We start from the raw sequence: 43,941 nt of genomic DNA on the forward strand, positions 1-43,941 counted from the left end.
CCGGGACCTCGTGGTCCGCGAGACGAGTTGATATGTACGGTTTGACCGAGGAGCAGATTGCTCAATGGGGGCTGACCTTCGGGGTCGGCGCCTTCATCCTCTACATGATGTTCATCATCGTGCAGTTGGCCCGCGAATCGAAGGCCGGCAAGTTCGGCACCTTCGTGCTCTTTCTCGTGCTGGGTTTCGGCGTGCTGGGCTTCGTGGCCAAGAACGTGATCGCCTGGCTGCTGAACATCTGATGCACACCCCGCCGAACCTCATCCTAGAAGCGCGCGGCCTGGTGCGTCGTTTCCACGAAGGCCCGGTCGATGTCACCGTGCTGCAGGGCGTTGACCTCAACGTGTCGGCCGGCGACACCGTGGCCATCGTCGGGGCGTCGGGCTCGGGCAAGAGCACGCTGCTGCACCTGTTGGGCGGACTCGATGCGCCCACCCAGGGGCAGGTGCGCCTGATGGGCCGCGATCTGGCGCAGCTGAACGCGGCCGAGCAGGGCGCCTGGCGCAACCAGCACCTGGGCTTCATCTACCAGTTCCACCACCTGCTGCCCGAGTTCAGCGCGCTCGACAACGTCGCCATGCCGCTGCTGATCCGTCGTCAGACCCTTGCGCAGGCGCGCGAACAGGCGCAGGCGTGGCTCGGTCGCGTCGGGCTCACGCACCGCAGCAGCCACCGCCCGGCCGAACTGTCCGGTGGTGAGCGCCAGCGCGTGGCCGTGGCCCGAGCCCTGGTCACCCGGCCCGCGTGCCTGCTGGCCGACGAGCCGACTGGCAACCTTGACCGTGGCACCGCCGACACCGTGTTCGGCCTAATGATGCAGCTGGCCCGGGACGAAGGCACGGCGGTGATCATGGTCACGCACGACAGCAGCCTGGCCGAGCGCTGTGCCGTGCGCCACCACCTGGTGGGCGGCGCGTTCGCCGACTGAGCGCTTCACGGGCGCCGCCCATGTGGATCGACACCCATTGCCACCTGGACGCCCCGGAGTTCGACGTTGACCGGCCCGATGTGATTGCGCGGGCGCATGCCGCTGGCGTCACCATGCAGGTGATTCCGGCCGTGATGCCGTCGACCTTTGAATCGGCGCGGCAGGCTGCGGTCGATGCGCGGGGCGGCTATGCGCTGGGCACTCACCCGCTGTATGTGCACCAGGCAGGGCCTGATCCCGTGGCGGCGTTGGCCGCCGCGCTGCAGGTCCACGGTGCCGATCCGCGGCTGGTGGCCATCGGCGAGATCGGCCTTGACCATTTCGTGCCTGAACTGCAGGACCCCGTGTCGCGTCGGGCTCAGGAAGACCTCTATGCCGCGCAGCTGGCACTTGCTGCCGAACACGGTCTGCCGGTGATTCTTCACGTTCGGCGCAGTGCCGACCTGCTGCTCAAGCACCTGCGGCGCCAGCGCGATGCGGGCCGCCCGGTGCCCGGTGGCATCGCCCATGCCTTCAACGGCAGCGCCCAGCAGGCCCAGTCGTTTGTCGAGCTGGGCTTCTGCCTGGGCTTTGGCGGCGCCATGACCTTCGACCGCGCCCTGCAGATCCGGCGTCTGGCGGCAAGCCTGCCCGACGCCGCTGTCGTGCTGGAGACTGACGCCCCCGACATCCCGCCCCACTGGCTGTACCGCACGGCGGCCGAGCGGGCGGCCGGGGCTCGGTCACGCAACGAGCCGGCGGAGTTGCCCGCCATCGGCGCGGTGCTCGCGGGGCTGCGCGGCTGGTCGATCGACCAGACCCGCACGCACACCACCCGCAACGCCGTGACTGCCTTGCCCCGCCTGCGCGGGTTGGGTGTCCTGCTCTGACACGTTCGCTGTCACCGGATCGCACGATTGCGCCACAACGCGCTTGAGACGCTTCGCCGCTGGAGTGCTGCAGCCTGGGGCAACACTGCTCCATGTCGGGTGGGATAACCCTGTGCCAGATCCGGCCTTTCCCTGTCACATCCCCGTCTGGCCGATTTCCGGCACAGGCCTTGCCCTTGGCTCCCCCAACCCGCGGTCCAGCGGGCTCAACCAAACCAAGGTTCAAGACTGGAGACAACATGAAGACTGCCCCCATCAAGTCGATCCTCGCCCTCGCGGTCGCTGCCGCTGCCGCTTTCCCGGCTCAAGCAGTGAGCTTCGAGCAGAACGGCGTCACGCTCGACATCAACGGCACGGTCAACGGGTTCTACGTCAATCGCGAGACCAAGGACACCACCAGTGGTTCGCAGGTCACGACCAAGAGCAGCGGCATCTCCAACGGCCTGCTGCCTGGCTGGATCAACTTCGTGGCGACCACCAAGGCTGGTGGCTACGACGTGAAGGCACACATCAGCTTTGCGCCTGGCATCAACGACAGCTCGAGCAACGTCGGCCTGCCGTCTGCCCCTGGCGCTGGCGCGACGGGTGGCAGCAACAGCCCCTTCACGCAGATCGACACCCGCAACAACTATTTCTCGTTCGGCACGCCCACCATGGGCACGTTCAAGATCGGCCGTGACATCGGCATGTTCGGTCAGAACGTGATCCTGTCCGACATGACCCTGATCGGCGTCGGCGGCACATCCAACGCAGCGATTCCGTTCAACACGACCTTCGGCATGATCGGCCACGGCTACATGTACACCGGCTTCCAGGCCCAGGTGTCGTACATGAGCCCGAAGGTGTCCGGCTTCCAGGCCGGTGCAGGTCTGTTCCAGCCCAAGAACTACGCGGGCGACACCGCCAAGACGCCGGGTCTCCAGGCCATGGCCACCTACGACATTCCTGGTGCGCTGCCGGGTCAGCTGTGGACCGGTCTGGTTCACCAGAAGACCGACTGCCAGACCAGCACGGGTTGCGGCATCAAGCCGTACACCGCCAACGGGTTTGAACTCGGCGGCAAGGTGAAGGTCGACGCGTTCGAATTCCTGGCCTACACGTTCACGGGCAAGGGCCTTGGCCTGTCGTCGGTTGGCGCCCAGTTCTACGGTGGTGCCGACACCGACGGCAACAAGACGAAGTCCAACGGCTACTTCCTGCAAGGCACTTACAAGCTGGGCGACACCAAGTTCGGCCTGAACTACGGTCAGAACAAGGACAAGGACGGCTTCCTGGGTGATGGCGGCGAGCGCAAGAACCGTTCTTACACACTGGGCGTGTACCACTCGCTGAACAAGTTCATCACCCTGGTGGGCGAGTTCAACAACGAGAAGATCACCACCAACGGCCCTGGTGAGATCAAGAACAACACCGTCAGCCTCGGCGGCATCCTGTTCTTCTAAGCTCTCGCTTGAGTCGCACGTCTGTCGCCCTATGGCGGCAGACACGCTTCACCGGGGCGCTGGCCAATGGGCTGGCGCCCCGTTTCGCTATCTGGAAAGCACACGGCGCAGACCGTGAATCAAAGAGGCCGACAGGCTCAGTCCGTGAGCCCTTCCAGCGGTCGCATCACCTCAGCCTGCTCGAACACCTCGCGCCATGCGGCCAGCTTTCGCTCGAACGACCACGACGCGTTGGCCGGGCTGGTGGAAGGCAGCCGATAGACCGGCAGCCCCAGCGCCTCGGTGACGCGCCGGTGCCGGGCTGACTCCCCGCCGTTGTGGGCGACCGCCCGCAGCGTGGGTGCCTGGTGGATCAGCCCAGGCAGATCGTTGAGTTCGGCGTCCCGAATGGCGCTGTCGAGGCTGCCTTCGCGCGCGCACCCCGCATACACATCCCATATCGCCAGGCCATGTGCCCGCGCGACCGGCAGGCGCTCGGCATACGGGCGCGCCTGCAGGGCCGCATCGCCTTCCAGCCCCCACAGGGCCGACAGAATGGGCCAGAACGCGTTGCGCGGGTGGGCGTAATACTGCTGTGAAGCGAGCGAGGCCACCCCCGGAAAGCTGCCCAGAACCAGCAACCTGGCGCCCGCACCCACCACTGGGGCCAGGCCCGCCAGACGGGGCGATGCAGGGACGAGGGGCGCGCTGGGCATGGCTCGGCACTGTGCCACACTCGCCTGGTGAAACGAAAGCCCCGACTCCCCGAGGCCACCCTGTCCGAGCAGGGCGGTCTGCGTTACCTTCATCTCGAAACGCCCTGGATCCAGGGTGCCATGCGCATCCGCCAGCCCTTGAAGCTGGAGCTCGAGTACATCCAGCGCATGATGGCGTGGACGCTGCTTCGTGAGCCCGACACCGTGCCGGAGGCCCGTACGCTGCAGCTTGGGCTGGGTGCCGCCGCGCTGACCAAGTTCTGCCACGGCGTGCTGCGTGCGCCGACCACCGCGGTCGAGCTCAATCCGCAGGTCATCTCCGCCTGCCGGGCGTGGTTCCACCTGCCGGACGACGATGAACGCCTGACCGTCATCCAGGGCGATGCGGCCCGCTTTGTCTCCGACGACGCGCATGTGGCCGCCTTCGACGCCATTTGTGTCGACCTGTACGACCATGAAGCGGCCAGCCCGGTGCTGGACGACGAAGCGTTCTACCGGGCGTGCTGGCAGGTGCTCGACGACGGTGGGGTGATGAGCGTGAACCTGTTCGGTCGCGACGTCAGCTTCGACCGCAGCGCGGCCCGCATCGCCGCCGCGTTCGGCGCCGAGCATGTGGCCATGCTCAAGCCCACGAGCGACGGCAACACCATCGTCCTGGCATGGAAAGGCTTCGACCTCCCTCCGCGCGAAGTGCTGGCTGAACGGGCCGAATCTTTACAGACCCGCTGGAATCTGCCTGCGCGAAAATGGGTCAAATTGCTGTCTCGCTGCACCCCGTCACCTTCTGCCTGACATGAGCGCTTCCTCTGCGTCTGCCCCCCCGCCCGGTGCGCCGCCGGCACCCCGCCGCACTGCCGTCCCGCCCAAGGGGCCGCTCGAGTGGCGCCTGCTGCTGCAGTGGCTCACCGAAGACGGTGTGGTCAGCGTGCGCGACGCCGAAAAGGTGGCCCGTCGCTTTGCCGCCGGCGACAGCGCCCAGCACCCGTTGGTGCGCCTGGCTGGCATGGGGCTCACGCGGGCCGACAACGGCAACCTGCTGGAACTCGAGCCGCTGACCGAGTGGCTGGCCGGGCGCGTGGGCATGCCCTACCTGCGCATCGATCCGCTGAAGGTGGACGTGGCCCGCGTGGCCGAGATCATGTCCATCAATTACGCCGAGCGCCGCAAGGCCCTGCCGGTGCAGTTGACGCTGACCGAGATCACCATCGCCACCAGCGAGCCCCTGGATGTGGACTGGGTCGAAGAGATCCTGTCGCACACCAAGAAAAAGGTGAAGCTGGTTGTCTCCAGCCCGCTGGACCTGCAGCGCTACCGCACCGAGTTCTACACGCTGGCCAAGTCCGTCAAGGACGCCAACAAGAAGACGGGCGACTCGGTGGCCCACAACTTCGAGCAGCTGGTCGAGCTGGGCAAGAGCAACCGCCAGCTCGATGCCAACGACCAGGGCATCATCCAGGTCGTCGACTGGCTGTGGCAGTACGCCTTCGATCAGCGCGCCTCCGACATCCACCTCGAGCCGCGTCGCGAGATGGGCGCCATCCGCTTCCGCATCGACGGCGTGCTGCACACCGTCTACCAGGTGCCGCTGGCCGTGATGCAGGCCATGACCGCCCGCATCAAGCTGCTCGGCCGCATGGACGTGGTCGAGAAGCGCCGCCCGCTCGATGGCCGGATCAAGACCCGGAACCCGGGTGGCGACGAAGTCGAAATGCGTCTGTCGACCATGCCCACCGCCTTCGGCGAGAAGCTCGTGATGCGCATCTTCGATCCGGACAACACCGTCAAGTCCTTCGAGGCGCTGGGCTTCGCCCCGAGCGAAACCCAGATCTGGGAGCAACTCGTGAGCCGCCCGCACGGCATCATCCTGGTCACGGGCCCCACGGGCTCCGGCAAGACCACGACGCTGTACTCGACGCTCAAGCGCGTGGCCACCGACGAGGTCAACGTCTGCACCATCGAGGACCCGATTGAAATGATCGAGCCCTCGTTCAACCAGACGCAGGTGCAGCCCGCCATCGACCTGGGCTTTGCCGAAGGCCTGCGCGCGCTGATGCGTCAGGATCCGGACGTCATCATGGTGGGCGAAATCCGCGACCTGGAAACCGCCGAAATGGCCATCCAGGCCTCGCTCACCGGCCACCTGGTGTTCTCCACGCTGCACACCAACGATGCAGCCTCGGCCATCACCCGCCTGACCGACCTGGGCGTGCCCAGCTACCTGATCAGCGCCACCGTGATCGGCGTGCTGGCCCAGCGCCTGGTGCGCACGCTGTGCCCGCATTGCAAGAAGCCCGACGAAGCCGTACGACCCGAGATGCTGGCCGAGGCCATCAAGCCATGGCGGCTCAACGGTCACATCCAGCCTTACAAGCCGGTCGGTTGCCTGGAATGCCGGATGACGGGCTTCAAGGGGCGCGTGGGCCTGTACGAGCTGCTGCCCATCAGCGAGGCGCTGCGCACCGCCATCCACCCGCACATCGACATGCCGCGCCTGCGACAGATGGCGGCCAAGGAGGGGCTGCGTCCCCTGCGACCGGGGGGTGTCATGAAGGTGGCCGAAGGGGTGACGACGCTGGAAGAGGTGCTGCGCAACACGCCTCAGTGGGAGACCTGATCGTCCAGGGCTGCGGGGCCCGGCCCGGCGAAGGGCTCGACGGTCACCTCGCAGCGGATGCCGCTGGGCTCGGCCTCCACCCAGCGCACGCTGCCTCCCAGCTGCTTGACGCGCTTGCGCACACCGCCCAGGCCCAGCCCGTGCGACCAGTTCGAGGGCGTGCGACCGATGCCGTTGTCTTCCACGGTGAGGGTGAGGCGGTCTTCCGCGAGCGACAGGTGCACGGCGATGTGGGTGGCCCGCGCGTGACTCAAGGCGTTGCTCACCAGCTCGCGCAGGATGCGGGTCAGGGCCGACCACTGCACCATCGTCAGCGTCAGGTTGGTGTCAACGCTGAAATCGAAGTCCAGCCGGCACTCGGCCACGCTGGCGCGGTGATGCAGATCGCGTTTCCATTCGGCGGCCGCCTCCATCAGGCTGTGTGATTGCGCCGCCAGGCCGCGAGTCAGCGTTTTCAGATCCTGGATGGTGTGCCGGATGTACTGCTCGATCTCGGGATTCGGAGCCTGGTACATCAGCGTGAGCAGGCGCGCACCGATGTCGTCGTGCAGGTCCTGCGCGATGCGCAGCCGCTCTTCGGTGCGGCCCTGCTCCACGGCCTGGTCGAAGTTCAGGGCGCGCTGGAGCTGCTCGACGATGCGCTCGGCCAGGCTGGCGTCTTCCAGCGTGAACAGGCGCCGTCCTTTGTGGGCGTGCTGCAGCACCAGCACGCGGGCTGGCTCCTGGCTGCCGCCGTGCAGCCGGGGCATGCCCACCAGCAGCACCGCACCGTTGCCGCGCAGACAGGCCGCCTGCAACGATCCGTGCGCGATGCTGACCTGCAAGGGGTCGAACAACTCGCGCATCAGGCGCAGCATCGACGCATCCAGCGTGTCGGGCTGACGCTCCACCTCGCGTGCAATCCGGTACAGGTGCTGGAAGAGCTTCTCCATCGAGAGCGACTCCCGCCCCGGCAGCAGCGTGAGCAGCCAGCGGCGCGCCACCATGTACACACCCAGCGCCAGAAACAGCGACAGCGTCATCGAGGTGAACTGCCCCATCGAAAACACCGCGACGAAGAGCAGATCGAGCGACGCGGCCACTGTGCTCGACGCCGCCAGCAGCGAGAACTCCTGCAGCACCTGCCTTGTGCGCGACAGGTAAGGTGACAGCAGCAGTTCCGTTGCCACAAAGACATGCCAGATCATCGCGCCGTATACCGCCAGGTGGCGCTGCAGATCCGGCCGGGTTTCGCCCAGCGCGATGGCCGCCGTCAGAGCCCCCCCGGTGGCGATGGACATCAGCGTGAAACGCCGCATCACCAGCGTGAAGGGGTGGGGCGCCAGGCGCTGTCCGCGGGTCATCAACGCCACCGAGGCTACCAGCAGCAGGCCGGCACTGATCTGGACGCCCCACCATGCCGCCTCACGGGGTAGGCCCTGGTACGCGCCCCAGGCCGTGGCCGCAGCCAGGCTCCAGGCCATACCGGCAAGGCCGACCCAGCCGGGTTGTCGGTGCGGGTGCGTGACCGCCACTTGCACGAGCGCGGCCGCACTGCACAGGTCGCAGGCCACGCGCACGTGCAGGTCGAGCTGAATCAGCCAACCGGGCGCAAAGAAGTCGAGGTTGCTGTGGAGCGCCATCAACATGAGCTGTGCGCTTTGCGCCGTCGTCAGCACGGCGAAGGCGGCGTTGCGGGCCTGAAGGCCCGCCAGCAGCACCACAGCCCCCACGAGGAAGACCGCCAGGGCGAGCGCGGCCAGCAGCCAGAACAGCACACTGACACCGGCCCAGCCACGGGGCGCGATCAGCAACGGTTCTTCGGCCGTGTGCGCAAAGCGCAGGTGGGCCACGAGCCCATCCGGCCGCCAGTGGGCGCGCACCCGGTCAATCTGCGCATGGAAGCGTTCGAGGCGGTCCCGCTGCGCAGGGGAGGGCATCCACCGCGCCGACTGCTGCAGCAGCAGCATGTCCGTCGGCAGGCTGATCGGCAGGCCGGGTCCGATGTCGGGCGGTGGGTCGATGCGCAGCCCCACCAGCGCCTGTCCCTCCAGCTTGCGCAGCGTGGGGTAATCGACCGACTGCAACGTCAGGTGCCCGTCGCCCGTGGCCTTGAGGGTGACCGGCAGCCGCGGCTGCTGGGTCAGCCACCACCCGCAGGCAGCCACCACCAGGCAGCTGGCCAGCACGATGAAAACCAGCAATCGCAGGCGCCACCCGATCCAGCGCGGGCGTTCCATGGTGCGCTGCAGCGCCTCGTCCAACGTGGGCCAGTGCGCCGCTGCGTGTCGCCCCAGCAGGCCGTCGAGCCGGCTCAAGGCAGGGGCGTCGTGGCCAGCTTCGTGAAGGCGGGCCGCGTTCGACATGGCCGGCTCAGACCAGGCCTTGTTTGCTTGCCAGCACCGCGGCCTCGGCGCGGCTCGAGACGTTCAGCTTCTTGTAGATCGATTTGATGTGGTCGTTGACGGTGAACCACTTGATGCCCATCAGCGACGCGATCTCCTTGATCGTGAAGCCCTTGCTGAGGTAGGTCAGCACTTCGCTTTCGCGCGGGGTCAGACGCTCATGGTCCAGCGGGGCAGGCGCTGCGGCTGGCGACGGGGCGCCCGAGGCGGGTGGCTCTGCCACGCCGTGCCCGTTGCCGGTCAGCCCCTCGCCGCTGCGGAAGTGGTTCAGCAGCCGCCGGGCGATGGCGGGCGACAGCGGCGGTTGACCGCGCACGATCTTCTGCAGCTCCTCGACGAGCACTTCGAAGCGGTCTTCCTTCAGCAGGTAGCCGTCGGCGCCGCATTGCAGTGCCGGGAAGAGGTGCTCGTCGTCCGAGTACAGCGTGGTGACGATCCGGGTGGCCGGGTAGCTGGACAGCTCCGTCAGCAACTCCAGACCGCTGCCATCGGGCAGTTCCAGATCGACCATGATGAGCTGGAAAGGGTCGGCCGACGGCGTGGCCCGGCCCCCCGGCGCATGGCCCAGCAGCCGGCGGGCGGCGTCGAGGTCACTCGCTTCGGTGATGCTGTCCACATCGCTGAAGCTTTCGCGCACCACGCGGCACAGAAAGCCACGCGCGACCGGGTTGTCTTCGAGAATCAGTACCTTGACAGCCATGGAATTCCTCCCGAGTCCATTGGTCGGCCTCTGGGCTCAGTTGGTGGGCCCGGGCTGAACCGCCGCTCGGGGATCTCGTCCATCGGACGAGTGGGGGAAATGTGTACCCGGTAACTTTACATGCAAGCCTGGGTTCGGCGGACACCGGGTGCACCGAATCAGGGGGCGCCGTGCTGCGGGGCGTTGCGCTCCTACAATGCAATCATGCGAATTCTCATTGCCAACGATGACGGGTATCTGGCGCCTGGCATCGCCGCGCTGGTGGAAGCCTGCCAGGGACTCGGCACGATCGACGTGTTTGCCCCCGAACGCAACGCCAGTGGCACCTCCAACGCCCTGACGCTGCACCAGCCGCTGAGCCTGCACACCGCGGCCAACGGATTCCGCTATGTCACGGGCACGCCGTCCGACAGCGTGCACCTGGCGCTCACGGCAGGGCTGATCCCCAAGCCCGATCTGGTGCTCTCGGGCATCAACAACGGCGCCAACATGGGCGACGACACCCTGTACTCCGGCACGGTCGCCGCGGCCACCGAGGGCTATCTGTTCGGCGTGCCGGCGATCGCGTTCTCGCAGGTGGTCAAGGGCTGGCACGCGCTGGACGCAGCCGCCCGCACCGCGCGCCGCATCATCGAGCACGTCCTGGCCCATCCTCCGGCCGAATCGCCCTGGCTGCTCAACGTCAACATCCCGAACCGGGACGACGCCGACACGCTGCCCTGGGCCATCACCCGACTGGGGCGCCGGCATGCCAGCTTCCCCGCCGTGCCGCAGACCAACCCGCGGGGCGACCTGTTCTACTGGATCGGTCCGGCCGGTGAGGCGCGCGAAGAAGGCGAGGGCACCGATTTCCATGCGGTCCGCCACGGTCAGGTGTCGATCACGCCATTGAAGGTCGACATGACGGACCACCAGCGCATGCCCGTCTGGCAGGGCTGGGCCGGCGAACGATGAGCCACGGCCACTCGGACAAGCCGCGCCGCTTTCCGCTGCAGCTGAATCAGGTTGCAACGGCGCGGCCCGCCGCGTCCCGCGCGACCCCTGCCGTGGCCGCCCGCGAGGTGCTGCGGCCCCAGAACCCGCTGGCGCAGGCCGAGCAGGACCGCCGACGCGCCCACACGCCCGGCGGCGTGGGGCTCGATTCCGTGCGGGTGCGCGCCCGCATGGTGGAGCGACTGAAGGCCGATGGCCTGTCCGACGCGCGCGTGCTGGCGGCCTTTGCCGCCGTCCCGCGCCACCAGTTCGTCGACACCGCGCTGGTCAACCAGGCTTACGAAGACACCAGCCTGCCCATCGGACTGGGCCAGACGATTTCCAAGCCCTCGGTGGTGGGGGCCATGATGCAGCTGCTGTGCGAGCGGCCCGGTGGCCCTGTGGCGCGCGATGAAGCGAGGCCGCTGGGCGTGTGCCTCGAGATCGGCACCGGGTGCGGCTACCAGGCTGCCTTGCTGGCGCTGCTGGCCCGCCGCGTGGTGTCCATCGAACGGGTGCGTGAGTTGCATGTGAAGGCGCGCGCGCACCTGGATGCGGTCGAGCCTGTCCTGCCGGCACGCGTCGACATCCGCTTGCTGTTCGGCGACGGCATGCTCGGCCACGCGCCCGGTGGGCCCTATGACACCATCATCGCGGCGGCAGGGGGGCAGGCCTTGCCCCAGGCGTGGCTGGACCAGCTTGCGCCCGGGGGGCGGCTGGTGGCCCCGGTCGACGACGGCCGGCCCGGCGCACAGGTGCTGACCATCGTCGATCGGCTGGCGGACGGCACCTACCAGACCCGCCGCGCCGGGGCTGTTCTGTTCGTGCCACTAAAATCCGGCACCACATGATGTTTCGTGGCCCTGGAACGATCGGGGCTCCACAGCGTCCCATGCACATGATTTCTACATTCAGGTTGGCGGCCTCGACGGCGGCTTTGCTCGTCCTGGCCGGTTGCGCCTCGACGAACCACAAGGCGCCAGTCGAGGAGCGCTCACGCCCCTCCGGCTCTCCCTCGGCACCGTCCACGACGGCGCCCGCCAAGGCTTTGCCCGGCGCAGAAAACGCCGGCAAGCCGGGTTACTACACCGTCAAGCCGGGCGACACGCTGATCCGCATCAGCCTCGACTCGGGGCAGAACTGGCGCGACCTCGCAGCCTGGAACAGCCTCGAGAACCCGAACCTCATCGAGGTGGGGCAGGTGCTGCGCGTGGTGCCGCCGACAGCCGACCCGGGCTCGACCTCGGCGGTGGCTTCGGCCAAGCCGCTGGCGCCGCCTTCGCGCATCGAGGCCCGCCCCCTTGACAGCAAGACGCTGCCCGCCACCGCGAAGCCCGCCAGTGGCGCCGCTTCGGCTGCCGCCTCGGGGGCTGCGGCCGGCGCAGCGTCGGGCGGGCAACCTGCTTCGGCGGCCGACGCCAGCAAGGACAAACCGCGCGACACCGGCACGGACGAGCCCAGCTGGACCTGGCCGGCCGCCGGCCCGATGCTGGGTGGCTTCGAGGAAGGCCGACGCAAGGGCCTGGCCATCGGCGGCAAGGCCGGTGACCCGGTGTTTGCTGCGGCGGATGGTCGCGTCGTGTACGCTGGTTCAGGCCTGCGCGGCTATGGCAACCTCGTCATCATCAAGCACACGGGCGATTACCTGACGGCCTACGCGCACAACCAAACCCTGCTGGTCAAGGAAGACCAGTCGGTGCGCCGCGGCCAGAAGATTGCCGAGATGGGCTCGACCGACGCCGACCGCGTCAACCTGCACTTCGAGATCCGCAAGCAGGGCAAGCCCATCGACCCGGCCAAACAATTGCCGGCTCGCTGAGCGTGCACGGGGCTGGCCGGCTCGAGAGCCTGGCCAGTCCTGAGACAATATCGGGATGAGTGCCTCTCCCGAAACCCCTGTCACCGAAGCGCCGGCGCCCGTGCAGCCGGCCATCAGCCTTCCGCCGGTTGCGCCCGGCCAGGAATGGCTTACCGTCGAATCGCTGGATCTGGATGCCCAGGGCGTGGCCCACCGGGCAGACGGCAAGGTCGTGTTCATTGAAGACGCGCTGCCGGGCGAGGTCGTCCGCGTCAACGTCGGGCGCCGAAAGAACAACTGGGAACAGGCCACGCTGGCCGAGATCCGCCGCGAAAGCCCGCTGCGTGTCACGCCCCGGTGCACCTTCTTCGGCCTGTGCGGCGGCTGCAAGATGCAGCACTTTCACGCCAGCGCCCAGGTGGCCGTCAAGCAGCGCGTGCTGGAAGACAACCTCTGGCACCTGGGCAAGGTCAAGCCCGAAACCCTGTTGCGCCCCATCGAAGGCCCGGCCTGGGGTTATCGCTTCCGCGCCCGCCTGTCGGTGCGCTACGTGGCCAAGAAGAATACCGTGCTGGTCGGCTTCCACGAGCGCAAGTCCCGCTATGTGGCCGACATGACGAGCTGCGAGGTGCTGCCCCCGCATGTGAGCCGCCTGCTGGTGCCGCTGCGCGAGCTGATCGGCGCCATGGACGGGCGCGACCGCCTGCCGCAGATCGAAGTGGCCGTGGGCACGCGGGTGACCGTACTCGTGCTGCGTCACCTTGAGCCGCTGAGCGCGGCCGATGTGCAGCGGCTGAAGGACTTTGCGGCCACACACAGCCCGGCCGAAGGCGGCCAGAACACCCTCTCGTGGTGGCTGCAGCCCAAGGGCCCGGACACCGTGCATCCGCTGGACGAAACCGCCCCGACGCTGGACTACACCCTGCCCGAGTTCGGCATCACCATGCCGTTCAAGCCCACCGACTTCACGCAGGTCAACCATGCGATCAACCAGGTGCTGGTTGGCCGCGCGCTGCGCCTGCTGGCCGTGCAGCCCGACGAGCGCGTGATCGACTGGTTCTGTGGCCTGGGCAACTTCACGCTGCCGCTCGCCACGCAGGCCCGCGAGGTGCTGGGCATCGAGGGCAGCGAGACCCTGGTGGCCCGCTCGCGTGAGAACGCCGTGGCCAACGGGGTGGCCGAGCGCACCAGCTTTGTCGCCCGCAACCTGTTCGAGATCACGCCGCAGGAACTGGCCGGCTACGGCCACGCCACCCGCTGGCTGGTCGACCCGCCGCGCGAAGGGGCGTTTGCCCTCGCCAAGGCCCTGGCCGACCTGCACCAGGATCCCTCGCTGGTGCCCGACTGGCAGCGCCCGCAGCGCATCGTCTACGTCAGCTGCAACCCGGCCACGCTGGCACGGGATGCCGGCCTGCTGGTGCACCAGGCGGGATACCGCTGCACGGCCGCCGGCGCCGTCAACATGTTCCCGCACACGGCGCACGTCGAGAGCATGGCCGTGTTCGATCGCGCCGACTGAGCGGCCGGTTCACCGATCACCCGCAAGGGTGATCGGGCATGGTCTGCATGGCCGCCGCCTGCCCGACATAATGGCCGAACGCTGCCCAGGCCCCGCCTGAGCTTGACATGACTTCACACAGCCAGCGGGCCCGCCGTGTCAGCCCGCGGTGTCCCATCCGCGTTGGAGGAAGCATGTCCGCTGCCGGAGATCCCGTGCCCCTCATCTCATCCCGAAGCCGTTCGCTGCAGTGCATTCGACGCTGGTCGCTCGCCTTGTGCATGAGCGGCGCAGGCCTGCTGTCTGTCGGTGTGTTTGCGCCGGCCCAGGCGGCCACGCTGGAAGGCCAGCGCTTCGACGACACGCTCGTGCTGGCCGATCGCACCTTGCGCCTCAATGGCCTCGGGCTGCGAGGCGTGGCGTGGGTGAAGGCCTTTGTCGCGGGGCTCTACCTCAGCGCGCCAACCAAGGACACGGCCCAGGCTCTGGCCATGCCCGGCCCCAAGCGGATCCGGCTGCAGGTGATGCTCGACGCGCCCAGCAAGGAGCTGACCCGCTCGCTGCTCAAGCGTGTGCACAAGCATGAGCCGGCCGAGGTGCAGCTGCGCCTCGAAAGCCGCCTCACCACGCTGGCTGCGCATCTCGACGGCGTCGGAGACCTGAAGGTGGGCGACACCCTGGACCTCGACTACGTGCCTGGCCGCGGCGTGCTCCTGCAGCACAACGACCGCCCGGTGGGCACCGCCATTCCGGGTGAAGACCTCTACCGCGCCGTCATGAAAATCTTCGTGGGCGACAACCCGGTGGACGCGCGCATGAAGCAGGGGATGATGCGTGGCGGTGTCTGATCCGCACCTGGACCGTTTCATCGACGCGCTGTGGCTGGAAGACGGCCTGAGCGCCAACACCCTGGGCGCCTACCGTCGAGATCTGCAGGCGCTGGCCGACTGGCTGGTGCATGAAGAAACCGGGCGCACGCTGGTGTCGGCCACCGAGACCGACCTGTTGGGCTACACCCTGGCCCGTCACAGCGTGACCAAGCCCTCGTCGGCGGGGCGGCGCCTGAGCGTGTTCCGACGCTTCTACCGCTGGGCCGTGCGCGAGCACCTGACATCGCAGGACCCGACCGTGCGGATGGATGCGCCCCGTCAACGCATGCGGGTGCCCGGCACGCTGACCGAGAGCCAGGTCGAGGCGCTGTTGAACGCCCCCGATGTGCATGAAAGCCTGGGGCTGCGCGACCGTGCCATGCTCGAACTGATGTACGCGAGTGGCCTGCGCGTCAGCGAGCTGGTCGAGCTCAAGTCGGTGCATGTGGGGCTGGACGAGGGCGTGCTGCGCATCACCGGCAAGGGCAGCAAGGAGCGCCTGGTGCCATTTGGTGGGGAGGCCGGCGACTGGCTGCGCCGTTATCTGGCCGAGGCTCGGGCGGTGATCCTGGGCGGGCAGGTGAGCGACGCGCTGTTCGTGACCGCGCGTGGCGGGCCCATGACCCGACAGATGTTCTGGAAGCTGATCAAGAAGTACGCGATGCTGGCCGGCATCACGCAACCCCTGTCGCCCCATACCTTGCGCCACGCGTTTGCCACGCACCTGCTGAACCACGGCGCCGACCTGCGGGTGGTGCAAATGCTGCTGGGCCACGCCGACATCTCGACCACCCAGGTCTACACGCACGTGGCGCGGGAGCGTCTGCGCCAGCTGCACAGCCAGCATCATCCGCGCGGCTGAGCGCGCGCCGGCCGCCCTGGCTCACGCAAAGAGCCCGCCGCGGAACGACACGCCCACGACCACGAACAGCACCGAAGTCACCGTCACGATGCCGATGCGGCGGCCCATGGCGGGCAGCGTCTGCGCCGTCAGGCGCGGGATGACGCGCAGGCGGGCATCGAGTGCGGTGAGCACGGTCACGGCCAGCAGCGCGAGCTTGGCCGCCACCAGCGTGGCCGGTCGGTCTGCCAGCGACAGCCACCGCCCGACGTCGGGCACCAGCGTGTAAGCCATCCAGAGCCCCGTCACCACCTGAATGACCAGCGCCGGCATGCCGATGCGTTCGTATGCAGACTCGAAGTCGAGCAGGATGCGGACATCGCCTTGCTTCAGCGCCCGCGGCAGCACGGTGGTGGCGAGGACCAGGTGGCCGCCCGTCCAGACGGTGGCGGCCAGGATGTGCAGAAGAAGAACGGTGCTGTACATCGCCATGAGGAAGAAGCCGGGGCTGTTCGATTGACGGTGCTTTCAGCGGTCCGCTGTTCCGCCGTTGTGCTGATGGGGCGCCTGTCGGCGCAGTGCCTCGGGCAGCGTGCGCCGCAACTTGGCGGCCGCGAAGACCTCGCCTCCGTGGCGTCGGGCAAAGGCCTGCGCGTCAGAGCGGTTGCGGAACGGGGGCAGGTTGCCGGCCCGCATCGGCCCCAGTGCGTCCGAGCCGTGGACGAACCAGGCTGAATCAAGAGGCAGCCAGGTGCCAGAGCCGAAGTCCTGAACGTAGCTGGCGCGGACCTCGGTGTGTGTCCGGGCCCGAGTGTAGCGCCCCACGTTCTGCAGGTACAGCAGCAGGCTCACGGGCGAGTCGAAGAAGTAGGCTGCCCCGTCGTCGAAGATGAGCTGTGCGGCCCAGCGCGGCGTGCGCGCCGGAAACATGCCGCAGACCGGGCAGCGAGCGTCCAGTGGCACGGGCCTGGCGGCATGGCGGGGCAGGCCGGAGCGGGCGTCGTACGCGTGCGGCAGGATGCTGCGGCACACGTCGGCTTCCGCTGGTGCTGGTGTGGGGGCAGTCGATGCCACCGCGGCGGACCGGACCGCACCGGAACTGGGCACGAGCAAGGCGACCGCCAACAGGGGGCCGCCTGCGAGCCACCACGCCGCGCGGAGGCGCATCACATCCTGCCGTCGTGCTGGGCGCCGCCGCTCAGGTCGGCCATGTCCGGGGTGACTTCGGCAAACTTCAGCACCCGTCCACCGAATTGTCCGGCGAAGGCCTGGGCGTCGGCTTCGCGGGTGAAGCTGGCCAGCGTGGGGCCCATGGAGCCATGGCGCTTGCTGCCTTGCACATAGAAGCCCTTGCGGGCGTCGAACCAGTGGCCGCGCGGCTGGTCCCAGTCGGCCTTGGCCATGTCCTGCACGTACACCGCCAGGATGGGACGCGTCTGCTCGGGCTTGAGCAGCGCCGAGAACATCTCCACCGTGTCACAGAACCAGTGCGGCTGGGCGTCGCCCTGGTAATGGATCTGCGCCTTGGGGCCAGGGTAGTCGGCCAGCAGCATGCCGTCCAGGTCGCAGGTCGAGTCTGCTTCGATCTCGACGGCGGCGATGGTTTGATCAGGCTGGCGTTCGCAGGCGCTCAGCACCAGGGTGGCACCGGCCAGCAGCAGGAATTGTCGGCGGGGAATCATGGTCGGAATCTCCAGGCAGCCAGACCCAGTGGCGCAGCAATCCAGGCCAGCATGGCGCCGCCCAGCAGCCAGGGATTGGCGAGGGCGGGTGGCACGATGCTGGTCAGTCCGTAGAGGGTGCGCATGTCGTCCAGCGAGAACACATTGAGGATGCGGAAGAGGTCGGCCGGGTTGCACAGCAGCAGCCATGGCAGGGACTCGCCACCCAGCCGGCCGGCGCTGGCCACCAGCACACCCAGGAGCAGCAGGTCGAACACCAGCACGAGCCCGAACCACAGCGTGATGGCCAGCCCGGAGGCCCGGGCGCGGTCGTGTGCCAGCACCGAGATCAGCACCGCCAGGCTGAGGAAGGTCAGGCCGAGCATCCAGGCGCTGGCCACGAAGCCGGCGTAGTGGTAAAGGCCGGCCAGCCCGAACTGGCGCCACAGCAGCCCGCCCACCAGCGTGAAGCCCGCCAGGGTCGACAGCGTGAGCGCCATCGCGAGGCCGAGGTATTTACCCAGCAGCAACTCCTGGCGCGTGATGGGCAACGACAGCAGCAGATCCAGTGAGCCGCGCTCGCGTTCGCCCACGATGGCATCGAAGCCCAGCAACAGCGCAATGAGCGGCACCAGGTAGATGACCAGGCTGACGAGGCTGGCAATGGTGAGCTCGATGGAGGTGGGGCCGACCTGGCCCTGCGCGGCAGCGCCGAAGTAGGTGATGAGCAGGGAGGCCACCGTGAAGACGAGGGCAACGACCATGACCCAACGGTTGCGCAGGCGGTCGCTGAATTCCTTGCCGGCCAGCGCGCGGATCTGGCGCCATTCGAGAAGGCAGGCGGCACTCATGCTGCACTCCGGAGACCGAAGAAGAGGTCTTCAAGCGAGGGTTCGTGGATCTGCACGTCTTCGACGCCCGTGCCGCTCGCCATGAGCACCTGCAGCACGGGTAGTTTCAGTGCGCGGGCGCAGGTGACCTTGAAGCCGTCGGCATGCGGTGCGACGTCTGTAGGCCGCAGTGCGGCGAGCCGCGCCATCAGCGCGGAGGCTGCGCCCGGTGCAGCGCGCACGGCCATCGTCAGCGGCAGGCTGCTCTGATCCCGCAGGGCGGCCACGCTGCCGCAGGCCATCACACGGCCGCTCGCCATGATGGCGAGCCGGTCCACACGGGCCTCCAGTTCGGCCAGGACGTGCGAGGTGATCACCATGGTGACGCCGCGCGCGCGCAGCACGTCGAGTTGCGCATAGAAATCGCGGGTGGCGGCTGGATCCAGCCCCGTCGTGGGCTCGTCGAGAAACAGCAGGTGGGGCTCGCCGAGCAATGCCTGGGCAAAGCCGAGGCGCTGGCGCATGCCTTTGGAGTAACCGCGCACCGGCCTCATGGCGGCATCCTGCAGGCCCACCTGTTCGAGCAGAGGCAGGCACGAGGTCAACGGTGCGCCCTTGAGCCGCGCGAAGAAGTGCAGGGTCTCCAACCCGTTGAGGTTGTCATAGAGCACGAGGTTCTCGGGCAGGTAGCCGATGCGGCGGCGGGCCTGGCGGAATGAGGATCCATGCACCGGGCTGCCCGCCACGCGCAACTCGCCGGAGGTGGGCGCGATGAGGCCGAGCATCATCTTGAACAGCGTGCTTTTGCCTGCGCCGTTGTGCCCGATGAGGCCGAAGAGTTCGCCGCGTCGCACATCGAGGTCGACGCCGTCAACGGCATGGACTGCGCCATAGTGCTTTCGCACCCGCCGCAGGGTGATGGGGTCAGGGTCGGGAGGGGTCAAGCCAATGGCTCCATTCGGTCTGGTGAGGGCGCAGGCGAGGGCTGGGGTCGACCACGCTGGGCGCGCGCAGGACAGGGAACTGCTGGCTCAGCAGGCGCAAGGCCTGCACGGCCGGGCTGCCGAGCAAGAGCTTCATCGTGGGGTAACGCCATTGCAGGCGATCGACCAAGTCATTGGCTTCGTAGGGCACGTCGCCCAGGCCGTTGCCATCGCGGTCCCAGCCGAGGTAGTTGCTCCAGTGGTTGCCCAGCTCACCAGGCTGTCCCACGGCGGGGCCCCATCGCTCATCGCGTGAGCCGAGGTAGCGCACCTGCTCGCCATTGGCGATGAAGTCGTTGCCCTGCACCACGTTGCGCGTCGAGCCCGCGGCCAGGTGCACGCCCGTTCGGTTGCCGATGACGAGGTTGCCGCGCAGCGTCGCGTACTCGACGTCGTAGATGAAGAGGCCGCGCTCGTTGTCGGCCACCACGTTGCCTTCGATCACCGAATCCTGCAGCGTGCGCAGCATGATGCCGTGGTCGGCGTTGGCCCAGGTGCGGTTGTTGCGCACCACCTGATCGCGGACCTCCATCAAGGCGAGGCCGCCGCGGTTGCGGTAGCTGTCATTGCCCTCCCAGAGGTTGTGGTACGAGTTCATGTAGTGGCTGCCGTAGCGGCTGTGATGCAGCTTGTTGCCCTTGAACTCGGCGCGATGCGACACATCGATGTACAGCGCATCGCGCACGAAGCTGATCTGGTTGTTCAGGATGCGGGCGCCCGTGGTGTTGTAGAGCTGGATGCCGTTGCCCCGTTGCGCGGAGTTCAACTCGCGCAGGCCGGTGATGACGTTGCCTTCAATGCGCACGTCGTTCGCCTTCTCGATCCACAGGCCGAAGAGGTTGTAAGTCAGATCGCACCCGCGCACCACGGCGCGGTGAGCGCCGGGCTGCAGGTAGATGCCCGCGTGCTGGTGCTTCAGGCTGTGGCCGGAGTCGCGCACGATCAGGCCTTCGATGACGACATCGGGGGCCGTGACGCGGATGGTGTCGGCCTCGAATCTCCCGCTCAGCGTGGGTCGTTGCCGGCCTCGCAGGGTCAGGGGGCGGTCCACGCGAAGCGGCCCGCTGTAGTGTCCTTTTTCGATCTCCAGCACGTCACCGGGGCGCGCGCGGTCGATGGCAGCCTGGATCGATTCGCCAGCGTGGACGCGGACGGTGGCGGCGTGAGCGGCCATGGCGCCGAGCAACAGCAATCCGGTCAGCACGAAGTTCTGAGCGTGGCGATGCAGCACGGTCTTACCCCAGCCAGCCCATCGCCTTGAGGACTAGGAACAGCGTGGCCCCGACCAGCAGGTTCTTGAAGCCGACGTAGCTCAGCATGTCCATCCAGGAGGCATGGCGGTAGTTCGCCCGCCACCACGGGCCATCCTTGACGTAGCGGCGTCCACCCATGCGGATCAGCACCTCATACACGCTCCAGCCGAACCACCAGCCGATCAGGGCGCCTGACGACAGCCGCCCCGTGGCAGCCAGCAACCACGCCACGCTGGCCGCGATGGCCAGCGACAGCCCCGCGATCTGCAGTGCGCGGTGATGACGCCAGCCATCCCGGCTCCAGGGCCACAGGTGATCTCGCACCTCCGCCATGGCCCAGCGCAGGCCCCGTGTGCCGGTCGCATACGGCGGCGTCACCGCGTCCGTCGGCCAGCGCGGATCCGGCCCCTGGGCCACCTTGTCGCTCATGCGCACCGGCTCGGCCGCAATCGGGATGTAGTAGCCGTTTTCGCCAATCGGGGTGATCAGCAGGCCATCGCGTTCACGGCGCTTGCGCTCCTTCGACAGCGGCGGGCAGCCGTGCTGGTCGGTGTAGAGCACCATGCAATCCAGGCAATGCAGGCATTCGCGATGGTCGATGCGGCCCTTTTCATCGATCGCCAGCGAGCCGCATCCCACCGCACACGCCTTGCAGCTGTTGCAGTCCTGTTTGCGGCGCAGGCCGAACCAGCGGAAGGTGCTGGGCATGGCCAACGCCGCGCCCAGGGGACAGATGTACTTGCAATAGGGCCGTTCGATGAACAGCGACACACCCAGCAGCACGCACACGAACAAGCCATAAGGCCAGGCACGGTTGTGGATGCCGACCAGGAAGGTGGTCTTGAAAGGCTCCACCTCGGCCAGCATCTCGGCCAGGCCCATGGAGAACATGGACACCGTGAGCAAGCCGAAGAAGATCGCGTACTTGAGCCACTTGAGCCGATCGTGCACAGGGCGGGGCAAGTGCCGTTGCCAGCGCTTGAGGCCCACCTTGCCGCCGATCTTGTAGAGCGCCTCCGACAGCGAGCCGAAGGGGCACATCCAGCCACAGAACAGCCCGCGCCCGAACAGGAACACGGTCAGGATGATGAAAATCCAGAACACAAAGATGAACGGGTCCGACAGGAACAGGGACCACGTCCACTGGAACAGCACCGAGTGGAACCAGGTCAGAACCTGCGTGATGCTGGGCTGCGCCATGACGCCAAAGCCCACGAACACGATGCTCAGCACCCAGGCGCTGTACTTGAATGCGTTGACGGGCCACTTGTTCTTGTGGGTGGACAGGCGCGTGAGCCGCTCGCGCATCGCGTACACGATGGTGACCGCCACCAGCAACGCCACGAACAGGCCGATCGACACGGCCCGGGTGCGCCACACGCGCTGCCACGGTGCCTCGTCTTCCGTCACTTCGGGGCGGCCGCCTTCCAGCATCTCGGCTGGCATCCAATAGCGGGCATCGAAGCTGGCGAAGCTGCGTGTGCCGGTGGCGCGGTCCACGCGGTTGCCCATGAAGCTCAGCTTCCAGGGGTAGGCCGCCGAGAAGCCCTTGGCCCGAACGATGAAGATGGCCGATTCGTTGTAGCTGGGGGCGCCTTGCGCGCTCAGCCCATACAGATTGAGGTAGTCCAGATCACGGAAGGTGTAAGCGTCGTGCCCCTGCTTGATCTGGATACGGTCATAGATACCGCCGCGCACGAAGCCCGATCCCTTGAAGGATTCTTCGCCCGCCGTGCGAATGACGAAGAAGGCATGTTCCCCTTCCTTCAGTTGCCCGCGCAGGCTGGCCCAGCCGTCCTGGCCCAGCAGGCTCGTGCCCAGATCGGGCTGGTTCAGGTCGCCAAACCACAGCTCGATGAAGGGCTCGTTGCCCCGCGCCAGGCCCACCTGCTCGGGCTTGACCAGCAGGCGCTGCACGGCCCCCATCTTGACCAACTCGGGCCAGGACCAGCGCTGGCCCGTGGTGTTAAAGCGCGCAGCCGGTCGCACATCCGGTGCCAGGATGCCGACCTGCCGTGCGACCGCTGCGCCGGACAGGCGCATCACCTGGTTCTGGGCGATGACGGTGACGGTGGCTCCCGAGATCGCGTCGACGCCCAGCACGCCTTCATCAGGCCGCGAAGGGCCGACTTCGATCTTGTCCTTGACAGACTTGCCAAGGTACTGGTTGTTGAACTTGATCAGCGCCGATTCCGGGATGCCCAGCAGCAGGATGGGTTCGGAGTGCTTGAGCACCTTCACGCCCACATACCGGCCCAGGGTGTCCATGCCGATCAGCGTGACCACGGGCTTGCCCGAGTAGGCCGGAGTGTCCGTGATGTCAGTGGAGAGCATCACGTAACCCAGCACTTGCTTCTTGCCGGCCACGGCGTCGCCATAGGCCTGCACGTAGGGCGGTTGCCCCATGCGCTCGGAAAAGCCCTTCGCGCGGGGGAACACCTCATGGCATGGCACGTGCGCGCACAGGTCGCGCACGGTGCCCAGATCGTCCGGCAGGGCTGCCTCATAAGCACCCGTTGCAGCCTGCGCAACGGACACCAGGGACAGAAGGGCCAGTGCAGCCAATGCGCGCTGCACCAGGCGAGCCCAGCAGGAACGAACTGTGTGAAACATCATGCCTCGACGATCATGCGCGTGCGCATTTCAAGGTGCAGGGCATGGCAGAAGTGCGTGCAGTAGCACCAGAACACGCCAGGCTTGTCTGCAATGAACGTGACGGAGGCCGTCTCCTGCGGGTTCACGATGAAGTTCACGTTGTACTTCGGGATCGCGAAACCGTGGGTCAGGTCTTCGACCTTGTCCAGGTTGGTCAGGATCAGCGTGACCTCGTCGCCCTTCTTGAGCTTGAACTCGCGCAGACTGAAGGCGGGAGCCTGCGATGTCAGCTTGACCGTGACCTTCTTGCCCTGACGGAACACGCCCGATTCCTTCGGATCGCGGATCGCCAGCGGGAAGTCGTCATGCGAGTAGATCTGCTTGGGCTTGACGATGTCGCGTTTGAAGATGATGAAGTCGTGCGGCTCGCCGCGCACCGGGTGGTCGGCCATCAACTTCATCTTGTCGCCCGAGATGTCGATCATCTGCTCGTTCTCGGGGTGCAGCGGGCCCACGGGAAGGAAGCGGTCCTTCGAGAACTTGCAACCCACCGCGAGGTACTTGCCGTCGGCGGCCTTGGTTTCCGAGTGGCTGGCGTTCAAGTGGCCCGGCTGGTATTGCACATCCAGGCGGTCGACCACGTACTTGGCGCTCTTGTCGCCGGCGTGGAACTTGATGGCCGCGTCCACGTTCCACTTCACCACCTGGCTGTCCAGGAAGAGCGTGGTGTAGGCATTGCCACGGCCGTCGAACGCCGTGTGCAGAGGGCCCAGGCCCAGCTCGACCTCGGCCACGATGGCCTTGTCGACATCGGGCAGCTTGCCCTCGAAGTAGTCCAGCACCTTGCTCAGTTCGATCACGGTACCGGTGGGCGAGAGCTTGCCAGCACAGATGAAGTACTTGCCATCGGGGCTGGCGTTCACGCCGTGCGGGTTCTTGGGCACGGACACGTAAGCGGTCAGCGCGGTCTTGGGATCCTTGTTGGCCTCGCGCGTGCCGTCCACCACGGGCACCTTGGAGTCGCCGATGGTCTTGAACTTGCCGGCCTTGATGGCGGCTTCGATGCGGCCCACGTTGAAGAACAGGCAGGCATCGCGTTCGGCCGACATCATGTCTTCATAGTGCGCACCCATCTCGACGTTGTACTGGTTGGTGGCCGCGAGCTTGCCGTCGTACGAGGTGGCCACCAGGTCGCAGTTGCCGTCGATCAGCACCTGCCAGCGCACTTCCATGGTCTCCGCGTCCACGCACGTGAACATCGAGCGGTACTTGCTGTCGTCGTCGGTGCCGACGTTGTTGGGCAGTGGGATGGCGAACTCGCCACCGCAGAACACGCGCGTGGTGTAGTTGATCTTCGGGTCGATCGGGTCGGCCTTGTCCGGGAAGATGCCGTGGAAGCCCTGCACATTGGGCAGTTCGGTGATCTTGTCGCAGACGAAGTAATCCAGGCGGATGCGGGCGATGCGCGAGTTGATCTTGTCGTTCACCCAGGCATAGCGGCCGTCGTAGTTGCCGTCCTTGTACGACGCGTGCGTGTGGTGGGTGTCGGCCACCGTGTAGCGCAAGGAGCCATCGGGCTTGGTGCCCATGATCTTCTTGGACTCGTTGGTGATCCCCCAGCCCACGAGCGCATCGGGGTTGAACACGGGGATGCGCAGAATTTCGCGGCCGGACGGCAGGCCCAGCACGCGCATGTCGCCGGTGTGGCCACCGCTCCACAAGCCGTAGTAGGTGTCGAGTTCACCGGGCTTCAGGTGCACGCCGGCTTCGGCTGCGTTGCCCGCAGGGCCGGACCCGGCAGCCGATGCGGCCGGGGCTGCGCCCACGCCCTTGTCCGTGCAGGCCACGGCGCCCAGGGCAAGCCCCGAGAGTGCGGCGCGGCTCATGAACTGTCGGCGTCCCTGACCGATGGTCTCGGGGTTCTGCGGCTTCTTGATCTCTTGGTCTTTCATGATGACAACCTTTTGTTGGGCTTGACTCAGGCGGCAGGAGGACCTCGTGCCGGTGGTGGCACAAGGCGTTGGTGAAAAGCGGGAGAAGGAGGCAGCGCATCCGCGACCGACGTGGTGCGCACAAGCGTGGGTCGCAACGTGGAAAAGGGGGGTAGAGAGGCGTCCGACGGCATGCACTGGCCGCATTGGCCATGCTGGTGCGCAGTGCCACCCGGGGCGTCCTGATCGGTCTTGACCACGCTGACGATCGCCCCACCACCGCGGCAGATGGTGTCGAGCGTGAGCGGCCTGAACAAGGGGGCTGCCATGCTGTGCCCCCATGCCATCAGCACGACCACCACGACCCAGGTGGGCAGGCGACGTACGAGGCGAAGGATCGACATGGTGGCGGATGTGGCTTGCAGAAAAGCATCCGCATCGTCGGAGTCGCGGGGCGCCGTGTCCTTGAACCAGTTCAAGATTCACCAAGGTCCAACAAGGCGCGTGGCGATTGAGGAAATGCGCTTGGCGGCGTCGTGGGCGGCGCTCCAGAATCAGGCGACTGAACCGCGCTTGTGGAGACGCACCATGCACATTCGAGAACTGACCATGATCACCCTGGCCGCGCTGAGCCTGATGGCTTGCGGCAAGCAGGAACAGGCGCCCGCCGCCGCTCAGAACCCGCCGTCGGCCAGCGTGGCGACCACCGAAGCGAGCCCGCCGGCGGCGCCCGTGGCCGAGAACACACTCGGCAAGAGCGTGTATGGCAAGACCTGCGCGATGTGCCACGCAGCCGGCGTGGGCGGGGCACCGAAGCCCGGTGACAAGACCGACTGGGGCCAGCGCCTCGCGCAGGGCGAAGGCGTGCTTTATCAGCACGCCCTTGAAGGCTTCACGGGTGCGAAAGGCATGATGCCGCCGCGGGGTGGCAGCCCTGCGTTGAAGGATGAAGAGGTCAAGGCCGCGGTCGACTACATGGTGGCGCAGTCGCGCTGAATGCCATGGCTGCACAGCTTGGTCTGACGCGCAGGCAGTGGCTGGGGGCGACGCTGCTGATTCCGCTCTGCAGCGCCCGCGTGGCGTCGGCCCACAGCGCCGCCAGCCACGACAGCCGCACGATGATGGGCACCCGGGTGGACATCACCGTGCAGCACCGCGATGCCGCCTTGCGTGAGAACGCAGTGCGGGCAGCGTGGGCAGAGATGGGGCGCCTGGTGGGCAACCTGAGTCGTTATGAGCCCGACAGTGTGGTGGCCATGCTGCAACGGCAGGCCGGTCGCACGCCGGTCCGCATCACGCCCGACGTGATGAACGTGCTGAGCGAAGCCCGGTCGCTGTCCCGCATCAGCGGCAGTGCGTTCGACATCACGGTGGGCGCGTACGCCGGATGGCGTTTCGACGCAGAGCATGCCGCCATGCCGACACCGGCCGACCTCGCGCAAGCGCGCACGCTGGTTGACCACCGCGACGTGGTGCTCGACACCCGCCATGGCACGGCCTTCCTGCGTCGGCCCCACATGCGGCTCGACCTGGGCGGCATTGCCAAGTTGCCCATCCTGGAGGCCGGCATGGCCGTGCTGCGGCTGCACGGCGTGCAGGACGCGCAGATCGACGGCGGAGGGGACGTGATCACCTCCGGGCAATGGCAAGGGCGCGACTGGCGTGTGGGCATCCGGGACGCCCATGCGCCCGATCGCCTTGCCGGTGTGGTCACGCTGCGCGATGGCGTGGTGGCCTCATCGGGCGACTATGAGCGTTGCTTCGAGCGTGGCGGTCAGCGCTATCACCACATCCTCGACACGCGAACCGGCATGCCGACGCAAGGGCCGAATGGCGTGGTTCTGGTGGCCCGCGAGGGGGCAGCGGTCAATGGCCGTGGCGCCGCCCTGATGGCGGCCAACCCGGCACAACGCGCGGCAATCCTGGGCGACCTTCAAAGCCGGGCCGACGTTCTGGTGTTCGAACGCGATCGGACGCGCTGGCACACCGCCGGCATGACGCGGTGGCTCAACGCCTGAGCCAGCGCCCTCAGGGCGCGCTCTGCGCGGCCTGAGGAGTCCGGGCTTCGCCTTCCTGAGGCGGTGTCCACGTGTCCCAGTCAGGGCCGAACAGCTCGGCCGGATGGGGCGTGCGATCCGAGCCATTCCCGCATGCCATCGACCCCGCGGGGCAGTATTTGTCGCAGCCCCAGCACATGCGTTCGGGGTGGGGTGGATTGATCGGAAAGCGTTTGCGCACGCCGCAGTGTGTGCCGCCTTCCCCAGCATGGTTTTGATCCGCGTCAGCCTTGCATCCCTGCGCGGCATGGGGATGTTGCCCCGTTCTCTTAAACATGCATCGATAATGCATATTCAGAAAGGACCCCTCACCATGCTGACCGAGACCACCCGTACCCTCGTCAAGGCCACCGCCCCTGTGCTTCAGGCACACGGGGTGGCCCTCACCACCCACTTCTATGCGCGCATGTTCCAGCACAACCCGGAACTGCGCGAAGTGTTCAACCAGGGGCACCAGCGCAATGGCGCGCAACAGCAGGCGCTGGCCATGGCCGTGGCCGCCTATGCCGAGCACATCGACAACCCCGGTGTGTTGATGCCGGTGCTCGAACGGGTGGCGGCCAAGCACGTCAGCCTCGGCATCCGGAGCGAGCACTACGCCATCGTGGGGCGCCACCTGCTGGCGTCCATCGCCGAAGTGCTGGGTGAGGCGGCGACCCCCGAGTTGATCGACGCCTGGGCGGCGGCCTATGGCCAGCTGGCCGACATCATGATCGGCATGGAGCGTGCGCTGTACGACGAATCGGCCACGCGCGAGGGCGGCTGGACCGGGTGGCGTACCTTCCGCGTCCGTCGCAAGCAGCCGGAAAGCGAAGAGATCACTTCCTTCGAACTGGAGCCGGCCGATGGGGGCAAGGTGCCGCACTACCGTGCCGGGCAGTACGTCTCGATCCGCGTGGTGGTGCCTGAGCTGGGTTACCGGCAGCCGCGTCAGTACAGCCTGTCGTGCGCCCCCGGTCAGGATCACCTGCGCATCTCCGTCAAGCGTGAGCGGGATCCGGCTCAGCAGGCAGAGGGCATGGTGTCCAACTTTCTGCACGGGCACGTTGCAGAGGGCGACCTGATCGAAGTGGCGCCGCCGGTTGGCGACTTCTACCTGCACGAAGACCGCGACAGCCCGGTGGTGCTCGTCAGCGCCGGGGTGGGCATCACGCCCATGGTGGCCATGCTCGAACGGTTGGTGCAGACCGGTTCGCGCCGGCCTGTGCGCTTCCTGCATGCCGCGCGCCACGCTGGTGTGCAGGCCTTCGGTGCCCGGGTGGGCGAGCTGATCGAGCAATTGCCCGACGGGCAGGCCTGGATCGTTCACGAGCTGGCGCAAGACGGTCAGGGCGCTGGGGCCGCGCAGCGGCATGCCGTGGGCCGCCTGGACCTCGCCGCGCTGACCGGCACGCCGCTTCTTCCTCCGGATGCCGACCACTATGTGTGCGGCCCGGTGGGCTTCATGGCCGAGCAGATCCGCGCCCTGCGTGGCCGCGGTGTGCCAGCCGAGCGCATCCATGCCGAGGCCTTCGGCACGGGTGGCGTCCCGGCCTGAGCCGGGTGCTTCATGTCGGCTGCTTCGCGCCTTGGTTATGCTCGCTGATTCCGAGTACGAGAACGTCGAATGCAGCTGACACGATTCACGGACCTTGGCCTGCGCGTCCTGATGTACCTGTCCGGCTCACCGCAGGGCGAGGTCACCACCATCGGCGAGATTGCCGAGCGGTTCGATGTGGCGCACAACCACCTCACCAAGGTCGTGCAGTTCATGGGCCAGCAGGGTTGGCTGGTCAACCTGCGCGGCAAGGGCGGTGGCATCCGGCTGGCCCGGCCGGCCGAGGCCTATCGGCTCGGCGATGTCGTCCGCACGCTGGAGCGCACGGACGAGCTCATCAACTGCGGTGAGCCCCCCTGTGTGCTGCGTGGCCAGTGCGAACTCAAGGGCCTGCTGGGCGGCGCCACCGAGGCGTTCTATGCCGACTTGAATCGCCATACGCTGGCTGCCGCGGTGCGTGGCACAACGGGCGAGGCCATCGTGCGCCTGCACCGCCCGCCGATCCCGGCATCGCTCAGTCCACTCCCAGCAGAAACGCCAGTTCGTCGTCGGTGAAGCCGGCTGCCTTGCGCGCGGCTTCGTTGAAGGGCGGCCGCAGCCGAGGGGCCTCGTAACGGCGCACCAGCTCCGGGTACAGGTTCACGGCATCCACCCCACGTTGCTGGCAGAGCCGGTGAAACCACCGGTTGCCGATGGCCACGTGCCCCACCTCGTCGCGCAGGATGATGTCGAGGATCCCGACGGCCTCCAAGTCACCTGCGCGGGTCAGCTTGTCCTGGATGAGCGGCGTGGCGTCCAGCCCGCGGGCTTCGAGCGTGCGGGGCACCAACGCCATGCGGGCCAGGATGTCGTCGCTCGTTTTTTCGCACATGCTCCACAGGCCGTCGTGCGCGTCGAAATCGCCGTAGTCATGACCCAGCGTTCGCAGGTGATCCCGCAGCAGGCTGAAGTGCAGCGCCTCTTCGGACGCCACGCGCAGCCAGTCGAGGTAGAAGGCCACGGGCATGCCGGCGAAGCGCCAGCACGCATCCAGCGCCAGGTTGATCGCGTTGAACTCGATGTGGCAGATCGCATGCAGCAGCGCCGCGCGGCCCTCCAGTGTGAAGGGCGAGCGCGAGGGCACCTGCTTGGCCGGCACGAGGTGAGGGCGTTCCGGGCGCCCCGGCATGGCGGCCTGCTGTGCCGCGGTCAACCGCAGCGGGGCGGCGCAATCGTCTGCGCTCAGGCCCGGCACGTCGGGCACAGCCGCGTTGCCCGCTGCAACCGCCTGTATCGCATCGCCCCCCAGGCGCGCATACAGATGCCGGGCGGCGTCGGCCTTGGTGGCCGGATCAGGATTCAGCAGGATGGCAAGGGCTTCTTCACGTGCGGACATCCGCGTATTGTGCCCAGCCCCGTCGTGTCATTCAGCCCAGGTCACCCAGCCGAAGTGGGCCGTCACCAGAATGACGATGCCGAACGCAATGCGGTACCAGGCAAACGGATTGAAGTTGTGGCTCGACACATAGCGGATCAGCCAGCGCACGCACACCCAAGCCGACAGGAAAGCGAACACCAGGCCGGTGCCGAACAGCGGCAGGTCGGCCAGCGACAGCAGATGCCGTTCCTTGTAAAGGCTGTAGGCGCCGGCGCCCATCAACGTCGGGATGCCCAGGAAGAAGCTGTAGTCGGTGGCTGCCTTGCGCGACAGGCCCAGCATCATCCCGCCTATGATCGACGCGCCCGAACGGCTGGTGCCCGGCACCAGCGCCAGGCACTGCACCAGGCCCACCTTCAGCGCATCCATGGCGGTCAGGTCGTCCACCGTCTGCACGCGCGGGGCAGGGCGGCTCAGCGCCATGCGTTCGGCCAGCAGGATCAGGAATCCCCCGGCGATGAAGGTGACGGCCACCACCGTGGGTGTGAACAGGTTGGCCTTGATCGCCTTGCCGAACAGCAGCCCCAGGACGATGGCCGGTACGAAGCCAATCAGCACGTTGAGCGCGAAGCGCTGTGCTTTCGGCTCGCTCGTGATGCCGGTGACTGTGTCCTTTACGCGCTGCCAGTACACCAGCACCACGGCGAAGATGGCGCCGGTCTGGATCGCGATGTCGAACACCTTGGCCTTGTCGGCGCCAGCGCTGTGGCCGAAGTCGAGGAGCGAGCCGGCCAGGATCAGGTGCCCGGTGCTGGAGATCGGCAGGAACTCGGTGAGCCCTTCCACGATGCCCATGAGGGCGGCTTTGACAAACAGGATGACGTCCACGACTGGCACCGGTTGAGGGCTTGGGGGAAACGAGCACCGATGTTAGGCGACGGGCAGGGGGCATCAACCCGCCCTTCCCCAGGGACAGGGGGGCTTGTCTACACTGCGCCACATGCGGCACAGCCCCCGCGGTACCAAGGACGGATCACCATGAGCGACGATTACCAGGTCAAGAAAACCGACGCCGAGTGGCGGGCCCAGCTGGCGCCATTGGATTACGAGGTCACCCGCCACGCGGCCACCGAGCGGGCGTTCACCGGTCGCTACTGGGACCACTTCGCCGAAGGGCAGTACAAGTGCGTGTGCTGCGGTGTCACGCTGTTCGAATCTGAAACCAAGTTCGACGCCGGCTGCGGCTGGCCCAGCTACTGGCAACCCACCGAGCAGGCGCGGGTCGAGCGGGTGCTCGACACCAGCCATGGCATGACCCGGGTGGAGGTGCGCTGCCAGAACTGTGGCGCCCACCTGGGCCATGTGTTCGACGACGGGCCGGCCCCCACGGGTGAACGCTTCTGCATCAATTCCGCCGCGCTAGACTTCGAGCCGCGCCAGCCTTGAGACACCCATGAAAATCCTGTTCGACCTGCTCCCCATCATCCTGTTCTTCATCGCCTTCAAGTGGGGCGAAGGCCATCGGGAGCAGGCCGCGGCGTGGATGACGCAGTACCTCGGATTCGCCGTGTCCGGTGGCGCGGTGGGGCCCACCGAGGCGCCCACGCTGCTGGCCACCGTGGTCGTCATCGTGGTGACGCTGCTGCAGGTCGTGGTGCTGAAGGCGCTGCGCAAGCCGGTGGACCGCATGCTGTGGATCGGCCTGGGCATCGTCGTGGTCCTGGGCGGCCTGACGCTGTGGTTCCACGACGAGACCTTCATCAAGTGGAAGCCGACTGCGATCTACTGGGTGATGGGTGCGGGTCTGTTCGTCACCGAGGTGGTGCTGGGCAAGAAGATGCTCAACCAGATGATGGGCGGCCAGATCCAGGTGCCGGATGCCGTCTGGCGTCGACTGGGCTGGGCCTGGGTGGCCTTCTTTGCCGGCATGGGTGTGCTGAACCTGTACGTGGCCTTCAACTTTCCGACCGACATCTGGGTGAGCTTCAAGCTCTGGGGCAGCCTGGGCCTGACGCTGGTGTTCACGCTGCTGCAAGGGGTCTACCTGAGTCGCCACATGCCGGCCGAGGCCACCGACAAGGCCGCGTCCTGATGCCCGCCGTATCCGCTGAAGAACCTGCCATGAGCCAAGCCAACGCCTTTCCCGTCACCGCCGAGCAGATCGAGGCCGTGCTGCGCGCCGCCCTCGAGCCGGAATCCCTGCAGGTGGTTGACGACTCCCTTGCGCATGCCGGCCACGCCGGTTCCAGCGGGGCCTCCAGCGGCACGCATTTCACGGTGCAGGTAAAGGCGCGTTGCTTCAACGGACTGTCTCACGTTCAACGCCACCGCCTTGTGTATGATGCCCTGCGCAATCTGATCGCCCAGGGGATTCATGCTCTGGCGATCAAGGCCGAGCCCGTCTGAATTCCATTCAAGAAAGCGTTCCGCTCCTACCATGAAGACCTCTCGTATCGCCAAGGCTGCCGCGCTGGCTGCATCGCTCACGCTGGCCGCCCCGCTGGTGTTCGCGCAAAACATCGCCATCGTCAATGGCAAGGCTGTGCCCAAGGCGCGTGCCGAGGCCATGATCGAACAGATCCTGAAGCAACCCCAGCAGCCCGGCCAGCCTCCGCAAGAGCGCTCGCCCGAACTGGAGCAGAAGGTGAAGGACGAGGTCGTGCTGCGCGAGATCTTCATCCAGGAAGCCGAGCGCCGCGGTCTGCAGGGTTCTGCCGACTACAAGACGCAGATGGAACTGGCCCGCCAGTCCATCCTGATCCGCGCTCTGTTCCAGGACTTCGAGAAGAAGAACAAGCCGGATGAGGCCGAAGCCAAGGCCGAGTACGACAAGATCAAGGCTGCCAACGGCGGTCAGGAATACCGTGCCCGCCACATCCTGGTCGAGAAGGAAGACGAGGCCAAGGCCCTGATCGCGCAGATCAAGGGCGGCGCCAAGTTCGAAGACCTGGCCAAGAAGAACTCGAAGGACCCGGGCTCCGCTGAAAACGGCGGCGATCTGGACTGGGCGAACCCCGGCAACTACGTGCCTGAGTTCTCGCAGGCCATGACCAAGCTGCAGAAGGGCCAGGTCACCGACACCCCGGTCAAGTCGCAGTTCGGCTTCCACATCATCAAGCTGGAAGACGTGCGCACCGCCCAGTTCCCGTCGTTCGACGAGGTCAAGGGTCAGCTGATGCAGCGTCAGGCCCAGGCCAAGCTGGCCAAGTTCCGCGATGAACTGCGCACCAAGGCCAAGACCGACTACAAGTTCAGCGAGTAAGCGCTTCGGCCTGAAAGACAAAACGCCCCGAAAGGGGCGTTTTTCATTGGGGCGCCCGCACGCCCGTAAGGCGCAGGGCGTAAGCGCGCTTCAGGTGCGCTTGCGGAAGACTAAGTCCCACACCCCATGGCCCAGGCGCAGGCCGCGGTTCTCGAACTTGGTCAGCGGGCGGTAGGCCGGCTTCTCGGCGTAACCCTGTGCGGTGTTTTCCAACGCAGGCTCGGCTGACAGCACCTCCAGCATCTGCTGGGCATAAGGCTCCCAGTCGGTGGCGCAATGCAGGTAGCCTCCGGGCGCCAGATGCTGCACCAGCTTGGCCACGAACGGCGGCTGGATCAGGCGGCGCTTGTGATGGCGCTTCTTGTGCCACGGATCGGGGAAGAAAATGTGGACGCCAGCCAGCGAACCGGGGCGGACCATGTGTTCCAGCACCTCGACCGCATCGTGCTGAACGATGCGCAGGTTCGTCAGGCCCCGTTCGCCGATCTGCTTGAGCAGGGCTCCCACGCCGGGCTCGTGCACCTCACAGCCGATGAAATCGGTGTCGGGCAGCGTCTGCGCGATCTTGGCTGTGGCATCGCCCATGCCGAAGCCGATCTCGAACACCACCGGGGCCTCGCGCCCGAACGTGGCGGCCAGATCCAGCGGCTGCTGGGCGAAGGGCAGCACGAAGCGCGGGCCCAGTTCGCTCAAGGCGCGTGCCTGGCCCTCCGTGGTGCGTCCGGCGCGCATCACGTAGCTGCGAATGGTGCGGGGGTGTTCGGGGCGGTCACCGGCCGCGTCGGCGGCGGGCAGGGCCTCGCCGGAGGAGGCGGGCAGGGTCGGGTCGCTGGAAGACATGCGCGTTCGCTACAGGCGTCGGACGAAAGGACGAGAGTGTGCCTCAAAGCGTACCGGCGCTGCGCTAGAATGCGCAGCATTGCGGGTGTAGTTCAATGGTAGAACGCCAGCTTCCCAAGCTTGATACGTGGGTTCGATTCCCATCACCCGCTCCAGAATCGACAACGGCGCCCCTCGGGTCGCCGTTCTGCTTTTCTCGGCGTATCAGCCTCGGTTCACCGATCCAGCCCGCCGAGGCACACGTACTTGGTCTCCAGGTAATCATCCAGCCCCTGGCGCGCCCCTTCACGTCCCAGGCCCGACTGCTTGACCCCGCCAAACGGCACCTCGCAGGTCGAAATCAAGCCGGTGTTGACGCCCACCATGCCGTACTCCAGCGCTTCGCTGACGCGGAAGATGCGGCCCACGTCGCGGCTATAGAAGTAGCTCGCCAGCCCGAACTCGGTGTCGTTGGCCAGGTGAATCGCCTCGGCCTCGGTCTCGAAGCGGAAGACCGGCGCCACCGGCCCGAAGATCTCCTCCCGCGCCATGCGCATGCTCGCATCCACGTTGGCCAGCACCGTCGGCTGGTAGAACGCGCCGCCCGCCACGCTGGCCCGCGCCCCGCCGGTCAGCACGCGTGCGCCTTTGGCCAGTGCGTCGCCCATCAGCGTTTCGACCTTGTTCAGCGCCTCGGCGTCGATCAGCGGGCCTTGCACCACACCCGGCTCGAAGCCGTTGCCGACCTTCATCTCGGCCACCCGCGCGGCCAGCTTCTCCACAAACGTCTCGTAGATGCCGGTCTGGGCGTACAGCCGGTTCGCGCACACGCAGGTCTGCCCTGCGTTGCGGTACTTGCTCACCAGCGCGCCTTCCACGGCGGCGTCCAGGTCAGCGTCGTCGAACACGATGAAGGGCGCATTGCCGCCCAGTTCGAGCGACAGCTTCTTCACGGTGGGCGCGCACTGCTGCATCAGGATGCGGCCCACCTCGGTGGAGCCCGTGAACGACAGGTGGCGCACCGTGTCACTCGCGCACAGCACCTTGCCGACCTCGATCGACTGCCGGGCGTCGGCCGTGACCACGTTCAGCACCCCGGCCGGCATGCCCGCGCGCAAGGCCAGCTCGGCCACCGCCAGCGCCGACAAAGGGGTCGCCTCGGCCGGCTTGATCACCACCGGGCAGCCGGCTGCCAGCGCCGGAGCCACCTTGCGCGTGATCATCGCAATCGGGAAGTTCCACGGCGTGATGGCCGCGCACACGCCCACGGGCTGGCGCACCACCAGATAGCGCTTGGTCGGGTCGGTGGTCGGGATGGTCTCGCCGTAGGCGCGGCGGGCCTCTTCGGCAAACCACTCGATGAACGAGGCGCCGTAGCCCACCTCGCCGCGCGATTCGGCAAGGGGCTTGCCCTGCTCGGCGGTCATGATGCGGGCCAGGTCGTCAGCGTGCTGGTGCAACAGGTGGAACCACTTCATCAGGATGGCGCCGCGGGCCTTGGCCGTCAGCGCCCGCCAGGCCGGCCACGCGGCGTCGGCTGCCGCCACGGCGCCTTCGGTGTCCGATGCCCCCAGGTTGGCGACCTCGGCCAGCAGGGCGCCCGTGGCCGGGTCGTGCACGGCGAAGCGGCTGGTGCCGTCCACCCACTGGCCGTTGACGAGGGCCTCGGTCTTCAACAGCGTCGGGTCTTGCAGCGAGGCCAGGGGCGAGGCGATGGCATCCATGGTGTGGCTCCGTGACAGGTCTTGATGGCGGGCCATCATAGGGGGCGGCCCGAAATCTATAATCAGGGGCTTCGCTGAGCCCTGCCCGCGAGGTGGATTGCTGTTGCACGCCGCCCCCTGGCGCCCAGCCCTAAGAGAAAGACCCCGGATGAAAGCCGCCCAGATCCGTTCGACCTTCCTGAAGTACTTCGAGTCCAAAGGCCACACCATCGTCGCGTCCAGCCCCGTGGTGCCCGGTGACGACCCGACCCTGCTGTTCACGAACGCGGGCATGAACCAGTTCAAGGACGTGTTCCTGGGCTTTGACAAGCGCCCGTACACGCGTGCCACCACGTCGCAGAAGTGCATCCGCGCCGGCGGCAAGCACAACGACCTGGACAACGTCGGCTACACCGCGCGGCACCACACCTTCTTCGAGATGCTGGGCAACTTCTCGTTCGGCGACTATTTCAAGAAGGACGCCATCAGCTACGCCTGGGAGTTGCTGACCGAGCACTTCAAGCTCCCGAAGGACAAGCTCTGGGTCACCGTCTACCAGGAAGACGACGAGGCCTATGAGATCTGGAACAAGGTGGTGGGCGTGCCCGCCGAGCGCATCGTGCGCATCGGTGACAACAAGGGCGGCCGCTACATGTCCGACAACTTCTGGATGATGGGCGACACCGGCCCCTGTGGCCCGTGCACCGAGATCTTCTACGACCACGGTCCCGAGATCGCCGGCGGCCCCCCGGGCAGCCCCGATGAAGACGGCGACCGCTACATCGAGATCTGGAACAACGTCTTCATGCAGTTCAACCGCACTGAAGACGGCGTGATGCACCCGTTGCCCAAGCCCTCGGTGGACACCGGCATGGGCCTGGAGCGCATCGCCACGGTGCTGCAGGGCAAGCACAGCAACTACGAGATCGACCTGTTCCAGAACCTGCTGGCCGCAGCCCGCGAGGCCGTCACGGCGTCGGGCGGCGAGGGCTTCGACCCGAACAGCCCGTCGCTCAAGGTGATCGCCGACCACATCCGCGCCTGCTCGTTCACGGTGGCCGACGGCGTCATCCCCAGCAACGAAGGCCGGGGCTACGTGCTGCGCCGCATCACCCGTCGCGCCATCCGCCACGGCTACAAGTTGGGCGCCCGCACCCCGTTCTTCCACAAGCTGGTCGCGGCCCTGGTGGCCGAGATGGGCGAGGCCTACCCCGAGCTGCGCGCCAATGAAAAGCGCATCACCGAGGTCCTGAAGACCGAGGAAGAGCGCTTCTTCCAGACCATTGCCAACGGCATGGAGATCCTGGAAGGCGCCCTGGCCACGGGTGCCAAGGTCATCGATGGCGAGACCGCCTTCAAGCTGCACGACACCTACGGCTTCCCGGTCGACCTGACCGCCGACGTCTGCCGCGAGCGCGACGTCACCGTCGACCAGGCCGGCTTCGATGCCGCCATGGCCCGCCAGCGCGAGCAGGCCCGTGCGGCCGGCAAGTTCAAGATGGCCGCCGGGCTGGAGTACAGCGGCGCCGCCACCACCTTCCACGGCTACGACCACCTGGCCCGCGAAGCCGCCACCGTGACCGCCATCTACGTCGACGGTGCGTCGGTGCAGCAGGCCAACGCCGGTGACGACGCCGTGATCGTGCTGGATCACACCCCGTTCTACGCCGAATCGGGCGGCCAGTGCGGCGACAGCGGCGACATGCGCAACGCCACCAGCCGCTTCGTGGTGGAAGACACGCTCAAGATCCAGGCTGACGTGTTCGGTCACCATGGCCGCGTGGTCGAAGGCGCCGTCAAGGTGGGCGACACCCTGAACGCCAAGGTCGACGCCGAACTGCGCGCCAAGACCGTGCGCAACCACAGCGCCACCCACCTGATGCACAAGGCCCTGCGCGAGGTGCTCGGCGAGCACGTGCAGCAGAAGGGCTCGCAGGTCACGCCGGACCGCACCCGCTTCGACTTCTCGCACGGCCAGCCGCTGACCGACGAAGAAATCCGCGAGATCGAAGCCCTGGTCAACGCCGAGATCCTGGCCAACGCCGACGCGCAGGCCCAGGTCATGGCCCTGGACGACGCCCAGAAGAGTGGCGCCATGATGCTGTTCGGCGAGAAGTACGGCGAAACCGTGCGCGTGCTGAGCATCGGCTCCTCCAAGGAGCTGTGCGGTGGCACCCACGTCAAGCGCACGGGTGACATCGGTCTGTTCAAGATCGTGGCCGAAGGCGGTGTTGCTGCCGGCGTGCGCCGCGTCGAGGCCATCACGGGCGACAACGCGCTGGCCTACACCCAGAACCTGGAAAGCACCGTCAATGGCCTGGCCGCGCTGCTGAAGGCCACGCCGCACGACGTGCCGGCCCGCGTGGCCGCCTCGCAGGACCAGATCCGCGCGCTGGAAAAGGAAATCGCGGCCCTCAAGGGCAAGCTGGCATCCGCCCAGGGTGACGAACTGGTGGCCCAGGCCGTCGACGTCAAGGGGGTGAAGGTGCTGGCCGCCCGTCTGGAAGGCGCTGACGCCGCCACGCTGCGCAACACCATGGACCAGCTCAAGAACAAGCTGAAGACGGCCGCCATCGTGCTGGCCGCCGTGGACGGCGCCAAGGTGCAGTTGGCCGCCGGCGTGACGGCCGACACGACGGCCAAGGTCAAGGCGGGCGAGCTGGTCAACTTCGTCGCCCAGCAGGTGGGCGGCAAGGGCGGCGGCAAGCCCGACATGGCCATGGCCGGCGGCACCGACGCCGCGGCGCTGCCTCAGGCCCTGGCCGGCGTGCAGGGCTGGGTGGCCGAGCGCCTCTGATCTTGCGCGGAACCCTGGCCGGATCACCAAGCGCCCTCCGGGGCGCTTTTTTCATGGTGACGCGGGTTTGAACCACCGCCGCGACGGCAATTTGTCAGGCAGGAATCCTTCGGGTCGCGCAGCATCCTGTCGCGCAGGCAGCGATGTTCCTAAAGTAAGGGCTAACAAGAACCCCTTCTGAGGCAGACGCACATGAGCACCGCAACGACCAAAGCCACCGCCAAGCACCCGATCGTGCCGCGCCTGAAGCTGCAGTTCGGTCTGGATGGCGACATTCCGAAGTATTGGATGGGTGGGGACGCCTTCCAGTCGCGTTTCTGGGACGCGTTGTCCATCATTTTCCCGCCCGGCGAAAAGTACTTCATGAACTGCGTGCGCGACTTCCGCGACCAGATTTCCGACCCCAAGCTGCTGCAGGAAATCAAGGATTTCAACCTGCAGGAAGCGCAGCACAGCATGGTCCATCGCCAGGACAACGACCGCCTGCGCAAGCAGGGCATTGATGTCGATCGCCTCACGGCCTATGTGGACAACATGCTGAACCGCGACTACCGGTCGAAGTACAGCAAGGGCTACAACCTGGCTGTCACCTCGGCGCTGGAGCACTTCACGTCCATCATTGCGCACAGCCTGTTCGACAAGCGCGACATCATGAAGCACGCCGATCCCCGGGTGCGCGCCATGTACAACTGGCACGCCATCGAAGAGGTGGAGCACAAGGGCGTGGCCTACGACGTGATGGAGGATTACGCCAAGGTGGGCTATTTCAAGCGCATCTGGGCGTTGGTGCATGCAACCGTGATGTTTCCGGTGACGATTCATTACGTCCAGCACGCCTTGCTGAAGCAGGATGGTTTCACCGGGTGGCAGCGGCTGAAGCTGTCGGCAAAGGGCCTGGTGTGGATGTTCAAGCCGGGCGGTCTGTTGCAGCCCATGGCCAAGGCCTACTGGCAGTACTACAAGCCGGGCTACCACCCCTGGCAGGAGACGGAGCAGCCGGGCTACGACCAGTGGCTCGCGGCCTTCAACGCCAGTGGCGATCCGGTCAAGGCCAGCGAGCAGACCCGCATGGCACTTGCCCTCTGATCCACACGCTTCTCTTCTCGCTCCTATTGCGATTCAAGGCCCTTCGGGGCCTTCTTTTTTTGCAACGCCGCCAAGGGGGCAAGCGCGCCATCAGGGAAAGTCCCTGCCTGCCCATGTCGCAGCGGAAACCTTGCTGTCACGCCTCATCCTGTGTGTCAGCAGGGTCATTTTTCAGAATGCAGCCATTGCACTTCATCACGCCAGAGAGGCATGACATGACCACGAAGCACCCTGCCATGCACCCCATCGTGCCGCGCGAGCGCCTCGACTTCCAGCTCGACCATGCGGACATTCCGAAGTACTGGTTTGGCGGCGACCCGTTCAAGACCCGCCTGTTCGACGCCATGTCGATCATCTTCCCGCCGGGCGAGAAGTTTTTCATGACCTGCGTGCGCGATTTCCGCGATCAGATCTCCGACCGCCAGCTGCTCGACGAGATCAAGGGCTTCAACCGTCAGGAGGCCCAGCACAGCATGGTGCACAACCAGTACAACGAGCGTCTGCGCCAGCAGGGCATTGACGTGGATCGCCTCACCAAGTGGCTGGATGACCTGCTGTTCACCAACTACCGCGGCCGCTTCAGCCGTGGCTACACGCTGGCCATCACCTGCGCGCTCGAGCATTTCACGTCCATCGGCGCGCACACCCTGTTCGACCAGCGCGACATCATGAAAGAGGCGGACCCGCGCGTGCGTGCCATGTACGCCTGGCATGCCATCGAGGAAGTCGAGCACAAGGGTGTGGCGTACGACGTGATGGAGGACTACGCCAAGGTCGGCTACGCCAAGCGCATTGCCGCCATGCTGCACACCACGGTCATGTTCCCGTTCACCATCCACTACTTCTGCGACCAGATGCTGAAGATGGACGGGTTCTCGTGGTGGGAGCGCCGGAAGATGCACGCCAAGGGCATGTGGTGGCTGCTCAAGCCGTCCGGCCTGCTTGCTCCGCTGGTGCGGCACTACTTCCCGTACTACCGTGTCGGGTTCCACCCCTGGCAGGAAACCGAGCAGCCGGGCTACGACCAGTGGCTGTCTGCGTTCAGCGTCAACCGCGACCCCGTCGAGGCAAGCGAGCTGATGCGCGCTGCCCTGGTGCGCTGACGGATTCCCCGACGCCCGTCCTCTGAACTGGTTAGACTTCGGCACACTCATTGGGAGTGTGCCGATTTCGTTTATGCGTATTCCCCTTCCACCAGCCATGCTCGAGGCGCTGGGCATCCGGCCCATCCCGCTGTTCATGCTCTCGAGCTGGATCAAGGCCGCGGCCAAGTGCGGCTTCAACGTGCAGCCGCTCTTCAAGGAAGCGGGCATCACCATCGACCTGATTCGCCTCGAAGAGGCGCGCGTCTCGCCGCTGCAGATGGTGTCCGTGCTGGAGCAGTGCGTCGCGATGTCGCCTGACAAGTACTTTCCGCTGGTGCTGGGCGACACGTTCGCCTTTGAATCGCTTCCCGAGTTCGAGACGCTGCTGACCACCAGCCCCACGCTGCGCGACGCGCTCAACGCCGCGAAGATCGCGCGCAAGGTCGTGCTGCCCTGGATCACCATCGAGCTGGAAGAGCAGGGCGACGAAGCCCGTGTCGTCATCGGATTCGATGTGCCGGTGCCTGACATCGGCCGGTTCGGGTTGCCGTTGCACCTGGTGACCCACGCGATCATGGCCTGCGTGCGCAAGTTCGGCCGCAATCTCGTGGGCCACGAAGAGAACTTCCGCGAGGTGCGTTTCAAGATTGCGGAGGACGAGACCCCGCATGCAGCGCAGATCCGCGCTTTCTTCCCGGAAGGCATGGTTCGCTTCGGGCAAAAGGAAGACGCCCTGGTGTTCGATCGGCATGCGCTGGACGTCCAGCTTGAGGGGGCGTTCCCGGCGTTGCATCAGCAGGCGCAGCAGCTCGCCGAGCAGCGTCTGGGCAAGGAGACGCGCCGCCAGGGGGTGGCCGCCGAGGTGGAGGAGCTCATCGCCCGTGATCCTGCGCTGCTGGCGCTGGGGGTGGAAGACATGGCCGACCGCCTGAACCTGCATCCGCGCACCTTGCAGAGGCGCCTCAAGGACGAGAACGACAGCTACCTGGGCGTCCAGGCGCGCATGCGCCACCGGCTGGCATGTGAATGGCTCAAGCGGGGCGAGGTCTCCATCGACGACATCAGCGTGCGCCTCGGCTTCTCCGATCGGCGCGCGTTCACGGCAGCCTTCAAGCGCTGGGAGGGATGCACGCCAAGCGCCTGGCGCGAACGGCAGGTGTGAAAACAAGGCCGTTTGATCTTGTAACGCGCGTAGTCGAAAGGGCCCTTCAGGGGCCCTTTGTTTTGCGCGATTTCTCCCGCACCGAGGGAAACCACCGGGTACCAGTGCCGAGATTCGGCCACTGGGATGGGGGGATTGGCGCCTTTTGCTCCGAAATGGCGCGCAAAATTCCTTGGCTGGCACCAGGGCAGGGCCTAAATTCAGACACACGGAAAAGCCCTTCGGCGTCGTCTGTAACGACGCTGAATCTGGTGGTTTTCGTTGTCAGATATGCCACCCGACCTTACTGTATCGACCTGAACAGGACTGCCATGCAAGCCACGCAAGCACCCCGCACCACCTTGTCGTCCGTTCCTCTGCCGGCCCTCGGGAGCTGGCGCCAGGCCGCATCTGTCTGCGGCTTTCCGGTCGAACAAGCCCTCTCCGAAGCCGGCATCGGCCCGCATGACAAGCTGCAGGCGCAGATGCGGGTGACCCCGGATGCCCTGCTCAAGGCGTTCTCGCGCTGTGTGGAAAGCGCCAAAGGTCGACATTTCCCCTTCGTGCTGGGCGACTGCTTCGTGTTCGAGCACTACGCCGAGTTCGATGCCTTCATCGCATCGTGCTCCACCGTGCGCGATATCCTCGAACTGGCAGGCTGGGCCCGCGAGCTGCTGACACCCTGGATGGAGCTGCGCCTTGACGAGTTCAACGCCGAAGCCCACCTGCGCGTCGAGATGACCGTGCCCCATGCTGACAGCGCCAAACTCGCACCCGTGCGGGAGGTCATGCTGGCCGCGGTCTACCAGCTGATCACCCGTGCAACCCGTGAGCCGCAATGGCTGCTGTCGGTGCGTGTGTCGGGTCCGAAGCCGGAGTACGCGCAGGAATTCAGTGACCACTTCCGCGTGCCAGTGTTCTTCGACGAAGGCATGGATGCGCTGGTGATGGACCGCCGTTGGCTCGACGCGCCGCTGCGCACTCCCGTACCGCAGGTGCTGACCCGTGCCCGTCAGATGATCGAGCGCCGGCTGAGCCAGGAGGGCGGCACCCGCCGCGTGGTGGACGAGGTGCGCTGGGCGCTCGAGCGCCGTCCCGAACTGCTGCGTGAGGGGCTGGACGCCACCGCGTCTGCACTGGGCCTGCACCCGCGCACGCTGCAGCGCAGGCTGCAGTCCGAAGGCATGAAGTACGTCGACATTCAGTCTGAAGCCAAGCTGCACCGCGCCCGTGTGATGCTCAAGCGCCGGGCCATCAGCATGGAGTCCATCAGCACCGAGCTGGGCTTCTCGGACCGCCGAGCCTTCACTTTTGCTTTCAAGCGCTGGACCGGCCTGTCGCCCAGCGCCTATCGCAACCAGCTGAACGCCGTGGGCGTGGCGCGCTGAAGCCGCCTTTTTGGGCAGGCCCGGGCGAGGGCCGAGCGGTCCGGAGTGCCGGGGCCTGATAGAGTCCCGGCCATGTCAGATCGCAATGAGCTCCAAGGCCGGCACATCGTGCTGGGCCTGACCGGCGGCATCGCCTGCTACAAGTCGGCCGAACTCGTCCGACTGCTCGTCAAGGCCGGTGCCACCGTCCAGGTCGTCATGACCGAGGCCGCCGAGGCCTTCATCACCCCGGTCACCTTCCAGGCCCTGTCTGGCCGCCCGGTCTTCACGAGCCAGTGGGATGCGCGCCCCGACAACAACATGGCGCACATCAACCTCGGGCGCGAGGCCGATGCCATCGTCATTGCGCCGGCCAGTGCCGACTTCATGGCGCGCCTGGCGACTGGTCGCGCCGACGAACTGCTGAGCCTGACCTGTCTTGCGCGTCCGCGCGAGCACACCGCCTTGCTGGTGGCCCCCGCCATGAACCGTGAGATGTGGTCCCATCCGGCCACGCAACGCAACGTGGCCACGCTGCAAGCCGACGGCACCCTGATTCTCGGTCCCGGTTGCGGCGACCAGGCGTGTGGCGAAACGGGCGACGGCCGCATGCTGGAGCCCGAAGCGCTCCGCGATGCGGTGATCACGCACTTCCAGCCCAAGGTGCTGGCGGGCCGCAAGGTGCTGATCACGGCAGGCCCCACTTTCGAGCCGATCGACCCGGTGCGGGGCATCACCAACCATTCCAGCGGCAAGATGGGCTTTGCGCTGGCCCGCGCGGCCCAGGAGGCCGGTGCCGACGTCACGCTCGTGGCCGGGCCAGTGCACCTGCCGACGCCGCAGGGCGTGCGCCGCATCGACGTGATG

44 protein-coding genes and 1 tRNA gene (1 of these 45 running past the window's edge) are annotated in these 43,941 nt (G+C 66.7%); 28 read left to right on the top strand and 17 right to left on the bottom strand.

The features are described from left to right. From Q0Z44_RS00765 to Q0Z44_RS00785, 5 genes are all read left to right on the top strand, one after another. On the top strand, window positions 1–31 hold the 3' portion of the coding sequence (locus Q0Z44_RS00765; RefSeq protein ID WP_298008686.1) for a DUF2189 domain-containing protein. The gene continues 743 nt to the left of window position 1, outside the view; 31 of the gene's 774 nt are visible here — the last part of the coding sequence; the start codon falls outside the window, past its left edge; it ends in the stop codon at window positions 29–31. A 1-nt stretch (window position 32) separates the two neighbouring features. Continuing rightward, window positions 33–242 (top strand): DUF2788 domain-containing protein, encoded by a 210-nt coding sequence (locus Q0Z44_RS00770; RefSeq protein ID WP_294638950.1) that lies wholly within the window; start codon window positions 33–35, stop codon window positions 240–242. Continuing rightward, the gene (locus tag Q0Z44_RS00775; protein ID WP_298008690.1) at window positions 242–928 is read left to right on the top strand and encodes an ATP-binding cassette domain-containing protein; all 687 of its coding nucleotides are present in this window, start codon (window positions 242–244) and stop codon (window positions 926–928) included. The genes Q0Z44_RS00770 and Q0Z44_RS00775 overlap by 1 nt, the downstream gene beginning before the upstream one ends. A gap of 20 nt (window positions 929–948) precedes the next feature. Next, the gene (locus Q0Z44_RS00780) at window positions 949–1,797 is read left to right on the top strand and encodes a TatD family hydrolase (protein ID WP_298008692.1); all 849 of its coding nucleotides are present in this window, start codon (window positions 949–951) and stop codon (window positions 1,795–1,797) included. A gap of 239 nt (window positions 1,798–2,036) precedes the next feature. After that, on the top strand, window positions 2,037–3,239 hold the full coding sequence (locus Q0Z44_RS00785; RefSeq protein WP_298008695.1) for a porin: 1,203 nt from the start codon (window positions 2,037–2,039) through the stop codon (window positions 3,237–3,239). A gap of 137 nt (window positions 3,240–3,376) precedes the next feature. Here Q0Z44_RS00785 and Q0Z44_RS00790 read toward each other — a convergent pair whose 3' ends face one another. Beyond that, complete coding sequence (locus tag Q0Z44_RS00790; RefSeq protein ID WP_298008700.1) at window positions 3,377–3,934, bottom strand: DNA-deoxyinosine glycosylase; 558 nt, start codon at window positions 3,932–3,934, stop codon at window positions 3,377–3,379. Between the two features lie 27 nt (window positions 3,935–3,961). On the opposite strand from Q0Z44_RS00790, the gene Q0Z44_RS00795 reads away from it, so the two are divergent. Both Q0Z44_RS00795 and Q0Z44_RS00800 read left to right on the top strand, forming a co-directional pair. After that, window positions 3,962–4,726, top strand: coding sequence for a spermidine synthase (locus Q0Z44_RS00795; RefSeq protein WP_298008703.1), 765 nt, complete (start codon window positions 3,962–3,964; stop codon window positions 4,724–4,726). A 1-nt stretch (window position 4,727) separates the two neighbouring features. After that, window positions 4,728–6,548, top strand: coding sequence for a type II/IV secretion system protein (locus Q0Z44_RS00800; RefSeq protein ID WP_298008706.1), 1,821 nt, complete (start codon window positions 4,728–4,730; stop codon window positions 6,546–6,548). Here the strand turns inward: Q0Z44_RS00800 and Q0Z44_RS00805 are convergent. Both Q0Z44_RS00805 and Q0Z44_RS00810 read right to left on the bottom strand, forming a co-directional pair. Continuing rightward, a complete protein-coding gene (locus tag Q0Z44_RS00805; RefSeq protein WP_298008709.1) occupies window positions 6,533–8,893 on the bottom strand; it encodes an ATP-binding protein in 2,361 nt (786 codons plus the stop codon). The two genes, Q0Z44_RS00800 and Q0Z44_RS00805, sit on opposite strands and share 16 nt — an antisense overlap. A gap of 7 nt (window positions 8,894–8,900) precedes the next feature. Then, window positions 8,901–9,632: a response regulator transcription factor gene (locus tag Q0Z44_RS00810; protein ID WP_298008712.1), complete on the bottom strand. Its 732-nt coding sequence runs from the start codon at window positions 9,630–9,632 to the stop codon at window positions 8,901–8,903. A 204-nt stretch (window positions 9,633–9,836) separates the two neighbouring features. Here Q0Z44_RS00810 and surE point away from each other — a divergent pair, with 204 nt between their 5' ends. The 6 genes from surE to xerD all read left to right on the top strand — a co-directional run bounded on the left by surE (window position 9,837) and on the right by xerD (window position 15,631). Further along, window positions 9,837–10,586: a 5'/3'-nucleotidase SurE gene (gene surE, locus Q0Z44_RS00815; protein ID WP_298008716.1), complete on the top strand. Its 750-nt coding sequence runs from the start codon at window positions 9,837–9,839 to the stop codon at window positions 10,584–10,586. Then, window positions 10,583–11,455, top strand: a complete 873-nt coding sequence (locus Q0Z44_RS00820; RefSeq protein WP_298008719.1) for a protein-L-isoaspartate O-methyltransferase — start codon at window positions 10,583–10,585, stop codon at window positions 11,453–11,455. Before surE ends, Q0Z44_RS00820 begins: the two co-directional genes overlap by 4 nt. Window positions 11,456–11,496: 41 nt before the next feature. Next, on the top strand, window positions 11,497–12,423 hold the full coding sequence (locus Q0Z44_RS00825) for a peptidoglycan DD-metalloendopeptidase family protein (RefSeq protein ID WP_298008722.1): 927 nt from the start codon (window positions 11,497–11,499) through the stop codon (window positions 12,421–12,423). Window positions 12,424–12,478: 55 nt separating this feature from the next. Continuing rightward, window positions 12,479–13,921 carry a 23S rRNA (uracil(1939)-C(5))-methyltransferase RlmD gene (gene rlmD, locus Q0Z44_RS00830; protein ID WP_298008725.1) on the top strand — a complete coding sequence of 481 codons (1,443 nt, stop codon included), beginning with the start codon at window positions 12,479–12,481 and terminating at the stop codon, window positions 13,919–13,921. A gap of 173 nt (window positions 13,922–14,094) precedes the next feature. Next, window positions 14,095–14,748 (top strand): chalcone isomerase family protein, encoded by a 654-nt coding sequence (locus tag Q0Z44_RS00835; protein ID WP_298008730.1) that lies wholly within the window; start codon window positions 14,095–14,097, stop codon window positions 14,746–14,748. Then, window positions 14,735–15,631: a site-specific tyrosine recombinase XerD gene (xerD, locus tag Q0Z44_RS00840; RefSeq protein ID WP_298008733.1), complete on the top strand. Its 897-nt coding sequence runs from the start codon at window positions 14,735–14,737 to the stop codon at window positions 15,629–15,631. Before Q0Z44_RS00835 ends, xerD begins: the two co-directional genes overlap by 14 nt. Before the next feature lie 21 nt (window positions 15,632–15,652). On the opposite strand, the gene Q0Z44_RS00845 is transcribed toward xerD, so the two are convergent. The 9 genes from Q0Z44_RS00845 to Q0Z44_RS18280 all read right to left on the bottom strand — a co-directional run bounded on the left by Q0Z44_RS00845 (window position 15,653) and on the right by Q0Z44_RS18280 (window position 25,267). After that, window positions 15,653–16,096 (bottom strand): CopD family protein, encoded by a 444-nt coding sequence (locus tag Q0Z44_RS00845; protein WP_298008736.1) that lies wholly within the window; start codon window positions 16,094–16,096, stop codon window positions 15,653–15,655. A gap of 42 nt (window positions 16,097–16,138) precedes the next feature. Then, window positions 16,139–16,684, bottom strand: coding sequence for a nitrous oxide reductase accessory protein NosL (locus tag Q0Z44_RS00850; protein WP_298008739.1), 546 nt, complete (start codon window positions 16,682–16,684; stop codon window positions 16,139–16,141). 92 nt (window positions 16,685–16,776) lie between these two features. Further along, the gene (locus tag Q0Z44_RS00855; RefSeq protein ID WP_298008744.1) at window positions 16,777–17,292 is read right to left on the bottom strand and encodes a nitrous oxide reductase accessory protein NosL; all 516 of its coding nucleotides are present in this window, start codon (window positions 17,290–17,292) and stop codon (window positions 16,777–16,779) included. Continuing rightward, window positions 17,289–18,122, bottom strand: a complete 834-nt coding sequence (locus tag Q0Z44_RS00860) for an ABC transporter permease (protein WP_298008747.1) — start codon at window positions 18,120–18,122, stop codon at window positions 17,289–17,291. Before Q0Z44_RS00860 ends, Q0Z44_RS00855 begins: the two co-directional genes overlap by 4 nt. Further along, window positions 18,119–19,045: an ABC transporter ATP-binding protein gene (locus Q0Z44_RS00865; RefSeq protein WP_298008750.1), complete on the bottom strand. Its 927-nt coding sequence runs from the start codon at window positions 19,043–19,045 to the stop codon at window positions 18,119–18,121. The genes Q0Z44_RS00860 and Q0Z44_RS00865 overlap by 4 nt, the downstream gene beginning before the upstream one ends. Next, entirely contained in the window at window positions 19,026–20,258 is a 1,233-nt protein-coding gene (locus Q0Z44_RS00870; protein ID WP_298008855.1) for a nitrous oxide reductase family maturation protein NosD, read from the bottom strand. The genes Q0Z44_RS00865 and Q0Z44_RS00870 overlap by 20 nt, the downstream gene beginning before the upstream one ends. Window positions 20,259–20,319: 61 nt before the next feature. Next, window positions 20,320–22,953, bottom strand: coding sequence for a NosR/NirI family protein (locus Q0Z44_RS00875; protein ID WP_298008753.1), 2,634 nt, complete (start codon window positions 22,951–22,953; stop codon window positions 20,320–20,322). Beyond that, the gene (gene nosZ, locus Q0Z44_RS00880) at window positions 22,950–24,884 is read right to left on the bottom strand and encodes a TAT-dependent nitrous-oxide reductase (protein WP_298008757.1); all 1,935 of its coding nucleotides are present in this window, start codon (window positions 24,882–24,884) and stop codon (window positions 22,950–22,952) included. Before nosZ ends, Q0Z44_RS00875 begins: the two co-directional genes overlap by 4 nt. Before the next feature lie 26 nt (window positions 24,885–24,910). Further along, window positions 24,911–25,267 (bottom strand): DUF2946 family protein, encoded by a 357-nt coding sequence (locus Q0Z44_RS18280; protein WP_366517555.1) that lies wholly within the window; start codon window positions 25,265–25,267, stop codon window positions 24,911–24,913. Window positions 25,268–25,451: 184 nt separating this feature from the next. Here Q0Z44_RS18280 and Q0Z44_RS00885 point away from each other — a divergent pair, with 184 nt between their 5' ends. Further along, window positions 25,452–25,859, top strand: coding sequence for a c-type cytochrome (locus Q0Z44_RS00885; RefSeq protein WP_298008760.1), 408 nt, complete (start codon window positions 25,452–25,454; stop codon window positions 25,857–25,859). A 5-nt stretch (window positions 25,860–25,864) separates the two neighbouring features. Further along, complete coding sequence (locus Q0Z44_RS00890; protein ID WP_298008763.1) at window positions 25,865–26,881, top strand: FAD:protein FMN transferase; 1,017 nt, start codon at window positions 25,865–25,867, stop codon at window positions 26,879–26,881. Window positions 26,882–26,891: 10 nt separating this feature from the next. Here Q0Z44_RS00890 and Q0Z44_RS00895 read toward each other — a convergent pair whose 3' ends face one another. Next, the gene (locus Q0Z44_RS00895) at window positions 26,892–27,101 is read right to left on the bottom strand and encodes a DUF3079 domain-containing protein (protein WP_298008766.1); all 210 of its coding nucleotides are present in this window, start codon (window positions 27,099–27,101) and stop codon (window positions 26,892–26,894) included. 132 nt (window positions 27,102–27,233) lie between these two features. Between Q0Z44_RS00895 and hmpA the strand changes: the two genes are divergently transcribed. Together hmpA and Q0Z44_RS00905 are read left to right on the top strand one after the other, a co-directional pair. After that, window positions 27,234–28,457: an NO-inducible flavohemoprotein gene (gene hmpA, locus Q0Z44_RS00900; RefSeq protein ID WP_298008769.1), complete on the top strand. Its 1,224-nt coding sequence runs from the start codon at window positions 27,234–27,236 to the stop codon at window positions 28,455–28,457. A gap of 69 nt (window positions 28,458–28,526) precedes the next feature. Continuing rightward, window positions 28,527–29,012: an Rrf2 family transcriptional regulator gene (locus Q0Z44_RS00905; RefSeq protein ID WP_298008772.1), complete on the top strand. Its 486-nt coding sequence runs from the start codon at window positions 28,527–28,529 to the stop codon at window positions 29,010–29,012. Here Q0Z44_RS00905 and Q0Z44_RS00910 read toward each other — a convergent pair. Beyond that, on the bottom strand, window positions 28,972–29,832 hold the full coding sequence (locus tag Q0Z44_RS00910) for a ferritin-like domain-containing protein (RefSeq protein WP_298008775.1): 861 nt from the start codon (window positions 29,830–29,832) through the stop codon (window positions 28,972–28,974). The genes Q0Z44_RS00905 and Q0Z44_RS00910 overlap by 41 nt on opposite strands. A gap of 27 nt (window positions 29,833–29,859) precedes the next feature. Then, a complete protein-coding gene (locus tag Q0Z44_RS00915; protein WP_298008778.1) occupies window positions 29,860–30,702 on the bottom strand; it encodes an undecaprenyl-diphosphate phosphatase in 843 nt (280 codons plus the stop codon). A gap of 150 nt (window positions 30,703–30,852) precedes the next feature. Between Q0Z44_RS00915 and msrB the strand changes: the two genes are divergently transcribed. Genes msrB through Q0Z44_RS00935 form a run of 4 tightly spaced genes read left to right on the top strand, consistent with a single transcriptional unit; the run spans window position 30,853 to window position 33,076 of the window. Beyond that, on the top strand, window positions 30,853–31,260 hold the full coding sequence (gene msrB / locus Q0Z44_RS00920; protein WP_109035641.1) for a peptide-methionine (R)-S-oxide reductase MsrB: 408 nt from the start codon (window positions 30,853–30,855) through the stop codon (window positions 31,258–31,260). A gap of 7 nt (window positions 31,261–31,267) precedes the next feature. Further along, the gene (locus Q0Z44_RS00925; RefSeq protein ID WP_298008785.1) at window positions 31,268–31,906 is read left to right on the top strand and encodes a septation protein A; all 639 of its coding nucleotides are present in this window, start codon (window positions 31,268–31,270) and stop codon (window positions 31,904–31,906) included. Between the two features lie 29 nt (window positions 31,907–31,935). Next, window positions 31,936–32,220: a BolA family protein gene (locus tag Q0Z44_RS00930; protein ID WP_298008788.1), complete on the top strand. Its 285-nt coding sequence runs from the start codon at window positions 31,936–31,938 to the stop codon at window positions 32,218–32,220. 31 nt (window positions 32,221–32,251) lie between these two features. After that, window positions 32,252–33,076: a peptidylprolyl isomerase gene (locus Q0Z44_RS00935; protein ID WP_298008791.1), complete on the top strand. Its 825-nt coding sequence runs from the start codon at window positions 32,252–32,254 to the stop codon at window positions 33,074–33,076. A gap of 90 nt (window positions 33,077–33,166) precedes the next feature. Here Q0Z44_RS00935 and trmB read toward each other — a convergent pair whose 3' ends face one another. Further along, window positions 33,167–33,916 (bottom strand): tRNA (guanosine(46)-N7)-methyltransferase TrmB, encoded by a 750-nt coding sequence (gene trmB, locus Q0Z44_RS00940; protein WP_298008794.1) that lies wholly within the window; start codon window positions 33,914–33,916, stop codon window positions 33,167–33,169. A gap of 81 nt (window positions 33,917–33,997) precedes the next feature. On the opposite strand from trmB, the gene Q0Z44_RS00945 reads away from it, so the two are divergent. Further along, window positions 33,998–34,071: transfer RNA gene (locus Q0Z44_RS00945), tRNA-Gly, on the top strand. 60 nt (window positions 34,072–34,131) lie between these two features. Here the strand turns inward: Q0Z44_RS00945 and Q0Z44_RS00950 are convergent. After that, complete coding sequence (locus tag Q0Z44_RS00950) at window positions 34,132–35,619, bottom strand: NAD-dependent succinate-semialdehyde dehydrogenase (protein ID WP_298008797.1); 1,488 nt, start codon at window positions 35,617–35,619, stop codon at window positions 34,132–34,134. A 148-nt stretch (window positions 35,620–35,767) separates the two neighbouring features. Here Q0Z44_RS00950 and alaS point away from each other — a divergent pair, with 148 nt between their 5' ends. From alaS to coaBC, 6 genes are all read left to right on the top strand, one after another. Then, window positions 35,768–38,395, top strand: coding sequence for an alanine--tRNA ligase (alaS, locus tag Q0Z44_RS00955; protein ID WP_298008802.1), 2,628 nt, complete (start codon window positions 35,768–35,770; stop codon window positions 38,393–38,395). A gap of 192 nt (window positions 38,396–38,587) precedes the next feature. Further along, the gene (locus tag Q0Z44_RS00960) at window positions 38,588–39,481 is read left to right on the top strand and encodes a metal-dependent hydrolase (RefSeq protein WP_298008805.1); all 894 of its coding nucleotides are present in this window, start codon (window positions 38,588–38,590) and stop codon (window positions 39,479–39,481) included. Between the two features lie 215 nt (window positions 39,482–39,696). Next, window positions 39,697–40,584: a metal-dependent hydrolase gene (locus Q0Z44_RS00965; protein ID WP_298008808.1), complete on the top strand. Its 888-nt coding sequence runs from the start codon at window positions 39,697–39,699 to the stop codon at window positions 40,582–40,584. 73 nt (window positions 40,585–40,657) lie between these two features. After that, window positions 40,658–41,728 carry an AraC family transcriptional regulator gene (locus Q0Z44_RS00970; protein ID WP_298008811.1) on the top strand — a complete coding sequence of 357 codons (1,071 nt, stop codon included), beginning with the start codon at window positions 40,658–40,660 and terminating at the stop codon, window positions 41,726–41,728. A 311-nt stretch (window positions 41,729–42,039) separates the two neighbouring features. Then, window positions 42,040–43,095, top strand: coding sequence for an AraC family transcriptional regulator (locus Q0Z44_RS00975; RefSeq protein WP_298008814.1), 1,056 nt, complete (start codon window positions 42,040–42,042; stop codon window positions 43,093–43,095). Window positions 43,096–43,167: 72 nt separating this feature from the next. Beyond that, the coding region (gene coaBC, locus Q0Z44_RS00980) for a bifunctional phosphopantothenoylcysteine decarboxylase/phosphopantothenate--cysteine ligase CoaBC (RefSeq protein WP_298008818.1) at window positions 43,168–43,941 on the top strand (774 nt) is incomplete at its 3' end.

The sequence above is a fragment of the uncultured Aquabacterium sp. genome (assembly GCF_947366995.1).
In the GTDB taxonomy this organism is placed as follows: Bacteria; Pseudomonadota; Gammaproteobacteria; order Burkholderiales; family Burkholderiaceae_C; genus Aquabacterium.

Coding starts and splice junctions, on each gene's coding strand:
- Q0Z44_RS00775 (WP_298008690.1), top strand. CDS start 242: ATGCACACCCCGCCGAACCTCATCCTAGAAGCGCGCGGCCTGGTGCGT.
- Q0Z44_RS00925 (WP_298008785.1), top strand. CDS start 31,268: ATGAAAATCCTGTTCGACCTGCTCCCCATCATCCTGTTCTTCATCGCC.
- alaS (WP_298008802.1), top strand. CDS start 35,768: ATGAAAGCCGCCCAGATCCGTTCGACCTTCCTGAAGTACTTCGAGTCC.
- Q0Z44_RS00905 (WP_298008772.1), top strand. CDS start 28,527: ATGCAGCTGACACGATTCACGGACCTTGGCCTGCGCGTCCTGATGTAC.
- trmB (WP_298008794.1), bottom strand. CDS start 33,916: ATGTCTTCCAGCGACCCGACCCTGCCCGCCTCCTCCGGCGAGGCCCTG.
- Q0Z44_RS00960 (WP_298008805.1), top strand. CDS start 38,588: ATGAGCACCGCAACGACCAAAGCCACCGCCAAGCACCCGATCGTGCCG.
- nosZ (WP_298008757.1), bottom strand. CDS start 24,884: ATGAAAGACCAAGAGATCAAGAAGCCGCAGAACCCCGAGACCATCGGT.
- Q0Z44_RS00855 (WP_298008744.1), bottom strand. CDS start 17,292: ATGATTCCCCGCCGACAATTCCTGCTGCTGGCCGGTGCCACCCTGGTG.
- Q0Z44_RS00770 (WP_294638950.1), top strand. CDS start 33: ATGTACGGTTTGACCGAGGAGCAGATTGCTCAATGGGGGCTGACCTTC.
- Q0Z44_RS00975 (WP_298008814.1), top strand. CDS start 42,040: ATGCAAGCCACGCAAGCACCCCGCACCACCTTGTCGTCCGTTCCTCTG.
- Q0Z44_RS00845 (WP_298008736.1), bottom strand. CDS start 16,096: ATGTACAGCACCGTTCTTCTTCTGCACATCCTGGCCGCCACCGTCTGG.
- Q0Z44_RS00785 (WP_298008695.1), top strand. CDS start 2,037: ATGAAGACTGCCCCCATCAAGTCGATCCTCGCCCTCGCGGTCGCTGCC.
- Q0Z44_RS00970 (WP_298008811.1), top strand. CDS start 40,658: ATGCGTATTCCCCTTCCACCAGCCATGCTCGAGGCGCTGGGCATCCGG.
- Q0Z44_RS00910 (WP_298008775.1), bottom strand. CDS start 29,832: ATGTCCGCACGTGAAGAAGCCCTTGCCATCCTGCTGAATCCTGATCCG.
- Q0Z44_RS00835 (WP_298008730.1), top strand. CDS start 14,095: ATGTCCGCTGCCGGAGATCCCGTGCCCCTCATCTCATCCCGAAGCCGT.
- Q0Z44_RS00805 (WP_298008709.1), bottom strand. CDS start 8,893: ATGTCGAACGCGGCCCGCCTTCACGAAGCTGGCCACGACGCCCCTGCC.
- rlmD (WP_298008725.1), top strand. CDS start 12,479: ATGAGTGCCTCTCCCGAAACCCCTGTCACCGAAGCGCCGGCGCCCGTG.
- Q0Z44_RS00935 (WP_298008791.1), top strand. CDS start 32,252: ATGAAGACCTCTCGTATCGCCAAGGCTGCCGCGCTGGCTGCATCGCTC.
- Q0Z44_RS00780 (WP_298008692.1), top strand. CDS start 949: ATGTGGATCGACACCCATTGCCACCTGGACGCCCCGGAGTTCGACGTT.
- Q0Z44_RS00875 (WP_298008753.1), bottom strand. CDS start 22,953: ATGATGTTTCACACAGTTCGTTCCTGCTGGGCTCGCCTGGTGCAGCGC.
- Q0Z44_RS00930 (WP_298008788.1), top strand. CDS start 31,936: ATGAGCCAAGCCAACGCCTTTCCCGTCACCGCCGAGCAGATCGAGGCC.
- Q0Z44_RS00965 (WP_298008808.1), top strand. CDS start 39,697: ATGACCACGAAGCACCCTGCCATGCACCCCATCGTGCCGCGCGAGCGC.
- surE (WP_298008716.1), top strand. CDS start 9,837: ATGCGAATTCTCATTGCCAACGATGACGGGTATCTGGCGCCTGGCATC.
- Q0Z44_RS18280 (WP_366517555.1), bottom strand. CDS start 25,267: ATGTCGATCCTTCGCCTCGTACGTCGCCTGCCCACCTGGGTCGTGGTG.
- hmpA (WP_298008769.1), top strand. CDS start 27,234: ATGCTGACCGAGACCACCCGTACCCTCGTCAAGGCCACCGCCCCTGTG.
- Q0Z44_RS00800 (WP_298008706.1), top strand. CDS start 4,728: ATGAGCGCTTCCTCTGCGTCTGCCCCCCCGCCCGGTGCGCCGCCGGCA.
- Q0Z44_RS00860 (WP_298008747.1), bottom strand. CDS start 18,122: ATGAGTGCCGCCTGCCTTCTCGAATGGCGCCAGATCCGCGCGCTGGCC.
- Q0Z44_RS00810 (WP_298008712.1), bottom strand. CDS start 9,632: ATGGCTGTCAAGGTACTGATTCTCGAAGACAACCCGGTCGCGCGTGGC.
- Q0Z44_RS00950 (WP_298008797.1), bottom strand. CDS start 35,619: ATGGATGCCATCGCCTCGCCCCTGGCCTCGCTGCAAGACCCGACGCTG.
- msrB (WP_109035641.1), top strand. CDS start 30,853: ATGAGCGACGATTACCAGGTCAAGAAAACCGACGCCGAGTGGCGGGCC.
- Q0Z44_RS00825 (WP_298008722.1), top strand. CDS start 11,497: ATGCACATGATTTCTACATTCAGGTTGGCGGCCTCGACGGCGGCTTTG.
- Q0Z44_RS00890 (WP_298008763.1), top strand. CDS start 25,865: ATGGCTGCACAGCTTGGTCTGACGCGCAGGCAGTGGCTGGGGGCGACG.
- Q0Z44_RS00870 (WP_298008855.1), bottom strand. CDS start 20,258: ATGGCCGCTCACGCCGCCACCGTCCGCGTCCACGCTGGCGAATCGATC.
- Q0Z44_RS00820 (WP_298008719.1), top strand. CDS start 10,583: ATGAGCCACGGCCACTCGGACAAGCCGCGCCGCTTTCCGCTGCAGCTG.
- Q0Z44_RS00885 (WP_298008760.1), top strand. CDS start 25,452: ATGCACATTCGAGAACTGACCATGATCACCCTGGCCGCGCTGAGCCTG.
- Q0Z44_RS00790 (WP_298008700.1), bottom strand. CDS start 3,934: ATGCCCAGCGCGCCCCTCGTCCCTGCATCGCCCCGTCTGGCGGGCCTG.